This is a genomic window from Brevibacterium permense (genome assembly GCF_025506275.1).
Taxonomy (GTDB): Bacteria; Actinomycetota; Actinomycetes; order Actinomycetales; family Brevibacteriaceae; genus Brevibacterium; species Brevibacterium permense_A.
This window is the reverse complement of sequence record NZ_QYCP01000084.1, coordinates 57672-115342: the sequence shown is the minus strand read 5'-3', so window position 1 is coordinate 115342 and position 57671 is coordinate 57672. Positions and strand designations below refer to the sequence as shown.

The 57671-nt window shown below is 61.8% G+C and carries 43 protein-coding genes (2 of these 43 cut by a window edge); 12 read left to right on the top strand and 31 right to left on the bottom strand.

Annotated features, from left to right (window positions below; all coding sequences use genetic code 11):
• Nucleotides 1-158, bottom strand: partial view of a tyrosine--tRNA ligase gene (tyrS, locus tag D3I60_RS08260; RefSeq protein ID WP_262775657.1) — the beginning only. Its footprint begins 1129 nt before the window's first position; 158 of the gene's 1287 nt are visible here — the first part of the coding sequence; the start codon lies at nt 156-158; its stop codon lies beyond the left edge, outside the window.
• A gap of 256 nt (nt 159-414) precedes the next feature.
• Here tyrS and D3I60_RS08255 point away from each other — a divergent pair, with 256 nt between their 5' ends.
• Both D3I60_RS08255 and D3I60_RS08250 read left to right on the top strand, forming a co-directional pair.
• Entirely contained in the window at nt 415-807 is a 393-nt protein-coding gene (locus D3I60_RS08255; RefSeq protein WP_262775656.1) for a YciI family protein, read from the top strand.
• A 2-nt stretch (nt 808-809) separates the two neighbouring features.
• Nucleotides 810-2039, top strand: coding sequence for an RNA polymerase sigma factor (locus tag D3I60_RS08250; protein ID WP_262775655.1), 1230 nt, complete (start codon nt 810-812; stop codon nt 2037-2039).
• A 5-nt stretch (nt 2040-2044) separates the two neighbouring features.
• Here the strand turns inward: D3I60_RS08250 and D3I60_RS08245 are convergent, their stop codons facing one another.
• Together D3I60_RS08245 and D3I60_RS08240 are read right to left on the bottom strand one after the other, a co-directional pair.
• Nucleotides 2045-3421, bottom strand: a complete 1377-nt coding sequence (locus tag D3I60_RS08245) for an MFS transporter (RefSeq protein WP_262775654.1) — start codon at nt 3419-3421, stop codon at nt 2045-2047.
• Between the two features lie 7 nt (nt 3422-3428).
• Nucleotides 3429-4463 carry an MBL fold metallo-hydrolase gene (locus tag D3I60_RS08240; RefSeq protein ID WP_262775653.1) on the bottom strand — a complete coding sequence of 345 codons (1035 nt, stop codon included), beginning with the start codon at nt 4461-4463 and terminating at the stop codon, nt 3429-3431.
• 103 nt (nt 4464-4566) lie between these two features.
• Here D3I60_RS08240 and D3I60_RS08235 point away from each other — a divergent pair, with 103 nt between their 5' ends.
• Nucleotides 4567-5520: a LysR family transcriptional regulator gene (locus tag D3I60_RS08235; protein ID WP_262775652.1), complete on the top strand. Its 954-nt coding sequence runs from the start codon at nt 4567-4569 to the stop codon at nt 5518-5520.
• Between the two features lie 163 nt (nt 5521-5683).
• Here the strand turns inward: D3I60_RS08235 and argH are convergent, their stop codons facing one another.
• From argH to argC, 7 genes are all read right to left on the bottom strand, one after another.
• A complete protein-coding gene (gene argH, locus D3I60_RS08230; protein ID WP_262775651.1) occupies nt 5684-7105 on the bottom strand; it encodes an argininosuccinate lyase in 1422 nt (473 codons plus the stop codon).
• A gap of 159 nt (nt 7106-7264) precedes the next feature.
• Nucleotides 7265-7795: an arginine repressor gene (locus D3I60_RS08225; protein ID WP_262775650.1), complete on the bottom strand. Its 531-nt coding sequence runs from the start codon at nt 7793-7795 to the stop codon at nt 7265-7267.
• Nucleotides 7792-8715, bottom strand: a complete 924-nt coding sequence (argF, locus tag D3I60_RS08220) for an ornithine carbamoyltransferase (RefSeq protein WP_262775649.1) — start codon at nt 8713-8715, stop codon at nt 7792-7794. Before argF ends, D3I60_RS08225 begins: the two co-directional genes overlap by 4 nt.
• Nucleotides 8716-8745: 30 nt before the next feature.
• Nucleotides 8746-9987 (bottom strand): acetylornithine transaminase, encoded by a 1242-nt coding sequence (locus tag D3I60_RS08215; RefSeq protein ID WP_262775648.1) that lies wholly within the window; start codon nt 9985-9987, stop codon nt 8746-8748.
• The gene (argB, locus tag D3I60_RS08210) at nt 9980-10963 is read right to left on the bottom strand and encodes an acetylglutamate kinase (RefSeq protein ID WP_262775647.1); all 984 of its coding nucleotides are present in this window, start codon (nt 10961-10963) and stop codon (nt 9980-9982) included. Before argB ends, D3I60_RS08215 begins: the two co-directional genes overlap by 8 nt.
• Complete coding sequence (gene argJ / locus D3I60_RS08205; RefSeq protein ID WP_262775646.1) at nt 10960-12138, bottom strand: bifunctional glutamate N-acetyltransferase/amino-acid acetyltransferase ArgJ; 1179 nt, start codon at nt 12136-12138, stop codon at nt 10960-10962. Before argJ ends, argB begins: the two co-directional genes overlap by 4 nt.
• On the bottom strand, nt 12135-13244 hold the full coding sequence (gene argC / locus D3I60_RS08200) for an N-acetyl-gamma-glutamyl-phosphate reductase (protein ID WP_262775645.1): 1110 nt from the start codon (nt 13242-13244) through the stop codon (nt 12135-12137). The genes argJ and argC overlap by 4 nt, the downstream gene beginning before the upstream one ends.
• A gap of 44 nt (nt 13245-13288) precedes the next feature.
• Here argC and D3I60_RS08195 point away from each other — a divergent pair, with 44 nt between their 5' ends.
• Entirely contained in the window at nt 13289-14263 is a 975-nt protein-coding gene (locus tag D3I60_RS08195; RefSeq protein WP_262775644.1) for a quinone oxidoreductase family protein, read from the top strand.
• A 169-nt stretch (nt 14264-14432) separates the two neighbouring features.
• Here the strand turns inward: D3I60_RS08195 and D3I60_RS19350 are convergent, their stop codons facing one another.
• Together D3I60_RS19350 and D3I60_RS08190 are read right to left on the bottom strand one after the other, a co-directional pair.
• Nucleotides 14433-14660 carry a DUF6308 family protein gene (locus D3I60_RS19350; RefSeq protein ID WP_369415281.1) on the bottom strand — a complete coding sequence of 76 codons (228 nt, stop codon included), beginning with the start codon at nt 14658-14660 and terminating at the stop codon, nt 14433-14435.
• 274 nt (nt 14661-14934) lie between these two features.
• On the bottom strand, nt 14935-15399 hold the full coding sequence (locus D3I60_RS08190; RefSeq protein WP_262775643.1) for a hypothetical protein: 465 nt from the start codon (nt 15397-15399) through the stop codon (nt 14935-14937).
• Nucleotides 15400-15821: 422 nt separating this feature from the next.
• On the opposite strand from D3I60_RS08190, the gene D3I60_RS08185 reads away from it, so the two are divergent.
• The 3 genes from D3I60_RS08185 to D3I60_RS08175 all read left to right on the top strand — a co-directional run bounded on the left by D3I60_RS08185 (nt 15822) and on the right by D3I60_RS08175 (nt 22062).
• Nucleotides 15822-17555 (top strand): type I restriction-modification system subunit M, encoded by a 1734-nt coding sequence (locus D3I60_RS08185; RefSeq protein ID WP_262775642.1) that lies wholly within the window; start codon nt 15822-15824, stop codon nt 17553-17555.
• Nucleotides 17556-17650: 95 nt separating this feature from the next.
• Entirely contained in the window at nt 17651-18811 is a 1161-nt protein-coding gene (locus D3I60_RS08180; protein ID WP_262775641.1) for a restriction endonuclease subunit S, read from the top strand.
• Nucleotides 18808-22062: a type I restriction endonuclease subunit R gene (locus D3I60_RS08175; protein WP_262775640.1), complete on the top strand. Its 3255-nt coding sequence runs from the start codon at nt 18808-18810 to the stop codon at nt 22060-22062. Before D3I60_RS08180 ends, D3I60_RS08175 begins: the two co-directional genes overlap by 4 nt.
• Before the next feature lie 156 nt (nt 22063-22218).
• Here the strand turns inward: D3I60_RS08175 and D3I60_RS08170 are convergent, their stop codons facing one another.
• Genes D3I60_RS08170 through D3I60_RS08160 form a run of 3 tightly spaced genes read right to left on the bottom strand, consistent with a single transcriptional unit; the run spans nt 22219 to nt 30325 of the window.
• Complete coding sequence (locus D3I60_RS08170) at nt 22219-25632, bottom strand: UvrD-helicase domain-containing protein (protein ID WP_262775639.1); 3414 nt, start codon at nt 25630-25632, stop codon at nt 22219-22221.
• A complete protein-coding gene (locus D3I60_RS08165; protein WP_262775638.1) occupies nt 25629-28484 on the bottom strand; it encodes a PD-(D/E)XK nuclease family protein in 2856 nt (951 codons plus the stop codon). Before D3I60_RS08165 ends, D3I60_RS08170 begins: the two co-directional genes overlap by 4 nt.
• A 47-nt stretch (nt 28485-28531) precedes the next feature.
• The gene (locus D3I60_RS08160) at nt 28532-30325 is read right to left on the bottom strand and encodes a GmrSD restriction endonuclease domain-containing protein (protein ID WP_262775637.1); all 1794 of its coding nucleotides are present in this window, start codon (nt 30323-30325) and stop codon (nt 28532-28534) included.
• 378 nt (nt 30326-30703) lie between these two features.
• On the opposite strand from D3I60_RS08160, the gene D3I60_RS08155 reads away from it, so the two are divergent.
• Both D3I60_RS08155 and D3I60_RS08150 read left to right on the top strand, forming a co-directional pair.
• Nucleotides 30704-33622 carry a sigma-70 family RNA polymerase sigma factor gene (locus D3I60_RS08155; protein WP_262775636.1) on the top strand — a complete coding sequence of 973 codons (2919 nt, stop codon included), beginning with the start codon at nt 30704-30706 and terminating at the stop codon, nt 33620-33622.
• A gap of 78 nt (nt 33623-33700) precedes the next feature.
• Entirely contained in the window at nt 33701-33943 is a 243-nt protein-coding gene (locus D3I60_RS08150; protein WP_262775635.1) for a DUF6994 family protein, read from the top strand.
• 3 nt (nt 33944-33946) lie between these two features.
• On the opposite strand, the gene D3I60_RS08145 is transcribed toward D3I60_RS08150, so the two are convergent.
• Genes D3I60_RS08145 through D3I60_RS08125 form a run of 5 tightly spaced genes read right to left on the bottom strand, consistent with a single transcriptional unit; the run spans nt 33947 to nt 39399 of the window.
• A complete protein-coding gene (locus D3I60_RS08145; protein WP_262775634.1) occupies nt 33947-35251 on the bottom strand; it encodes an MFS transporter in 1305 nt (434 codons plus the stop codon).
• Nucleotides 35248-36582, bottom strand: coding sequence for an MFS transporter (locus D3I60_RS08140; protein ID WP_262775633.1), 1335 nt, complete (start codon nt 36580-36582; stop codon nt 35248-35250). The genes D3I60_RS08145 and D3I60_RS08140 overlap by 4 nt, the downstream gene beginning before the upstream one ends.
• Before the next feature lie 36 nt (nt 36583-36618).
• Nucleotides 36619-37830, bottom strand: coding sequence for a galactonate dehydratase (gene dgoD / locus D3I60_RS08135; RefSeq protein WP_262775632.1), 1212 nt, complete (start codon nt 37828-37830; stop codon nt 36619-36621).
• Nucleotides 37812-38426 (bottom strand): 2-dehydro-3-deoxy-6-phosphogalactonate aldolase, encoded by a 615-nt coding sequence (locus tag D3I60_RS08130; RefSeq protein ID WP_262775631.1) that lies wholly within the window; start codon nt 38424-38426, stop codon nt 37812-37814. The genes dgoD and D3I60_RS08130 overlap by 19 nt, the downstream gene beginning before the upstream one ends.
• Nucleotides 38419-39399 carry a 2-dehydro-3-deoxygalactonokinase gene (locus D3I60_RS08125; RefSeq protein ID WP_262775630.1) on the bottom strand — a complete coding sequence of 327 codons (981 nt, stop codon included), beginning with the start codon at nt 39397-39399 and terminating at the stop codon, nt 38419-38421. Before D3I60_RS08125 ends, D3I60_RS08130 begins: the two co-directional genes overlap by 8 nt.
• Nucleotides 39400-39475: 76 nt before the next feature.
• Here D3I60_RS08125 and D3I60_RS08120 point away from each other — a divergent pair, with 76 nt between their 5' ends.
• Nucleotides 39476-40276 (top strand): IclR family transcriptional regulator, encoded by an 801-nt coding sequence (locus D3I60_RS08120; RefSeq protein ID WP_262775629.1) that lies wholly within the window; start codon nt 39476-39478, stop codon nt 40274-40276.
• A gap of 186 nt (nt 40277-40462) precedes the next feature.
• Here the strand turns inward: D3I60_RS08120 and D3I60_RS08115 are convergent, their stop codons facing one another.
• Genes D3I60_RS08115 through D3I60_RS08105 form a run of 3 tightly spaced genes read right to left on the bottom strand, consistent with a single transcriptional unit; the run spans nt 40463 to nt 44001 of the window.
• A complete protein-coding gene (locus D3I60_RS08115; protein ID WP_262775628.1) occupies nt 40463-42079 on the bottom strand; it encodes an AbgT family transporter in 1617 nt (538 codons plus the stop codon).
• A gap of 30 nt (nt 42080-42109) precedes the next feature.
• Entirely contained in the window at nt 42110-43270 is a 1161-nt protein-coding gene (locus D3I60_RS08110; RefSeq protein WP_096161275.1) for an NAD(P)/FAD-dependent oxidoreductase, read from the bottom strand.
• Between the two features lie 26 nt (nt 43271-43296).
• On the bottom strand, nt 43297-44001 hold the full coding sequence (locus D3I60_RS08105; RefSeq protein WP_096161274.1) for a GntR family transcriptional regulator: 705 nt from the start codon (nt 43999-44001) through the stop codon (nt 43297-43299).
• Nucleotides 44002-44283: 282 nt separating this feature from the next.
• Here D3I60_RS08105 and D3I60_RS08100 point away from each other — a divergent pair, with 282 nt between their 5' ends.
• The gene (locus D3I60_RS08100; RefSeq protein WP_096161273.1) at nt 44284-45789 is read left to right on the top strand and encodes an amidohydrolase family protein; all 1506 of its coding nucleotides are present in this window, start codon (nt 44284-44286) and stop codon (nt 45787-45789) included.
• A gap of 67 nt (nt 45790-45856) precedes the next feature.
• Here the strand turns inward: D3I60_RS08100 and D3I60_RS08095 are convergent, their stop codons facing one another.
• The 7 genes from D3I60_RS08095 to D3I60_RS08065 all read right to left on the bottom strand — a co-directional run bounded on the left by D3I60_RS08095 (nt 45857) and on the right by D3I60_RS08065 (nt 54600).
• Nucleotides 45857-47584 (bottom strand): DUF885 domain-containing protein, encoded by a 1728-nt coding sequence (locus tag D3I60_RS08095; RefSeq protein WP_262775627.1) that lies wholly within the window; start codon nt 47582-47584, stop codon nt 45857-45859.
• Between the two features lie 73 nt (nt 47585-47657).
• Nucleotides 47658-49169, bottom strand: coding sequence for a S10 family peptidase (locus tag D3I60_RS08090; protein WP_262775626.1), 1512 nt, complete (start codon nt 49167-49169; stop codon nt 47658-47660).
• Nucleotides 49170-49262: 93 nt separating this feature from the next.
• Nucleotides 49263-50072 carry an ATP-binding cassette domain-containing protein gene (locus tag D3I60_RS08085; protein ID WP_262775625.1) on the bottom strand — a complete coding sequence of 270 codons (810 nt, stop codon included), beginning with the start codon at nt 50070-50072 and terminating at the stop codon, nt 49263-49265.
• Between the two features lie 2 nt (nt 50073-50074).
• On the bottom strand, nt 50075-50911 hold the full coding sequence (locus D3I60_RS08080; RefSeq protein ID WP_262775624.1) for an ABC transporter ATP-binding protein: 837 nt from the start codon (nt 50909-50911) through the stop codon (nt 50075-50077).
• Complete coding sequence (locus D3I60_RS08075) at nt 50908-51903, bottom strand: ABC transporter permease (protein ID WP_262775623.1); 996 nt, start codon at nt 51901-51903, stop codon at nt 50908-50910. Before D3I60_RS08075 ends, D3I60_RS08080 begins: the two co-directional genes overlap by 4 nt.
• The gene (locus tag D3I60_RS19165) at nt 51903-52847 is read right to left on the bottom strand and encodes an ABC transporter permease (protein WP_262775622.1); all 945 of its coding nucleotides are present in this window, start codon (nt 52845-52847) and stop codon (nt 51903-51905) included. Before D3I60_RS19165 ends, D3I60_RS08075 begins: the two co-directional genes overlap by 1 nt.
• A gap of 7 nt (nt 52848-52854) precedes the next feature.
• On the bottom strand, nt 52855-54600 hold the full coding sequence (locus D3I60_RS08065; RefSeq protein ID WP_262775621.1) for an ABC transporter substrate-binding protein: 1746 nt from the start codon (nt 54598-54600) through the stop codon (nt 52855-52857).
• Nucleotides 54601-54825: 225 nt separating this feature from the next.
• Here D3I60_RS08065 and D3I60_RS08060 point away from each other — a divergent pair, with 225 nt between their 5' ends.
• Nucleotides 54826-55674: a MurR/RpiR family transcriptional regulator gene (locus tag D3I60_RS08060; protein ID WP_262775620.1), complete on the top strand. Its 849-nt coding sequence runs from the start codon at nt 54826-54828 to the stop codon at nt 55672-55674.
• A 131-nt stretch (nt 55675-55805) separates the two neighbouring features.
• On the opposite strand, the gene D3I60_RS08055 is transcribed toward D3I60_RS08060, so the two are convergent.
• Nucleotides 55806-57671, bottom strand: the 3' portion of a protein-coding gene (locus D3I60_RS08055; RefSeq protein ID WP_262775619.1) for a hypothetical protein. 192 nt of this gene lie beyond the right edge of the window; only the last 1866 of its 2058 coding nucleotides appear in the window; its start codon lies beyond the right edge, outside the window; its stop codon occupies nt 55806-55808.

Below are 57671 nucleotides of genomic sequence, written 5' to 3'. Positions count from 1 at the left end.
AGCTGCACGAGGTTGCCCATGTGCAGGCTCGGCGCCGTCGGATCGAAACCGACATAATAGGTCAGCGACTCCTCGGCCAGGGCTTTCTGCAGGGCGGCCTCGTCAGTAGATACTGCGACGAGCCCGCGGGCCTTGAGTTCGCTGAAGATGTCGGTCACTTCGGTCCTTTCGAATCTATGGTCTGTGCCGGCGCGGAGCCGACAGGTTCAATTCTACGGGTTCACCGAGGCGGCTGTGCCCTTGGTCCGAGACCGCCGAGTTATCCTCGCCGATAGTTGCCTCGATGACATCGCTGGAGCCATACCTTGAAACCGGATTCCAGAAAAAGGACTCGCTCAGTTGTCGAAATCTCCGCCCCAGCCTCGATGTCACACTAGAAGGGCCGGGAGGCGGCCCTCGACGAAAGGCAGAACAATGAAGTACGTCATTCTCATCCACTCGAATCCGCAGCCTTGGGGTCATCCCACCGGCGACTACGTTGCCGAGGTTCAGGCCTTGCCGAAGGAGGAGCGGGAGAAGCTGGATGCCGACTTCGAGAAACTGCTGGGCGAACTTCAGGAGCGCGGCGAATTGCTCGGTGGCGAAGCCCTGGGCGACCCTGCAGCATCCACGCTCTACCGGTGGAAGGCGGGTGGACCGACCTCGAGCGACGGTCCGTACGCAGAGACGAAGGAGCACCTCGCCGGATTCTTCAAGATCGACGTCGAATCGCAGGAACGCACCGAGGAGATCGCCGCCCGATTCGCCGGCCCCGGAGAGACGGTGGAGCTGCGCCCGATCATGGTCTTCGGTGACGACGGCGAATGACGATGACCACCAGTGAGGATGTGTGGCGCCGCGAGACGCCGCACATCCTCGCTGCCCTGGTGAGGCGATTCGGTGATTTCACCGCGTGCGAGGACGCCGTTCAGGAGGCACTGTTCGAAGCCTCACAACAGTGGCCGAACACAGGTGTGCCAGACAAACCCCGAGGTTGGCTGCTTCGGGTCGCTTCCCGTCGACTCATCGATGCCAAACGTCAGGACGGTGCCCGCCTCGAACGTGAGCGACGTGTGTTCGCGCGCGAACGTCCCCATGAGTCAACCATCGCCGAGGCAGCCGTTGAGGATCGTGATGCCTCGCTGGAGGTCCTCGCCCTATGCTGTCATCCGTCGCTCAAGCCCGAGACTCAGGTGATCTTGGCATTGCGGGCGGTCCTCGGGCTGAGCACGGAGCAGATCGCCGCTCTGTACTTCATTCCGACCACCACCGCTGGGCAGAGGATCAGTCGGGCGAAGACCACGATCGACGGCGCCGGGCGGCACTTCCCGCAACCAGAGACGGAGGCAGAACGACTTCCCGCGATGCTCCATGCCCTCTACCTCATGTTTACCGCCGGGCACAGCCGCCCGATCGGTGAGGACCTCTTCGACCGGGAGGTCACGTCCGAGGCCATCAGGCTGGCTCGGCTGCTTCATGCTGCACTGCCCGATGAGACCGAGACTGCGGGATTGCTTGCGCTCATGCTGCTCAGCGAGGCACGCCGACCGGGCCGAAGGACTCAAGCCGGCGAGTTGGTGACTCTACGAGATCAGGACCGCGCGCTGTGGAATACGACGATGATCTCCGAAGGAATCAGTCTCTTGGAGACTGCACTCCCGGCCGGGCCGGTCGGCGCGTACCAACTGCAAGCTGCGATCTCTGCCGTTCACTCCGAAGCGGCGACATGGGAGGAGACCGACTGGGCTCAGATCGTCGAGCTCTACTCGATGCTCGCACGCATTGCACCGTCACCGACCGTCACCCTCAATTACGCAGTGGCCGTCAGTGAGGTCCAGGGTCCCGGTGCCGCGCTCGAAATGCTCGAGCCACTCCTCGCCGACAAGCGCATGAGCCGCAGTCACCGACTGCACGCCGTCCGGGCACCGACATTGGAAGCGCTCGGAGAACCTGCCGAGGCGCTGGCCGCTTACCGTACCGCCAGCCGACTGTGCACGAATGTTCCCGAGCAGAGATATCTCAATGCTCAGATCACTCGGCTGACAGCCGACTCACATTGACGGAGCTATTTGCCGTCCGCATGAGCTAGTGGCTCAATTTCGGACTCCACGGAAGGCGCCTCGGGTTTCGGGTCACTTTCTGAAAAGGGACGGCTCGCCATCACGGCAATTGCCCCGACTGCAGCGAAGAGTGCCCAGACCCCTCCGATGAGGTAGGGGCCGACGCCCGGGACCATGATCAGGGCAGAGGCGATCATCGGTGAGAGTCCCGCCCCGAGCGCAGCGGCGAGCTGATAGCCGACCGATGCGCCGGTGTATCGCACGGCCGGTGGGAAGAGCTCAGAAACATAGGCCGCAATCGGCCCGTAGCACAGGCCCTGGACGATTCCATTGCCGAGAATGATTGCAGCGGCGTACTGGTTGAGCTCTCCGCTGACGATGAGCAGCACAATCGGAACCGCAAGGGCTGCGGCCACCACATGGGCACCGATGAGAGAACGTTTGCGCCCGATCCTGTCGCTGAGACGGGCGACGATGAAGGTGACGATCAGGGTCGTCAACGCTCCGACGGCTTTCCAGTTGAGAACATCGGACTTGTCCTCGCCCGCTGCGACTGCGACCGATACGCCCCAGACTGTCGTCAGGCCCTGAGTGACATAGATGGTCATCGTTGCGAAGAGCGCGATAAGCACTTGGCGCTTGTAGTTCTTGAACACTGTGAGCAGCGGGACCTTCCTCTCCTCACTCTCTTCTTCGAGCTGTTGGAAGGCAGGTGTTTCGCTGACCTTGAGACGAATCACAAGGCCGACGACGATGAGTACGGCCGAGAGCAGGAACGGCAGACGCCAGCCCCATGTCACAAAGTTGTCCCCAGTCAGCGTCGCAGTCACTGACAGAATGAGCGTCGCCAGGATCGCTCCCGCAGGACCACCGGCGTTGGCGAACGCCGCAGCCAGTCCGCGCCGGGCCTTCGGCGCGTGCTCGAGTGCCATGAGCGCAGCACCGCCCCATTCTCCGCCCACGGCGATGCCTTGGATGATCCGAAGGGTGAACAGGGATGCGGGTGCGATCATCCCAATTGACGCAGTCGGCGGCATGAGGCCGATGATCACGGTGACGGCTCCCATCATCACCATGGAAACGATCAATGCTTTCTTACGCCCCACCTTGTCGCCGAAGTGGCCGAAGATCACTCCGCCGAGAGGCCTAGCCAGATAGCCGGCCGCCAAAGTGCTGAATGAGGCGAACAGCGACAGTCCCGGCCCGAGTCCTGCAAAGAACAGATTTGCGAACACAATCGAGGACGCCGTTGCGTACAGGATGAAATCGTAGAACTCGATAGCCGAACCGACGAAGCTCGAAGTGAGGATTCGTCGCATCTCCGGCGTCTTCAAGGAGGTTTGGAGACCGTCCTTGTCAACAACGTCTTTGTTGTCATTCATCGTTGCTTCAGCTCCTCATCGCGGCTTGTGCGGCTGTGGTGATGTTGATGGTGTCGAGGTCCTCTGGAACCAGGAATGTTCCATCGAATCCGGTGTGCCCCTTGTGCCAGACGGTGTCATCGGCGGACCCGGGAACAAGATGGTGCAGGGCCAGTGCGCGAGCCTGTGCCGCCGCGGCAATGCGAATAGCCCCATTGACCGAGGTATGTGATTTGTAATGGTGGTCGCGCGAGGCGCTGCCCTCATCGTCGTCACGGTGCGCATACGTCTGATCAACCCAGTCGAAGTCGATCGCCTCGTGAAGAAGCAGATCGGTCCCCTGCGCCAGCTTGACGAGATTGGCGGTCTCACACGTGTCACCTGAAATGGTCACCGAGCCGTACTCGCTGTCGAACCTGAAGGCGAAGGCGGGTGCCACGGGCGGATGTTCGACGAGGATCGCAGTCACGGTGACAAGATCATCCTGGAAGATGACGAAAGGCTCCATATCCGGAGTCGGAGCCGTGTTCGGGTGATATCCGATGCCCTCTGGGATCTCGATGTCGCGGGGGTCGAAGAGGGCTTCAGGTGACGGACGCAGCGAGTCGAGCACGCGGTCGTTGAGGTCTGTGGCAAACGCCCCGACGATACTTGTGAACATGTCAGCTATGCCAGGGGTGGGGTTCGCAGGTGCCACAGGTCGAGGCGGGACGACTGCCCGCGGAGAGACCGGAGGAAGCGCGCCGCGATCCCCGGGGCCGAGGAGAGGAACCGGATTGTCGACTCTCTGCTGGAGCTCATGCATGCCGAACACCACAAGTGACGGCAGGTCGATGGTGTGATCCGAATGCAGGTGAGTGATGAAGATTCCGCCGAGATCGCCGAGCTCGAGGCCCGCCTGACGAATGCGACGCCCGACGCCGTGCCCGGCGTCCACGAGATAGAAACGATCCTCAACGACGAGCGCGGTCGAGATGCCCGCTCGATCCTTGGAATCGCCTTTCCACCATCGCGGGCCACCTGCGGTTCCCAGGGTGACAGCTTTCATCTTCGAATCGTTCATTACCCGGCACTTTCACGTTGTTGCGTCTTTGACCTCCTCAGTCTTTCCCGTTGACATCAAAAAGAAAAGCAAATTTTTACTGGCTTCAATATAGACTCTGGCTATGACTGACCTCACACTCCGCCAGCTCGAGTATTTTCTCGCCGTTCTCGATCGTGGTTCGGTGAGCGACGCGGCAAAAGACTGCCGAGTGTCACAGGCGACGGTCTCTGCGGCCCTCGCCCAACTCGAAAAGCAGCTCAAAGTCACGCTCATTGCGCGAGGTCCGGCTCGGCGTGCCCGCCCGACGAGCGCTGGTAGGGAATTCGGAGTTCGGGCCAGAGAGATCCTGTCTAATGTCTCGGACGCTGTGGAATCTCTCAACGACGAGTCGGCTGCCTTGCAGGGGCCCTTGCGCATCGGCTGCATACCGACGGCGGGGCCACGGATGCTTCCAGCTACGGCTGCCCAGTTCGTCAAACACCACCCACAGGTTGACGTCAGCTTTGTCGAAGCCCATCCGTTGACCGTTCAACAGATGGTTCTCAACGGCGAAGTCGATGTTGCTGTCATGTACCGCAAGCAGATCCAGATCGAGGGAGTCACCAGGCACGACCTCGCCGAGGTGCAGCTGCATGCCATCGTCTCTGCGGATCATCCTGCAGCAGACCAGGACGGTGTCGATATCGCCGAGCTCATCGATGACCCGCTCATCCTGCTCGATTCTCCGCCGACCGCAGACCTCTTGATCAGTCAGATCCGCGGAATCGGTTTTGAGCCTTCTGTACGCTGGTTGATCCCCAATGCGGAGACAATCAGGTCGATGGTGGGACTAGGGCTCGGCTTCTCCCTGGCCAACGCAGTTCCGCACCCTGACACCCTGACCTTTCAGGGCATGCCAGTGCGATATCTGCCGGTGACGAACCCGGAATTCGCAAACACGATCGTGGGGGTGACGATGGCCGGAGCGCGGTTGTCGAAGAAGCTCACTGCAGCCCTCGACATCCTTCGGAAGACTGCCGCAGATACTGATCCACATCGGTGGAACCGCCAGAGCCGGACACCAACGCGGACGTAGCGCTGGGCCAGGAACACCAGCTTCCGAAAACTCGCGGTCGGCCGCGAGCGGCGCACAACACAGTCACGAAAGACGGACGGTGCTCCGATCGTCGAACGATCAGAGCACCGCTGACGCAGTTCCGGTCAGCCGACCGGAAACTTCGGTCGCAGGGACGTGAAACTCACACGCTCCGAGCCGACCCCGCGAACTCACGCAGGCGAGCAACTTCGGTCTTCGCGTTGGCGATCTGCGCCTCGACGGCCGAGCGAGCCGTGCCGCCCTTGGCGTTGCGCGAATCGATCGACCCGAGCGTCGTGAGCACCTCGCGTACGGCAGGCGTCAGATGCTCGGAGATCCCCGCGAAGTCCTCATCGGAGAGGTCCCACAGTTCGACATCCCGTGATTCGGCCAATTGCACGCATGCGCCGGAGAGTTCATGGGCGACTCGGAACGGCACGCCTTCACGCACGAGCCATTCGGCGATGTCCGTGGCCAGCGCGAATCCGCGCGGCGCCAGGTACGCCATCCGCTCGGTGTCGAACTTCAGCGTCGCCACCATCCCGGTGAACGCCGGCAGCAGCAGCTCGAGGGTGTCCGTGGCATCGAAGACCGGCTCCTTGTCTTCCTGCAGGTCCCGGTTGTACGCCAACGGCAGCGCCTTGAGCGTCGACAGCAGACCGGTGAGGTCACCGATGAGGCGACCGGACTTGCCGCGGGTGAGCTCGGCGACGTCAGGGTTCTTCTTCTGCGGCATGATCGACGATCCCGTCGAGTACGCATCGTGGAGGGTGACGAACGAGAACTCCTTCGTCGCCCACGCGATGACCTCCTCGGACAGCCGCGAGAGGTCGATGCCGATCATCGTCGTGATAAACAGGTACTCGGCGAAGACATCGCGCGAAGCGGTGCCATCGATCGAGTTCTCCACCGAATCGGTGAACCCGAGGTCCGCGGCCACAGCCTGTGGATCCAGCCCCAACGACGACCCGGCCAGAGCACCCGAACCATAGGCAGAGACTCCGGCACGCGCATCGAAATCGACGAACCGAGCGACATCGCGCAGCAGCGGCCACGCATGAGCGAGCAGATGGTGGGCCAGCAGCACCGGCTGAGCGTGCTGAAGGTGCGTGCGTCCGGGCATCGGGGCCTCGGGATGCTCTTCTGCCTGAGCGATGAGCACCTCGACGGTGTCGAGCACGAGACCGGCGACCTCACGGGCATGGTCGCGCAGGTACATCCGCCCCATCGTCGCGATCTGATCGTTGCGGGACCGTCCGGCACGCAGCTTCCCGCCGAGCTCGGGCCCGGCGATCTCGATGAGTCCGCGCTCGAGCGACGAATGCACATCCTCGTCGGACTCGGCGGCCACGTATTCGCCGGCGTTCACCCGACGCAGCAGCTCGTCGAGTGCTGAATGCATTCCGGACAGCTCGTCGTCGGTGAGCAGCCCGGCGTGGTGGAGGACCTTCGCGTGGGCCTTGGAACCCGCGATGTCGTACTTCGCCAGGCGCCAGTCGAAGTCCGTGGACTTGCTCAGCGCGGCCAGCGCATCGGCCGGACCGTCGGAGAATCGTCCGCCCCACAGGCTCAGTCGTTCGCTCACAGATCGTCCTTTCCCACCAGCACGAATGCGCCGGCCCGTTCATTGAAATGATGAAACTCAGTTGTCATTGTTCCAGTTTTCCCTCGCCGAGGCGGCCGGCCGTCCCGTGGAAACCCCACCGAGGCGGCGCACCCAGTTCCAGGGCCCACCGACAGAAGCTCAGCCCTCGGCCAGCCCGCCGGCCGCGTATTCGAGGAAGGTCTCCGCCACGGCCGCTCCCCCGACTGCGGCATCGGCGATGACGAGCACCGTGTCATCGCCGGCCAGGGTCCCGAAGATCCCGACCATCGAGGACCGGTCGATCGCCGAGGCCAGGTACTGTGCGGCTCCCGGCGGGGTGCGCAGCACGACCGTGTTGTCCTGGGAGACCGCGGAGACGAGCAGCTCCTCGAGGATCCGCGGCAGCTTCGCATCGAGGGACTCCCCCGTCGACTGCTGCAGGGACCGGTCCCCGCCCTCACCGGGAACGGCGTACACGGATCCCGCGGTGGATCGGATCTTGACGGCCCCCACCTCGGCGAGGTCGCGCGACAGGGTCGCCTGGGTGACGGTGATGCCCTGCGTTGCCAGCGCCTCGGCGAGTTCGATCTGGGACCGCACGGATTGGCGGGTGATGAGATCGATGATCTTCTGCTGCCGGGCGGTCTTCGTCAGCGGTGCACTGTTCGACCCGGAATTCGCTTCGGTCATCGTCGCTCCAGGAGGAAGGTCATGAGCGCCTTCTGCGCGTGGAGGCGGTTCTCGGCTTCGTCGAAGACCACCGAGGCGGGGCCGTCGATGACCTCGGCCGTGACCTCTTTGCCGCGGTAGGCGGGCAGGCAGTGGAGGAAGATCGCGTCGTTGCTTAAGCTCATGAGTTCCTGGTCGACCTGGAACTTCGTGAACGGTGAGGCCTCGTCGTCGCGTCCGGCGGCGTCCTGGCCCATGGACACCCAGGTGTCGGTGACGAGGACGTCGGCGCCGTGGGCGGCGGCAACGGGGTCGTCGGTGACGGTGAGCGATCCGCCCGTCGTCTGCGCCAGGGCGTCGGCCTCGGCGACGATCGCTGCGGCCGGCTGATAGTCGGCCGGGGCTGCGATGCGCACGTGCATGCCGGCGTTGACGCCACCCAGGGCGTAGGAGTTCGCCATGTTGTTCGCCCCGTCGCCGTAATACGTCATGGTCTGCCCGGCAACGTCTCCACGGTGTTCGCGGATGGTGAGCAGGTCGGCCAGGATCTGGCAGGGGTGGAAGTCATCGGACAGGGAATTGATGACGGGCACCGAGGAGTGCTCGGCCATCTCTTCGAGCCCGGCCTGGGCGTAGGTGCGCCAGATGATCGCCGAGACCATCCGCGACATCACCTGCGCGGTGTCGGCGATCGATTCCTTGTGCCCGAGCTGCGCCTCACCGGGGTTGATGATGAGCGGCTGCCCGCCGAGAGCGGCGATGCCGGCGGCGAACGAGACCCGGGTGCGGGTCGAGGTCTTGTCGAAGATGACGGCGGCGGTCTGCGGGCCGGCCAGCGGGGTCCGCGAGTAGGGGGCGGCCTTAAGCTCGACGGCGAGATCGAGGACCTCGGCCTGTTCGGCCGGGGTGAGGTCGGTGTCCTTGAGGAAATGGCGAGTCATGGTGGGTCCTTTGGAAAGCGTGAGTGGGGATCAGCCGGCGATGAGGCCGGGCAGGGCCGCGACGAACGGGGCCAGTTCCTCTTCCGTGATGGTCAGCGGCGGGGCCAGGCGCAGGCGGCCGGGAGCGACGGGGTTGATGATGAACCCGGCGTCGAGTGCGCGAGCCGCGACGGCCTTCGAATCCGGGATCTCGCCTCCGGCGTCGGGCAGGAGTTCGATGCCGATGAGCAGTCCCTGACCGGTGATCTCGCCAATGCCGTCAATCGCGGTGAGTTGCGAGGTCAGCCAATCGTTGATGTCGCGGGCATGATCGTGGAGACTCTCGGATTCGATCGTCTCGAGCACCGCCAAGGCTGCCGCGCAGGCGATCGGGTTGCCGCCGAAGGTCGTGCCGTGCTGACCGGCCTCGAGCAGCTTCGTGTTCGCATCCCCGACGGTGATGGTGGCACCGATGGGCATGCCTCCGCCGAGGCCTTTCGCCGAGGTGATGATGTCGGGCGTGACGCCCTCACCGATCGACCAGTCCTGGTGGGCGAACCAGTAACCGGTGCGAGCGATGCCCGACTGCACCTCGTCGAGGACGAGCAGCGCACCGGCTTTCGTCGTGAGTTCGCGGGCGGCCTTGAGGTAGCCCTGCGGATGGGTGCGCACACCGACCTCGCCCTGGATGGGTTCGATGAACACGGCGGCGGTGTTGTCGTTGATCGCAGCGGCCAGCGCCTCCACGTCGCCGTAGGGGACGTGGACGACTCCGGGGACGCCCGGAGCGAAGGGTGCACGGTAGGCTTCCTTCGCCGTCAGGGCCAGTGATCCCATGGTGCGGCCGTGGAAGGCACCCTCGACGGCGATGATGAAGGGGCGTCCCCCTCCCCCGGCGCGGCGGGCCATCTTGAAGGCCGCCTCGTTGGCTTCGGTACCGGAGTTCGAGAAGAACACGGCGGACCCGGACGGCAGATTGAGGATCTCGTGGATCTTGTTCGCCAGGGCGATCTGGGGCGGCGAGGTGAAGAAGTTCGAGATGTGGCCGAGTGTCGACGCCTGTTCGGTGATGGCCTTGACCCAGGCCGGGTGGCAGTGGCCGAGTGCGTTGACGGCGATGCCAGCGAGCAGGTCGAGGTATTTTTTGCCCGAGGCGTCCCACACGTACGAGCCCTCACCGCGGACGAGGTCGAGCTGGGGTGAGCCGAACACCGGGGAGAGGACCCGGGAGAAGTTATCGCGCCAGGTCTGCGCCTGATCCGTTGGGGCTTGCTGGTGCGTGGCTTCACTCATTGTCGTCCTCCTGTGTTCCTTTGTGACCGTCGCCCAGCGGTGCGGGAGCGACGACGGTGTCTTCGACCATGGTGCCGATGCCCTCGGAGGTGAAGACCTCGAGCAGCAGGGAGTGCGCCATCCGGCCGTCGATGATGTGGGCCTGCTGCACCCCGTGCTCGATGGCCTCGAGTGCGGCGGTCATCTTCGGGATCATGCCCGAATCGAGCGAGGGCAGGAGTTCGCGCAGCTTGTCCGGGTCGATGCGGGAGATGAGGGAGGACGTGTCCGGCCAGTTCGCGTAGAGGCCGGGCACATCGGTGAGCATGATGAGTTTGTGTGCCTTGAGTGCCTTCGCCACCGCCGAGGCAGCCAGGTCCGCATTGATGTTGAGCGGCTTCCCTGCCTCTCCCCCGATCTCGGAAGCGATGGAGCAGATGACGGGCACCCGGCCGGCGTCGAGGAGTTCGGTGAGCACGGTCGTATTCACCTGGGCGATCTCGCCCACCCGGCCGAGGTCGATGACTTCGCCGCCCACCTCGGCGGTGGCCTTGTTCGCCAGCAGGAGGTCGGCGTCTTCACCGGACAGGCCGATCGCGGCGTCGCCGTTCTGGTTGATCCGGGACACGATGTCGCGGTTGACCTGGCCGGACAGCACCATGCGGATGACCTCGGCGGCTTCCTCGGTGGTCACGCGCTGTCCGGCCTTGAACTCGGACTCGATGCCCAAGCGCTTCAGCATGGCAGAGATCTGAGGGCCGCCGCCGTGGACGACGACGGGGCGGATGCCGGCGAAGCGGAGGAACGCGATGTCATCGGCGAAGGACTGCTGCAGCTCCGGGGAGACCATGGCGTTGCCGCCGTATTTGATGACGATCGTGGCGCCGGCGAAGGTCTTGATCCAGGGCAGCGCCTCGGTGAGCGCCTCGGCCTTGACCTGGGCGGCGGCGAGCCGGGCGGCCGTGGATTTCGTGGACATGTCTACTGGGGTGTTCATGAGGAGTAGGCGCTGTTCTCTTCGACGTAGTCGTGGGTGAGGTCCGAGGTCCACACGGTGGCGGTGTCGTCTCCGGCGTGGAGGTCGATAGACACATCAACTGTGCGCTCGAACGTCACGTTCGCTGGGTCTTCGTCGGGGCCCGAGGCCGTGCACACCTGGACGCCGTTGATGGCGACGTCGATGAGTGTGGGATCGAAGTCCGCCGAGGTGGTTCCCACCTGAGCGACGACGCGACCCCAGTTCGGGTCCTCCCCGAAGATCGCGGCCTTGAACAGGGCCGAGCGAGCGACGGACCTGGAGACTTCGACGGCGTCTTTCTCGCTGGCTGCGCCGCGGGTGGTGATGGCGATGTCGTGGTGAGCACCTTCGGCATCGACGTGGAGTTGGTGCATGAGGTCGAGGCAGACGTCTTTGAGCAGAGTGGTGAATTCTTCCGCGTCGACAGCGGCGTCGTGGGCACCGGAGGACATGAGGATGACGGTATCGTTCGTCGACATGCAGCCGTCGGTGTCGAGGCGGTCGAAGGACTGGCTCGTCGAGGCGCGCAGTGCCTGGTCGAGCACGGTCTGGTCGAGTTTCGCGTCGGTGGTAATGACGACGAGCATCGTCGCCAAACCGGGGGCGAGCATGCCCGCGCCCTTGGCCATCCCGCCGATGGTGAACCCGGTGGAACCGGTCCGGCTGGCGGTCTTCGCGACGGTGTCGGTGGTCATGATCGCTTCGGCAGCAGACTGGCCGGCTTCAACACTCGTGTCGGCAGCGGCGACGAGTGGGGCGAGGTTGCACACGATGGAGTCGCGGAAGTCCTGACCACCGACGCCGATGAGACCGGTCGAGCAGACGAGGATGTCCTCGGGCTGCGTATCGGTGCCGGCGTCGGTGAGGAGTTCGGCGGCGGTCTGGGCGGTCAGAGTCGTCGTCTCGTACCCGAAGTCGCCGGTGTAGCAGTTCGCTCCCCCGGAGTTGAGGACGACGGCGCGGGCCTGACCATCGGCTGAGGCTTTCTGGGACCACAGGACGGGGTTGGCCTTGCACCGATTCGAGGTGTAGACGGCGGCGACGGCGGTGTCGGGGCCGTTGTTGACCACGAGTGAGAGGTCTTTGGTACCGGAGGGTTTGAGTCCGGCGGTGAGTCCGGCGGCGGTGAAGCCGAGTGGGGCGGTGACGCTCATGGGGCGACTCCTTCGAGGGGAAGAGCGGTGGCCTCGTCGAGGCCAAGGGCCAGGTGGATGGATTGGATGGCTTGTCCGGCCGTGCCGCGGACGAGGTTGTCGAGCGCCACGACGACGAGGATCTTCTCGGCGCGTTCGTCGACGGTGAACTGGATCTGCGCGACGTTCGATCCCGTGGTGGCGGCGGTCTGCGGCCATTGGCCCTCGGGCAGGACCCGTACGAAGGGTTCGTCACCGTAAATCTGAGCGAAAGCCGCGGCCAGCTGGTCCTTGAGCGCTGCCGCGTCGAGGAGTCCTTCAGTCGTGCGTGGTGCGGCTTCGCCGGCGTCGGCGGTGATGGTCGCGAGGATTCCGCGGGCCATGGGCACGAGTGTCGGGGTGAAGGAGATCCGGGTGGGGCCGTCGGCGGCGTCAGCACCGAGGAGGCCGTTGAGGTTCTGTTCGATCTCGGGCACATGCCGATGCGTGCCGCCGGTGCCGTACGGGGAGGCATTGCCGAGGATCTCGGCGGCGGTAAGGTGCGGCTTGAGCGCCTTCCCCGCGCCGGAGACGCCATTGGCAAGCACAGCATTCAATCCAGTCGGCGCGGCGAGCCCCGCCTGAATGAGAGGTGCGAGCCCGAGCGTCACCGCAGTGACGTTGCAGCCGGGCACGGCGATGCGTTTCGTCGACTTCAGTGCTCCGCGCTGTTTCGTGCCGTCGGCGGTCAGCAGTTCGGGCAGGCCGTAGGTCCAGGTGCCCTGGTGGTCGGAGCCGTAGAACTTCTCCCACGCGGCCGCACTGATGAGGCGGTGGTCGGCGGCGAGGTCGACGATGAGGGTGTCGGGGCTCGTCTGTTCGAGTTCGGCGGCGATCTGTCCGGACTGACCGTGCGGGAGCGCGAGGATGACGACATCGTGGCCGGCGAGCACCTCGGCGGTGGACTCCTGGACCACAAAGTCGGAATATCGGGGAAGATGGGGTTGATGTCGGCCGAGCTTCTCACCCGCGGTGGAATGTCCGCACACCGTCGTGACGTTCAAGTGAGGGTGAGTGCTCAGCAGCCGGAGGACCTCTCCCCCGGCGTATCCGGTGGCACCGGAGACGGCAACCGTATGATCGTTCATATGTATAACCATACCAGGCAATTAATTTATATGCAGGAGGCGTAATGACCCAGGCAGTGCGTGCGATGCAGGCTGGTGGACCCGAGGTACTCGAGTTCGGTGAGGTTCCGACCCCGAAGCCGGGTGCCGGTGAGGTGCTCGTCGATGTCGAGGCGGCGGGTGTGAACTTCATCGATACGTATCGTCGTTCGGGCGTGTATCCGATGGAGTACCCGCACATCGTCGGCTCCGAGGGCACGGGTCACATCGCCGAGGTGGGCGAAGGCGTCGAGAGCTGGCAGGTCGGTGACCGTGTCGCCTGGCACGAAGGCCCGGGTTCGTATGCGACGCAGGTCGTCGTGAACACGGACAACCTGTTGCGCGTGCCGGAGGGCGTGTCCGCCGAGGTGGCTGCGGCGATGCCGCTGCAGGGTCTGACCGCGCAGTACCTGGCGACGAGTTCGCATGAGATCAAGCCGGGGCAGACGGCACTCGTTCACGCTGGCGCCGGTGGTGTCGGGCTGCTGCTCACGCAGATCATCAAGCACCTGGGTGGCAATGTCATCTCGACGGTGAGCACTGAGGAGAAGGCGGAGCTGGCGCGAAAGGCCGGTGCCGACGACGTGTTCCTCTACGGCGAGGGCGTTGACATCACGGCGAAGGTCAAGGAGCTCACCGATGGTGAGGGTGTCGATGTCGCGTATGACGGTGTCGGTAAGGACACGTTCGATGCGTCGTTGGCCTCGATCAAGCCGCTGGGTTCGATGGTGCTCTTCGGCGGGGCGTCGGGTCAGGTGCCGCCGTTCGACATTCAGCGTCTGAATTCGTCGGGCGGAATCTTCCTGTCCCGTCCGTCCTTGGCGTGGTTCGTCCGCTCGTCGGAGGAGCTTGCGAAGCGATCAGCAATGCTCTTCAACGGCATCGAACACGGCTGGCTGAACTTCCGCGTGGGTGCAACGTTCGCGTTGGCTGATGCCGCGGATGCGCATCGTGCGCTGGAGGGCCGGAAGACGACAGCTAAGGTTGTGCTGACGGCTTGATTCGGGCATTCAAACTGGATGAGGTCGGTTTCTCCGCTTCCGGAGGACCCGACCTCACTTAGTACCGGCCAGACACCAGATCAGGCCGACGAGTTGGCTTGGACCTGCATCCACAGCATTACGTCGAAGCCTTTCAACGATGAGAGCTTGGTCCGACCGACTTCAGCACTCACCTTCGTTGCCCTCTCCTCGACGTAGTCGGCCTCAGCCTGAAACGCTTGCCACTACAGTCGCCACTAAGTCCTGCGCCCCTCTCGATGACCCGATCGAAGACAGAGTCTTCGATCGGGAGGAGGTGGGGACGCTTCCGAGCCATGCTCTTGCTAGTGGTTGGCGGCCTGAGCCCCCACCGACTTTCACCTGGCCGGTTGCGTGGGAGTAGATCCCACGACTCCATCGATTTGGACTCAAGACCCAGGTGCTTTTCAATTCCGACTCAGAGAACGTACCGATCATAACATTTGGGATTTGTTCTAGAAGCCCGTTGAAACTCGAAGATTCGTCCCCGACGATGGCAATTCCGACCGCTGCGGGAACCTCGACGCTCACTGTCGACACCAATTCGCCGTATCATGCACCTGCCCATGTCGCACTGCAGAATCATAACTTCCAGTACTGCCCAATGCACGGGTTGTAATGGCCTCCGCTATTTCCGTATCCGCGCGGACTGACTACTTCCTCTTCCATCTACGATCCGAGAGACCAAGGTCCTTCTGCACCAATGCGAAGACCTCATCTTGACATGCATACAGCGCATCGATGCCTCGCTGATCAAGAGATAAAGCAGACGGCAAGATCTGGAGCTGTTCTGTGACTTTGGCTCGGAGCTGGGGTGAGGCAAATGGCCTTAGACCACGCACCGCCCGAAGAGTATCTGGTGGAATTTCGTCCGGGTCTGCACCATGGTCTTGAGGCTCTGAGCCACACTCTTGATAAGAGTGGATTGCGCGAAGCAATGCTTCAATTGAGTCGATGTATGCGCTGTACTTGTCGTATTTGATATCAAATCCGCGATCAATTAGCTGCTGTTTCCTCGAGTGCTGACGATCTAAATGCCCGCCGACCAGAACGAGAATTGCACCGGCAACGCCTGCAACGAGTCCGCCTGCCCACGCCTGGTTTAAAGCTTCAATCATTGTTTCCTCGATCCTAAATGTTCGACCGAGATGGCCGACTATTCCAATTCTAAGAAGTCCGTATTCGAGGGCGTGTCGCAACCATCAAACCCGCTTGGCACCAAGCGCGGCCCTGCAGAATGGGCAGAAGTAGACTCAGAAAATCTCGCAGTCGTCTTCGCCGAGCGCACAGTGATGCCGGCGCGTGGTTCGTGCTGTATTCGGTCGGGAGGGTGAGGTTGCGGGCCTTCAAAGTTGCTTCCGAACAAGCCAGATTAAGTGTCACCAAACCCTGTCTCAGTACCCACCCTGCCTCAGTGCCTTTGCCTCCATGGTGGACTCAACTGCTCGATGCCTGGACTACTTCTGCCTATGTTCGTCTCAGTTCCTAGTAGCATGAGGCCAGTCTCACCATCACCATCTTGATAGAAGCAGGAACTTAAATGAGTCATCTGGGTCCCTTCGTCTGGTCGATCGCCGATCAGCTTCGCGGAGTCTACAAGCCGCACCAATACGGCAGCGTCGTCCTTCCCTTCACGATCCTGCGCCGCCTCGATGCCTTGATGGCGACCACGCGCGACAACATGCGGACCCTAGCGTCGAAGTACTCCGGCGGTGTCCTCGAGGCACAGATGCGTCGAGCTACGGGTCTCTCGTTCTTCAATACGAGCCAATACGACTTCGACCGGCTACTCAAGGACCCGGACCAGTTGCGCGAGAACCTCATCGAGTACGTCACGAGTTTCTCGTCCAACATCGACGTGTTCGAGCAGTTCGGCTTCGAGCAGGTCATCAACACCCTCGATGACAACAACCGCCTCTACCTCGTCGTCGAGAAGTTCGCGGGGGTCAACCTACACCCCAAGGCGATCACCAACGCCGACATGGGCGACCTGTATGAGCACCTCATCTACAAATTCGCTGAAGCCTCGAACGAGGAGGCCGGCGAGCACTACACACCGCGCGATGCGATCCGCCTGATGGTCGACCTCCTCTTCGCCGAGGAGCAGGAGTCGCTGACCGGCGAAGGTGTCGTGCGCACCGTCTACGACCCCACCGCGGGCACCGGCGGCATGCTCTCGGTCGCGGAGGAACGACTGCACCGCCGCAACCCCAATGCGCGTCTCACCCTGTACGGCCAGGAGATCAACGCCCAGTCCTACGCCATCTGCAAGTCGGACATGATCTCCAAGGGCCAGGACATCGGCAACATCCGCAAGGGCGACACCCTCATCAAGGACGAGTTCTACCGCCGGACCTTCGACTTCTGTCTGTCGAACCCGCCCTACGGCGTCGACTGGAAGGCCGCCGAGGACTTCGTCAAGGAGGAGGCGCGCACCGGCGGCCTCGGCCGGTTCAACGCCGGACTCCCGTCCGTCAGCGATGGGCAGATGCTCTTCCTCCAGCACCTCGTGTCCAAGATGCGTCCCGCTCACGAGGGCGGTGGACGTGCCGGCATCGTCCTCAACGGCTCGCCCCTGTTCACCGGTGCAGCCGAGTCAGGGCCCAGCAAGATCCGGCAGTGGCTGCTCGAGGAGGACCTCGTCGACGCGATCATCGCGCTGCCGACCGACATGTTCTTCAACACCGGCATCGCCACCTATGTGTGGATCCTCGACAACGACAAGCAGCCCGAGCGCCGCGGCACCGTCCAGCTCATCGACGCCAGCGGCATGTGGACGAAGATGCGCAAAGGCATGGGCTCCAAGCGTCGCGAGATCTCGGTTGACCAGCGCGACGAGATCGTAGGCATATACGACGCTCACGAGGATGGCGAGCACTCCAAGATCCTGCCCACTAGCGAGTTCGGCTACTGGACGATCACTGTCGAGCGTCCACTGCTGGATGACGACGGTGAGGTGATCCACGACCGCAAGGGCAAGCCGAAGCCCGACAGCAAGAAGCGCGATACCGAGAACGTGCCGTTCACCTACGGCGGCAACACCGAGGGTGCACGCGGCAAGGACGCGACTATTGAGGCATACTTCGATGCCGAGGTGGCCCCGCACGTGCCTGACGCGTGGATGGATCACAAGAAGACCAAGGTCGGATATGAGATCCCGTTCACGCGGATCTTCTACAAGTACGTACCACCGCGGCCACTCGAGGAAATCGATAAGGACCTCGAAGCCAAGGTCGCCAAGATCCTCACGCTGCTGAAGGCGGTGGAAGCGTGAGTGATGTTCAGGAGGCCCCGGAGTGGATCGGATCCCTTCCGCGCCATTGGAGACTTACTCCGGTAGGGACACTCTTTGATGAGCGCAAGGAGTCCGTGAGCGATAGCGAGTTTCCAGCACTGTCGGTCACAAAGGGTGGGGTAGTGCCCCAGCTGAGCGATGTCGCCAAGTCCCAAAATGGGGATGTCCGTAAACTCGTGCGAGCAGGCGATTTCGTCATTAATTCTCGCTCAGACCGTAAGGGCTCCTCGGGAATTTCCGAGCTGGACGGCAGTGTCTCTGTTGTTTACACCGTCCTCCGCCCACGGGAGGGCCTCGATCTCAATTTCGCCCACCACCTACTTAGAAGCTCAGCTTTCCAAGAAGAGTTCTACAGGTGGGGAAGTGGCATAGTTGCGGACCTGTGGTCCACAAGATATTCAGCTATGAAGAGAATCGCGTTGCCCATACCGCCCCTCGACGAGCAGCGAGATATTGCTGACTATCTGGACCGTGAGACGCAGAAGATCGATGAGTTGATCACCGAGCAGCGCGGCCTCATCGAAACGCTGAGGGAACGACGTCGGTCGTTAGTGACTCGGCTCGTAACGCGCGGCCTCGATCGCCACGCAGACATGACCGAAGTCTCAAGCAAATGGCTGGATTTCGTCCCCGCTTCGTGGAGGCTAACACGGTTTAGATTTGTCGCCACAATCGGCAACGTCATGGTTGACCCCAAGGTTGGAGACGTCATGCACGATGTGCTCATTGCGCCTAATCATGTTGAGCGGAATACAGGCCGGCTGCTCGCAATCGAGACAGCGGACGCACAGGGAGCAGATTCCAGTAAGTACCGAGTTAAAAGTGGACAAATCGTCTATTCAAAAATTCGTCCAACACTTAATAAGGCAGTGACTGCTCCGTGCGACTGCCTTTGTAGCGCGGATATGTATCCCATCAGCTTCGATAGCGATCGAGTATCGAACCGCTACGCGTTGTATCAGATGCTCTCCCGGCCGATCCACGATTACGTCACCGAGCGATCAATGCGAGTGAAGATGCCAAAGGTGAACCGCGAAGAGCTCGCCGACCTCCCGTGGCTTCTTCCGCCATTTGACGTGCAGGAGGCGATCAGCGATGAGATCGACGAACAGACCTCCCGAATCGATGAGATTATCTCCGAATCCGAAGACCTCATTGCTCTCTCGCAGGAGCGCCGCGCGGCACTCATCACCGCAGCAGTCACCGGCCAGATCGACGTGAGGACGGCAGCATGAGCGGGCAGCATAAGGAGATCGAGTTCGAACGCGAGCTTGCCGAACACCTCGCCGCGAACGGATGGCTGTACTCCGAGAACGATGACCTCTACGACGTCGATCGCGCACTCGTGCCCGAGGACGTCTTCGCCTGGCTCCAGGAGACCCAGAAGGCGGCATTCGAGAAGTTCATCAAGCCCGGCTCGCCCGATGAGCACAAGCGCCGGAACATGCTGCTCGACCGTCTCGTCGCGAGCCTGGACAAGCCGATGACGGACCGCGAGGGTGCCCTGCGCACCCTGCGCAAGGGCTTCAACGTCGCAGGTCTCGGTGCCGGGTCGGCGAAGTTCGACATGATGCAAGCCAAGCCGGAGACTTCACTCAACCCATCGACGCTGGCCCGGTACGAGGCGAATCGGCTGCGCGTGATGCGGCAGGTCCACTACGGCGATGGCAACAAGTCCATCGACCTGGTGTTCTTCCTCAACGGTGTCCCCGTCGCCACGGCCGAGGTGAAGACGGAGAACACCCAGACGGTTGAGAACGCCAAGCAGCAGTACAGGGAGCGGGTGCTCCACCCCAAGGGGAAGAAGCCCTTTGCGCTGCTCGGCAACGGCACCAGGGCGCTCGTGCACTTCGCCGTGTCCGAGGACGAGGTCTGGATGACCACTAAGCTCGACGGCGGCAAGACGAGGTTCCTGCCGTTCAACCGTGGCACCGAAGACGGGGGTGCCGGCAACCCGCTGAACCCGAACGGTCAGAGGACCGCGTACTTCTGGGAGCAGGTGCTCCAGCGCGATGCGTGGCTGGCGATTCTCTCGCGCTTCATCTGGATCTCGGAGTCCCGGACCCGTGACAGCACCGGCCGGCAGAAGCGCTCGTACACGCTGATCTTCCCTCGGTTCCACCAGTGGGACGTCGTCGAGAGGCTCGGGCGAGCGGTGACCGATCCCGACCCCGACAGGCGGTTCCTCATCCAGCACTCGGCCGGGTCGGGGAAGACCAACTCGATTGCCTGGCTCGCACACCGTCTGGCACGCCTCCAGGTCGACAACGAGAAGGTCTTCGATACCGTCATCGTGGTCACCGACCGCAACGTCCTCGATGCGCAGCTGCAGGAGGCGATCCGGCAGATCGATACCGACAACCAGTCGATCGTGGGGACCATCGACGACAGGGCGATCCGCGAGTACGCCGCGCTCGACGAGGAGAACACGGCATCCAAGTCCGGAGCCCTGGGGCATGCCATCGAGTCTGGCAAACTGATCGTGGTCGTCACGATCCAGACCTTCCCGTTCATCCTCAGCAAGCTGCAGGACCCTAAGGTATTCAAAGGGCGGCGGTTCGCCGTCATCGCCGATGAGGCCCACTCGTCGCAGTCGGGCAACACCGCGGCACAGCTCAAGAGCGTGCTCACGGCCGAGCAGAAGGACGAGCTCGCCGAGACCGGTGAGGTCGAGGTCGACGCCGAGCAGATGATGATCAATCGGATGCTCAGCCAGGAGATGTCGGCGCGCGCGTCACACGAGGGAGTCTCGTTCTTCGCTTTCACCGCGACGCCCAAGAAGAAGACTCTCGAGCTGTTCGGACACCGTGACAGCGACGAGGGAGAGCCCAGGCCGTTCCACCTGTACTCGATGAAGCAGGCGATCGAGGAGGAGTTCATTCTCGACGTGCTGCGCGGGTACCGGACATACAAGATGTACTTCGACCTCGGCGAGAAGGTGGCCGGCTCGCTCGACGTCAAGGTCGATGAGACCAAGGCGAAGAAGTCCGTGATGCAGTGGGTGCGGGTGAACCCGACGACGATCGCGCAGAAGGCCGCGATCATCGTCGAGCACTTCCGCGACAACGTTGCCCATTTGCTCGACGGGTCTGCCAAGGCCATGGTCGTCTCCCCCAACCGGCTCGGGGCGGTTCGGTACAAGCGTGAGATCGATCGGTACATCAGGTCCAAGGGACTCGACTACGAGACCCTCGTCGCGTTCTCCGGTACTGTCGAGGACGCGCAGACCAGTGCCGTACTCGGGCTGGAGTCCTTGACCGAGGCGACGATGAACTCGGGTGCGCGGGACCTGCGCCAGGAGTTCAAGAGCGATCAGTACCGGGTGATGATCGTGGCCAACAAGTTCCAAACCGGGTTCGATCAGCCGCTGCTGTGCGCCATGTACGTCGACAAGAAGCTCTCGGGCATCACTGCCGTCCAGACCTTGTCCCGGTTGAACCGCACCCACACGACGGCGAAGGGGACGAAGAAGACCGCGGGGATGACCCAGGTCGTCGACTTCGTCAACGACTCTGCCGAGATCCAAGAGTCCTTCGAGCCCTACTTCAACGACGCGCAGATCGACGAGTCGACTGATCCGAACCTCATCTGGGACATCGTGTCCAAGCTCGACGGTGCAGACATCTATGAGGACGAGGAGGTCGAGCAGGTCGCGACGGTCTTCTTGACTGAGGGCACGGGAGCAGGGTCGAAGGTCAACGGGAAGATCTCGAAGAGCCTCGACCCAGCGAAGAAACGATTCCGCGACCGGTGGAAGCATGCGCAGCTGACCGAGGATCGCATCGAGCTCAACGAGCTCGACCTGTTTCGCAAGAACACGTCCTCGTTCATCAGTTTCTACGATTTCATGACCCAGGTCGTCGACTACGAGGACACCGATCTGGCGAAGAAGGCCATCTACCTGCGGCTTCTCGCGCCGCAGCTGAAGGATACCGAGGTCTCCGAGACCATCGACCTCTCCGACGTCGAACTGACCCGCCTCCAGCTCGTCGAGGAGCAACCGGTCGACATCGACATCTCGGCCGGGGGCGAGATCACCGGGACGACGGCAGTCGGGTCCGGCGAGCCTCGTGATCCCAAGTTGGTCGCGCTGCTGGAGGTCGTCCGTGAACTCTCGACCATGCTCGGAGAGTCCGAGGAGACCACCCAGGGCGCAGTGTCGACGATCCTCTCGAAACTCGGCGAAGATGAGACTCTCGTGCAACAGGCCAAGTCGAACAGCGAGTCACAGTTCGAGGAGAGTCCAGATCTCCAAGCGGGCACCGACGAGGCTGTCCTTGGTGCCGGGGACGTGTTGAGCCGGGTCAGCGAGATCATTTTCGCCGGCGATGCGAACGCCGAGCGGGCGCGTCAGCTGATCGGCCGCGCTTTCTACCATTCGCAACGTGTCGATCTGCACCCGGCAGAGGTCAAATTGGACAACTATCGCACGATCGGCGATTACTCGACGGCTAAAGACAAGACGAGCGAAGTTCGAAGTCACTAACCGTTGCCTCTGCTGCGGTTGAAGCCAGAGTACAAGCCCGCCTGTCGTCCGAGCGGCAAACAAGGACGCGCCCGCTCGATGATCTCAATCTCTGCATATGTCATGTGTTTCAGCTTCGTGACATTCTGCCCGCCGCCATGGAGATCAGGCGCCTCCTCAGCTCGTAGTCGCCTGCGCAATGAGCAGGCGGACCTCGGCAATGGCGCCAAGCAGCGGCAGATGAATGAGAACCTGCTCTGGCAGATTGCCAAACGTATCGCGCAATGCTTGCGCGTACACTTCCAACTGGCCGAGGTAGTTCTCACGGATATGCTCGATCGGGTCAGTACCGGGATAGGACTTGTGATCGACAAGGATGTGTACGCCATTCGGCAACACCAACCGCGCATCGATCCACCCCTCCATGACCTGGCCATCATCATTGCGCCACGCGATCGGGGACTCCGTGACCACCTCGGCGTCGGGGTACGTTGATGCGATCCACCCAGTCCACCGGCGTCCCAGCTCGGTGAGATTCTCGGGAGTCAGCACGCGGCCTGCGTCCCACCTGGACAGGATCCGTTCGGCCGCTTCGTAGGCGGCTTCGTGCGGCAGCTTGCTCAGCGGCAGACCGAGGTAGGTATGCACGGCATCACCGATCCGGTCCCAGTCCTTACCTCCCTTTGCGACTAAGGGCTCCCCCAAGTTGGCAATGAGTGCCACATCAGCCTGGACACCGTCGGAAGGTACCCCGCTGGCGGTGAACCGTGCTGGACGATGGAGTGGCGTCTCAGCCGGTTGTCGGGCAGGGACGTCCGTAGCTGCGTAGAAGGACGGAGCTGACGGTTCGAGCGACTGCTCGCCGTCGTCCTCGGCCTCGAGCGAATAGGCATTGATACGAATCGGCAGAGTATGCGGGTTTGCGCCGCCATCGTCGCCTGTTCGGCGCCGGGCCGCGATCTGTATCGTGCCGGCCTCGTTCACAGCAATGGAATCGCCGTCCGTGGCTGTCGGAACGTCCCACTGCAGGAGTTCGTCATCGACCGAAGCACTGAGCACGTTCAGCCTGCCTGCCGGATCGCCGAACGCCATGATGCTGTGGCACTCAGCCCGGGTGAGCGCGACGTAGAGCAGACGCGTAGTCTCCCTGTCTTCAGCGTCCTGGGCCCGGCTGACGACGTCGAGCTCACCGAGTCGCTGCTTCAGTGGCCCATAGTTCTTCAGCACACCCGGAAGGTAGCGCAGTGAGCGGTTCGCCAAGGGACGTCGGGCGTCGAAGATCGGGGCCTTCTCCACATTGATCTCCCTGTGCCCATAGTCCTTATCGATCGGGATCCCGACGACCACGACCGGCCACTGCAGCCCTTTGGACTGGTGCATTGTCGTCACCAGCACAGCGTCGTGAGCCGAGGTCTGCTCGTACGCTGTGGCCGCTTCTTTGAGATGATCGAGCAGTCCTGCGGGCGTCACCGGCATCCGTGTCTGGTGCGCCGCGTCCTCGTACTCCCCCGCGATCTGGCATAGCGCATCCAGTGTCGCCAGGCGTGATTCCGGAGTCGTCCAAGATTTGATTCTCTGCGGCAGGTCGAGCGCGTCGATGATCGCAAGCAGCAGTTCGACCGACGAGTGATGGGCGGCATTGACTGCCAGTTCGGACAGGGCGGTCAGCGTCGGATCATGCCACAATTCCTGCGGATGCTTGTGTCGCTGTTCCTTATCGGTGATCCTCGCCGTGTCTTCGAACCACGTGTCGTGTCTGCTGTGGTCCGGCATCAAGGTGACGAGCTCGGCCAGCGCCACACTGTCGTCGGGGTCGACGACAGTGGCCAAACCAGCGGCGACGAACTGTCCTTCCCTCGTCGAGAGCAGATCGGTCGTCGACCCGACCGCACGAATGCCCCGCGTTCGAAGCTCGGCGACGACGGAAGCCACCTGCGTATTCGTGCGCATGAGGACCGCAATATCGCCTTGGCTGACGGGACCATCCGGCAGTTGAGGCGAGCGCTTGAGAAGGTCAGTGACCCCCTCGGCGATAGTTCGCACCATCCGACTGTCCGACTGCGCGTCCTTTCCTTTGTCCGAGTTCGGAACCCACAGTTCCCTGCTGCCGATGCTGCGCAGGTGCTCACGCTGCGGTGGGATGCTCAGTGTCACCTCGTCGATCGGCTGATCGGAGAACACCTGGCCGAACAGCGTGTTCGACAGTTCGAGGGGCGCATCCGTCGACCGCCACGAGGCGCCGAGGTTCTCCGAGGTGGCCGTGCCCAGATCAGTCGTGCCATTGATGAGTGCGGAGAAGACCTCATTCATCAGGTCCGGATCGGCACCGCGGAAGCCGTAGATTGCCTGTTTGCGGTCACCGACCCAGATGACCTCGTCGACGAGGTCTGCCAGCTCCATGAAGATCGCCAGTTGGATGGGAGACGAATCCTGGAACTCGTCGACGGCCAGCAGTCGGTACCGGGAGGCGATCGAAGATCGCACCCGTTCGTTTGACTGGAGCAGGTGGAGCGCGCGGACTTCCTGATCGACGAAGTCCATCACGCCGAGGCGGTTCTTCTGTTCCTCGTAGGCGCTCAGTGAGGCGATCGCGGTGTCGATGACCAGGTTGATGAGCGCCTCGATGTCATCGTGGAAGGCACTGTTGGTCAACAGCTGATCGGACGCGAGAGGCCCGCTGGAGTTCTCGAGGATCTCGAGCGGAATCTTGCCCATTGTCTTTCCGCGCGGTCCGGCCGGATACTTCGCCTCGGCCACCTTCGCCCACGTCGACCATGGGACGTGTGCGAAGGGTTTGGCCTCCTCGGCGTGGACATCGAGGTTACGCAGGAATTTCTCCAGCCCTGCGAGGCTGTCCTCAACGTTTGGAATGCTGCCCTTCTTCACGGTTACGCGAGATTCGACCGATGGCGGTGCATCGTCTAGCGCGCTGTTGAGCGCGGTGCGAAGTTCCTCGATGTCGCTGGCCAGACAATCGCGCCAGGTCTGTCGTTCGTCGGAACGTTTCTCTGGAAGCGCCGAAAGGTACAGTTCTGCCGAGGCTCGGGCGGAGGAGCGCAGTTCAGCCTCGCCGAGGTGGTTCGCCCGTGCAGCCTCCGCCACAGCCTTGACGAGTCGTGACCAAACGATCGGACCGTGGCCCCACGAGCCCTGGTCGTCAGGGCTGCCGTTGTGGCCCGTCCGCAGGAGGAGGTCCCGGTGGGTTGCTTCGGCCTCGGCGACGACTTCATCAACAGCTGCGGCGAAGACACTTGCCTGCTCCGTTTCGTCGAGGACGCGGAGCTCCGGGGAGAAGCCGGCATCGATGGCGTAGTCGGTGACGAGTCGGCCGGACATCGAATTGATGGTGCCGATGAGTGCGGTGCTGATCTCTTCGGCCGCAGCGATGTTGCCATCGTCGAGCAAGCGTTTCTGCGTCTTCTCGACAAGGTCGGCGGCGGCGCGGACGGTGAAGGTGGTGGCGATGACATCACTCGCTCGTAGTGGGGACTCCCCTGGCGTCGCTGGTTGTGAGAGTCGCTGCGAGAGGACCTCGGTCAGGCGGTAGGTCTTGCCAGATCCCGCCGAGGCGGTGATGACGTGGACGCTCATGAGTGGTCTCCCGCGATGCCATAGATGAGGTTGAAGTCGCTATAGGATTGCGGCTTAATGACGAAGAGTCTCTGATCTGCCAGTTCCTCTTCCTTGAAGGCTTTGAGGGCCTTGGTCACGTCTGTGCTCCGCACTCCTGGCGCGGTTTGCAGCTCCGCGTGGATGTCGGCGCTCGGCGAGTCGAAGCATCCTGTGGCGATGTGCGTGAGTGCTGTTTCGACCGACCGTTGGATGATGGGCCAGAGTCCGGCAGGATCTCCGCCAAGGCCGTTTCCTTCGTCGTCGAAGCTATCGGCCCCTCCCCCAGTAAAGTTCGGGTCGAGAGCGGAATCCGTCGAGACGAAGCGTCCTTGTTTGAGCATGAAGTACGAAGTCAGCGGGTTTGCTCCGCTCGGAGTATCTGCCGTACGGGAGTACACGCTGAGCTGTACGGCTTCCCCGTCGTCGATCATCGTCCGGTATCTCTTGTCATAGTTAGCCCATTTGAGGTCGACGATCGCTGGACGCCCATCGCCAAATGTTCCTTCGAGGTCGCGTTGACCGCGCAGCGGAATCACTTTCGGTGTGCCGGCAATGGTCAGTGTCCAGTCATAGGTGAAGTCTGCCTCGGCGGCAGTGAGGTGTACTCCCCTGTCTTGCAGCGCTGTGAACAGGTGTGTGAGTGAGGCGAGCGCTGTGGAACGGATTGTGTTCCTGCGCGTTCGCTGGCCGGGCAGGACGAGTTCCGAGGCGAATCGCGGCACCAGCCGGTCGAACGTCGTTGCAATCGCCGAGGGCGTGGGGGTGTTGTCGCAGCCCGTTTCTCCGGCGTCGACGAGGTGTTGGACGACGGCGTGGACGAGTGTGCCGATCATGCGATTCTCGACGGGAATGTCGAAAGTGTAGCCACGCGAGAGTCCGAGTGCTCGATTAAGGGTCCACTCGAGCGGGTCGCTGAGCAGCTGATCGATCTGCGTGTAAGACAGTGTCTCCGGCAGCAGGTGGGTGAAGTCGCCTTCGAGGGTACGCGAGACGGTCTGCGGCGGCTCGATATGCTCGGATGGCGCGAGGTCGGTCGAGACTGTCACGTTGTTCAGCCGCCATGATCCGTCGTCGATCAGTGCGGCCACCGGTTTGGTGATCGTGGGGTGGGAGAGAACGGCGTCGACGGACTTCGTCTCGAACTGCTCGGGATCGGCGGTCGCCAGGCTTTCGGCGAGTCGGGAAAGTACTGGGTGGAGGGAGACCTCTTCTCCGCGAACTGTGTCAGGGCAGAAGCACAGAAGCGTGTGAGCCGACCGGAGTCCTCGGAGTTCGGCTGCCTGGCGGAGCCGTTCGCGCTCGGTGGCGGGCGAGATCCGGCAACCTGCGGCGGCGAGCGCCTCGACCTCTGCGGGGTCCCAGGTCGCAGCCTCGGACTGTGTGGCGCGGCGTGATGACCACCAGACGATCATCTCTGCGCCAGCGGGAACCTCTGAGGGGTCGTTGACGACCGTCCATGCGGCGGCTTGAGCGCTGGCAGTCGTATGAGTCGACCGGGGCGCGCAGGATTCGGCGATGTCGAAGAGTTCTCGGACCCGCAGGGTGTCGACGTCCAGTGCCGTGAGAGCGGCACGGAAAGAAGCGATCTGGTTCGATGCCTCGGCGAGGAATGTAGCGGTCGTGCTGTGTGAGCTTTGGGCAGTCTTCTGCTGGCGGAGAGTGAGCTTGCGCAGGCGGGTGCTCAGCCAGTCGAGGGCTGGCTGCAAGGAGTCGAGCGTGAGGTGGTCTTCGACGATCTCTGGCGGGGAGACTCGCAGGATACTGTCGAGGGTCTGCGCGGTCTCCCTCGCTGTCGCGCTTGTGTCGGGGTCCTCGTACGCGCGAGCCTTCAGTGTCTCGAGCGCCTTCATCCACGCCGACGCGGGGTCCCCGGAGATTCCGGGTTCTTGAGTCAGTGCGCCGAGCAGCGTGGACGAGACCGATCGCGGCACGAGAGTCAGCGCCGGTGTCTCGGGGCCGTCGGAGCCGAAGGAGAGGTGGAGGAACTCGGCGACTCGTCGAATGTCTATCGGTGGCAGGACCGCGCTGAGAAAGACGGGCAGCACCTGGGCGGACGGAGTCGTCGGCGATGAGTTCGGGGCTCCCAGGCCGGGAGCCTTCCGCCGCGCCAGCTGCTGGTCAAGGACCGTGGTGGAATCGCCGGCGATGATGCAGATCCGCTCACGGTCGGACACGTGGGCGAGATACCGTGCGGCCGCCTCGGCGGTGGACCATTCATCTTGGCCACGGACGACGGTGAGTTTCGGAGTCGCGGTGCTGGGAATCACCTCGGTGATGATGACGCCGGCGTTGTGCAGGGCGGAGACGATGTCTTGCCACACGGGCGGGAGGGCGTTGCGTTGGTCGCGGAGTTCGACCGTGTCTATACCAAGCGGCCAGTTCGTGCCGTGGAGTTGGAGCAGTTCGAGGACTTCTCTCAGGTCGTCGGCGCGTCCGGGTGCGAGGGTCGCGGTCGGGTCGTGAGGTGGTCCGAGGGCAACGTGCCTTTCAACGGTTGCCAAGGCGTCCAAGCGCGGGTGGCTGGTGTAGTCCTGGTCGTCGGTGGTCGGGTGCCACCCTGCTTCGATTGCGTCGTCGCGCAGCTGTAGGAGGTGGTGGGCGGTGTTCCATGGATCGTTGGCGAATGACCGGCGGTACCAGGGGTGGTCGGCCTGAGTCAGGAGGGAGCGGTATTGCGCGATCCGCACCGGTCGCTCGACCGTGGGCCGAGTCGTACCGAGTCGGGTCTGGAGGATGCCGAGGAGACCAAGCGGCCCGGTGACGACGGTGGTGCCGGCAGCACTGTTCGACCACGGGGCTCGCTCAAGATTCCAGCCTAAGACGATACGCATTTAGGGTCCTTCCAGGTCAACGCTGTCGCGCACCACCTGTCACTCAGTCACAAAGAGAAGTAGTAGTCCCGGATGTACTGCGACATCAGTTTCCGCCGTTCATTGAGGAACTGCGAATAGTTCTCTGCCGTCGTAGTGCGAAGTGAGCTCGGTACGGCGTTCTCCTTGAACGATTGGTTCAGATCATCCTCGGTGGCGATTTCACCAAGAGACAGGCTCCCCGAGTCGATCTGCCGATCGATCCTGTCGATGTAGGAGGCTGGCTCAGAATCCTGGATTGCGATGTTGACGGGTGTTTCCGTGATGGCAAAGTTGGCAATCTGGTTGTACTGATTTCTATCGCTGACCCCGGACCTGACGAGGTAATTCTTCGGAACGAGATGGTGGATATCTCCGCTTTCCTCGGTCATCTGTCGGACAGTGATGTGTTTGGAAAGGAACCCACGAGCGTTCTTGTGAATCTGTGCGGCTCGGAACGTGTTGAAGTACGGGCTGCGGGTGCTCGTCGTGATCATGTTCGACGGGAGCTCGACATTCCAGAATCCATCGGTGAGTTGGCCTCGCTCGATTTCGTCGAGGAGTCCCGCCGCACCCATTTCGGCGATCTTCCTGATATCGGCTTCGAATCGGGTTTCGAAGGAGCCTGAGTACCTGCCGGTAAGCATCGACATCGCAAACCACCGACGGACGATCGATTTGATCTCTCCGTCCGGCAGGTCTCCCGCGGCTTTGAGCTGGATGAACAGCGCGTATGCAAAATTCAGGGCGTTCGTTGAGCTGATCATCTTCGCAGCGATGAAGCCAGAGGACTTGATGGTGAGAAGGAACTGTTGATAGTTGTACTGATTGACGATCTCGAGAAGCACCTTCTCGAGCGTTTCAAAAGAACTCTGTGCAAGCTCATCGCTGAATGTTCGTGTGTCGAAGTCTCGGCCTGACAAGAGGCTGACGAGGGACGACATGCGTCCACGGCTGAAGCCGCGCAGTCCCGCGACTCGAATGACGTCGGTGTAGTCAGGGTCATAGAGATCCGAAGTGTCATTGCGCAGCCAGGCAATCTTTTCCAGGTAACCTGCTTCGGCGAACGATCTGTCGTTTTGCGAGATGTCAGAATACGCATGAGGGTGCTTTGCCAAGTGGCAGAAGTAGTCAATCAGCTTCCGCAGGTTGGAGCCATATTCGCCGTGGCTGGAGATCTTGCTCATTGCAAAATCTGCTCCAGAAAGCGTGACACCCTTCGAGTTGATTCTGATGAAGATCTCGGTGACCGTGTTGATATCGAGGTCATCGGCCAATGTGATGATGCCGACCTGGGCGTTGTGGATTCCCGCCAGTTTCTCAAAGGCGCGCACGACCGCGGTTTCGTCCGCGTCTGGATTGCCAGAAAGGTACCTGTTGATCGATCCGAAAGTAGTCGCGGACGAGTTCATGAACTCTGCGATATCAGACACCCACGCCTCATCCCGGTCAATGAATGGCGTCAGGGTCTCAAACTTCTCAGTTTGAGGATTGAACGCGATTTTGATGCGCTTCTTCGCGTAGTTCTTATCCACCACTTCGCGCCCGACAAGCGCTGCAGTCAAGGCTGTGATTCGCTGCTGTCCATCGATGAGGATCTGTTTGAAGCCCGACGTCGAACCGTCCTTGAGCCCAACGTCTTGGCTTTGCCATGTGATGAGATATCCAACCGGGTAACCGTTGTAGAGCGAATCCAGAAGATCTCTGACCTTCGTCGATGACCAAACGAACGGACGCTGAAGCTCTGGAATCGCGATCTGTCCGCTCTTCACCCAAGTGAGGAGAGTTTCAACCTGCTCCTGCCGCACCGTGTACTTAGCCACGTTGGTTCCTTCTTTCATCGACAACGTACGTAGATCACGCCTCGATCAGATTACAACAGCCGCCGTCTAACGGGGGGTGAAGGCCGCAAGACAGAACCATTCGCACTCCAAGCTCGTTGAGTACAGTCCGATACCTTGCCTGCCCCCGCAGCACAAGGCTGCCCACCTGCGAACCACAAAGACCACTCAGAATCACCACCCAATCCTGCACGGTCACTCGGTGAAATTGCCATCATCACTGCTGGCACTTTTTACATAGTCATGGAACGCCGAAAAACGCAGAGATCGCAGAGGAAACTGCGTTGAAACACGTAACGCATCCTCTATGTCAGCGGTGACGTCTACTGTTGTTTCCAGTAACTCACAAAGGAGACAACGATGAATGTTCGTTCCGTTACGCCGACTCCTATTCGGACGTTGATCAGCCCTGCCCGCAACCTCAATGACCCCAGCGCTCCTTTGCCCGCTGAGCTCCCCGGAACGGGATCTGCGGCGCCTGTCAACGCTATCGATTCTGCGAGACCACAGGACGACTATTTCATCAACATCGTTGCCTCGCGGCCGAGCAGTGAAGTCAACCCCGACCTCTGGAGCTGGCAGGCAGAAGCCCTCGGCGCCTGGCATCAGGCAGGTTGTCGTGGTGTCGTCGAAGCAGTCACCGGTGCCGGAAAGACCATGATCGGAATCACGGCAGCATACGAAGCGTTTCGCCAGGGCATAAAAGTTCTTGTGCTGGTACCGACGGCGGAGTTGCAGATCCAGTGGCAACAACGGCTGATGGAGTCGTTGCCGCAGGCAGATGTCGGGACTCTGGGTAATGGACGACAGGATGCACTTAGCTCGTGCGACATTTTGATTGCCATCATCAATTCGGCAACGCGAGGAGCGCTGCTGAGGGAACACTCTCAGGGCATGCTGATCGCTGACGAGTGCCATCGCTACGCGGCGAAGACGTTTGCAAAGGGTCTGCACTCGGGTTTCAGTTATCGCCTTGGGCTGACTGCCACTTACAAACGTCCGGATAATGCTGAGGCAACTGTCCTCGAACCGTATTTCGGTGGAGTCGTCTTTCAGCTATGGTACGACCGGGCTCTCCGAGATGGCGTGATTGCTCAGTTCGACATCGCATTTGTCGGAGTGACGTTGACTGATTCGGAACGCGGAGAGTACCAAGTCGCCAGTTCCGCTGTGAGCAAGCTCGGAATGTCTTTGAAATCCAAGTTGGAGTTGCAGTCCGCTCCGTTTGAACAGTTCATGAGTGCCGTTCAGGCGCTGGCCAGCAGGAAACAGGATCGCTCGCCCGTCGTGTTCATGGCTCGAAAGTATCTTGAAGCGGTGGTAAAGAGGCAGCGTGTACTCACCAACGCAAAGAACAAAATGAAGGTCCTCAACGGCATCGCTCCCGTAATCGCCGAGTCGCAGGGAACCCTCGTATTCTCCCAAACGGTCGATTCGTCGACACAAGCCGCGCAGCTTCTTCAGCGCTGCGGAATCGAGACCAAGGCCGTGTCCTCAGAGTCGAAGCCGCATGAGAGGCGTGGCGCGATGCAACTGTTCGCGAATGGCGTCGCCAAGGTGCTGTGTGCTCCGCGCATCCTCGACGAGGGAATCGATGTCCCCGATTCAGATCTGGCTGTCGTCCTTTCCGGGAGTAAGCAGCCCCGACAGACGGTGCAACGTCTCGGTCGAATCATCCGACGCAAGTCAGACGGGCGCCACGGACGCTTCGTCGTGCTCTACGCGGTGAACACGATCGAAGACGAGAAGCGCAATCAAGAACAGCAGTTCGGCGCAGTACTTCCATCGGCCAGGCACATTGTTGACTTCGATGAGACGGAGATTCGCGAACTGAGGAAGTTCCTCAGAGCGCCGGCTCCTGAACTACCTGATGAACCGACTCAGTCGCGTCCGATTCAGGACAACTTGGAGGAGCCTGCTCTGACTTCGGAGACTGAAGATGCTTCTCACGATTCGACGCCTTCCCGCGAAGGCAGCGACGCAACTGGAGAGCTCGAATCCCCCAATGTCGTTCCGAAGCCGGTTCTGCTGCTCAAAGACATCGACGATGATGACGAACCTCGCGAAGTGCTCCGTAAGGTTCCTGATACCGATGATCTTGTCGGCATCTATCTGAAGCAGATCGGTCGGTTTCCGTTGCTCAATGCCGCAGAAGAGGTTGAGGTTGCGAAGCGCATTGAGGCCGGAATGTTTGCTGATCATGTCTTAGCCCTCGGTCGGTACTCCACTCGCCGGGAACGCCACGATCTGGAGTGGGTCCGTGCTGACGGTCGAGCTGCCCTTAACCAAATGGTCTCGTCCAATCTGCGTCTCGTGGTCTCGATCGCCAAGAAGTACGTGGGCAGGAAGTTGTCCTTCCTTGACCTCATCCAGGAGGGCAATCTAGGTCTGGTCCGCGCGGTCCAGAAGTTCGATTTCACCAAGGGCAACAAGTTCTCGACGTATGCGACGTGGTGGATCCGCCAGGGAATTGACCGAGGCGTCGCTGACTTCTCCAATACGATTCGCATCCCGGTTCATCTCGTCGAGAAGTTCCCGGAATACTGGAATTGCAACCACGATGAGGTAACTCGCGAGGCGTGCAACCATGACCATTCGAAAATCGAACAGGCATTAGGGATGCAGCCGGCTTCACTCGACGCGTACCTAGATTTGCAGTGGGACGGACATTACGCCGAGAGCCACATATCATTCGATGATCGCATTGCCACGCCGGAGGTATTCACGGATGACCCGGAGACGAGGATGCTCGACGCCGAGTTCCTCGAGGAGGTCAATTCGGCCATCGACAAGCTGCCCATCCGCGAAGCCGAGATCGTGCGGCGACGTTTTGGTTGGTACGGCGGAGAGCCGCAGACTCTTGACACCATCGGCAAGATCTTCGACGTCACTCGCGAGCGCATCCGACAGCTGGAGAAGATTTCGATACAGACTCTTCGGGAAGCGATGTTGACAAGTGCAGTCGTCGAGGAAACTCGATATGGGCCGAGCCGCCCACAGCGGCTTGCCTCACCGGTCAAACCAATTGAAACGAGAATCCAAACCATTTCAGATGCGGACGACGGGCCCGCCGGACCAGTTCCGAGCACAGGAGAGGCAACGAAGGCCCAGTCGGGCAAGTTAAACGCGAAAGCGCGACAAGCAACTGCCCCTGAACCGACCGATCCGGCTCCTCGATTCGACGCAGTTGAGCCAACTCCGTCATCGTCACGAAATCAACGAAGAGAGTTCAAAGCAAAGATGCAGAAGCGGAGGGGCTCGTTTTACCTCCGTTCCTAGCTTGAAGCCCAGGTGAGGTATGCAAAGAGGATGAATGAGCATTTGCTTGAGCCCTGACGATGGTGCATTGAGAGGCAGTTGACTAATACGCATTGCACCGACTTCTTCGCTCTGTTCTCGAGTTTCCACGAGTACGTCGAGTTCTTCCTTCTCGACGACCTCTGGGACAGCCGAGCTTCGCGGATCAGGTTTTTTCATCATTTCGATGACTTCTCGACCCCGGCTGTGCCAAAGACTCCGGGCGACCTCATCGACTATCTGCAGGCGAACAATGAGTTCATTGAAGCCCGCAACCGACGGATCGCCCGGAGTCTAAAGTAGTCCCTATTCTTCGACGCGCTCAACCTTGCCGACAAGGAACACGTACGACAGCACGCCCACGATCGTAATCGCGGCCATGTAGACAAACGCCGGCGCAAAGTCGACGTCAGTGACGAGGAATCCGATGACGATCGGAGTGGCGATTGATGACAGGTTGCCGATGAAGTTGAACATGCCGCCCGTCAGACCCAAGAGTCGTTCCGGTGCCAACGCTGATACCAGCGACCACGTGATCGAGGCGAAGCCATTTCCAAAGAACGCGATCGACATAAACACGATGACCAAGGCCGACGAGTCCGTGTAGTTGGCGCCGAGCATGAACACTGTCATCGCCAGGCCAATGATGATTGGCAACTTCCGAGCTGTACCTAGCGACAGCCCCTTCTTCACCATGAAGTCGGAGACCCACCCGGAGAGAAGCACACCGACGAGCGCGGCGATGAACGGCAGAGAAGCCATGAAGCCCGACTCGATGTAGTCCATTCCGCGGTAGTCGACGAGGTAGGTTGGGAACCACGTGAGGAAGAACCACAACGTCGATGTCAGGCAGAACTGACCAAGGTAGATTCCCCAGAGCTTCCGTCGGGTAAGTACGACCTTGACGTCGGTCCACTTAAGCTTCGGCTTGGCCTCCTTCTTCACGCCCGTCTCGACATCGACCAATCCCCCGCCCGAGGCAATGAGATCGATCTCGGCCTGGTTGACTCCCGACTTATCGCGCGGCTCGCGGTAGACGAACCACCAGATCGCGGCCCAGATGAGGCCGACAACACCGGTGAGGATGAACACCCAGTGCCAGGTGAGCACCGTCTGCAGCCACGACAGCACAGGAGTGAGCAGTGCGAGACCGATGAACTGGCCCGAGGTGTAGAAGGCGATGACCCGTCCGCGTTCACGCTCCGGGAACCACGCGGTCGCAACCTTGTTATTGATGGGGTAAGCCGGTGCTTCGAAGCCACCGACCATGAGCCTGAGGATAATGAGTGCGACGAACCCGCCGGACATTCCCATGAAGAGTGTGGCCAGGGACCACAGCACCAGGCATGAGGCGTAGAGCACGCGTGGTCGCACGCGGTCGACGAGCCATCCGCCGGGCAGCTGCATTGCCGCATAGGTCCAGCCGAACGCAGAGAGCAGCAGCCCCTGTTGTCCTGTGGTGAGGTCGAACTCCTGGGACAGAGCCGGCATCGCGATGGACAGGTTGGCCCGGTCCATGTAGTTGATGACGACGGTGATGAAGAGCAGAACCGCGATGATGTAGCGGATCCGTGTGGGGCGAGTGGCGACTGCGGTGTCGAGTTTCGTCATGGCGTCGGGTTTCCGGTTTCTGTTGAGTTGCTGGTTACGCGTATCGGAGCCCGCAACAGGAGCAGGTAGGCGATTCCCGCAATCACTGCGACGACGGCGCCCAAGAGGAAGGGAACGAGGTATGAGCCGGTGGTCGTCACCAAGACTCCGGTGAGCCAAGGCGAAAGTGAACCGGCGAAGTAGCCGCCGAAGTTCTGGATAGATCCCAGTGAGGCGACGCGACTACCGGTGACCACATCAGCAGGGATTGACCACCCCACGGCGCTCAGTGCTCCGCAGAAGAACAGTGCGAGGCTCATAGCCGACAGTTGGAGAACAAAGTGGCCAGTGGTGACTCCGACAAGGACTGAGCATACGGCGAGCGCGCCGCCATAGATCGCAGCGATCTGACGTTTGCAGACTAGAGGAGCCAATTGGTCCCGCATCCGCGAATACTTCGTAGTGAACCAGCCGCCGAGGATACCGCCGATGCCTCCGACCGCGAATGGAATCGCCGTGTACCACCCCAGTGCGGCATCGGCCACAGAGTAGATGTCATTGAGCATCAGGGGCAGAAAGGTCACGAAGATGTTCAGTGTCCACACGACGGCGACGAATCCCAGCACCATTGCCCAAGTTTGGGGCTTGGTGAAGAGCTTCAACCAGGGGATGTGACCGGTCGGGGCATTGTCGTCTTCTTCTCGAGCTCGGATGTGCTCGAGTTCAGCCGCCGAGACCCTGCGGTCATGCTCCGGGGAACGGTAGAAGACCCAGAAGCCCACTGCCACGATGACACCGAGCACACCGAGGATGACGAACATTGCTCGCCAACCGAAGCCCATAATGAGGAAGGTGAGGATCGGCGGAGCGACGGCGGGTCCCCATTTGCTTCCCGAGTCGTAGACGCCGACTGCAGCTCCGCGCTCTCGGGGTGGGAACCACTCGGCGACTATCTTCGCTGAAGTAGGCGATACTGGGGCTTCGAAGACTCCGAGCAGGACTCGTGACACCATAAAATGCCACATGTGGTGGCCAAAAGCCATCAGCGCAGTGGCGATCGACCAGAGCCCCAACGCCATGACGTATACCGGCTTCGCACCGAGACGATCGGTCAGCCATCCACCTGGCAGCTGAAAGAACGCGTATGTCAGTGAGAACGCGGTACCCAACAGCCCGATGTCCGCGGCGGTCAGACCGAGTTCGTCGATCATGTGTGGAGCTGCGATCGACAGTGACGATCGATCCATGTAGTTGATCATCATCGCTGCGAGCAGCCATCCGAGGATCCACCACCGGGCTCTTCCTGGTGAGGCTACACGTCGCGACACCGTAGCTTCAGGCTTCGAGCTCATCGTTGAACACCCTTCTCTTCTACCGATCCCATCCCGTCACCATTCCGCGAAGGAGCCGTCGGTGTGGCGCCAGGTCGGGTTGCGCCACCGGTGTCCTTCGGCCGAGCGCTCGATGACGTACTCTTCGTTGACCTCGATGCCCAGACCGGGGCCAGACGGGATGTCGATCATGCCGTCGTCGTAGTTGAACACTGACGGGTCGGTGACGTAGTCGAGCAGGTCGTTGCTCGTGTTGTAGTGGATGCCTAGGCTCTGTTCCTGGATGAAGGCGTTGTAGCTGCCGGCGTCGACCTGCAGACAGGCGGCGAGCGCGATCGGTCCCAAGGGACAGTGCAGCGCGAGCGCCACATCGTAGGCTTCGGCCATCATCGCGATCTTCCGCGTCTCGGTGATGCCACCGGCATGGGAAACGTCCGGCTGGATGATGTCAACGGCACCGGAAGCGATGACTTCTCGGAAGTCCCACCGTGAGAAGAGCCGCTCTCCCAACGCGATCGGCGTCGGTGTGTTCGCCATGACGTCGCGAAGCGAACCGAAGTGCTCGGACAGCACAGGTTCTTCGATGAAGAGCAGACGATACGGCTCGAGCTCCTTGATGAGGACCTTGGCCATCGGCTTGTGCACTCGACCGTGGAAGTCGACACCGATGCCGAAGTCCTCACCGGTGGCTTCCCGGATCGCCTGGACGTTCTCGATGACCTTGTCGACCTTGGTGTACGAGTCGATGAACTGCAGCTCCTCGGTGGCGTTCATCTTCACGGCGGTGAATCCGCGCTTCTTCGTCTCGAGTGCGGCTGCGGCGGTGTCGCCTGGACGGTCTCCGCCGATCCACGAGTAGGTGCGGATCCGATCCCGGACCTTCCCGCCGAGGAGCTGATGCACAGGTTGGCCAAGCGCCTTGCCCTTGATGTCCCACAGTGCCTGATCGATTCCGGAGATCGCACTCATGAGGATGGGGCCACCGCGGTAGAAGCCACCGCGGTACATGATCGTCCACAGGTCCTCGATGTTCGCCGGATCCTCGCCGATGAGCAGGTCGGAGAGCTCATCAACGGCGGCGGCCACGGTGGCTGCCTTGCCTTCGATGATGGGTTCGCCCCATCCCACGATTCCTTCATCGGTTTCGATCTTGAGGAACAGCCACCGAGGCGGCACTGTGTACGTCGTCATCGACGTGATCTTCATTGGTCTGGCCTTTCGTTCGGATGTTGTCGTTGATGTATCGGTGCTCAGTTGGTGCGCGCCCACGCCGAGGCGATCGCCTCGGCCCGCACGCGTACGTCGTCGGGCCGGTCGCCTCGGCGATAGAGCGAGGACCCCAGGCCCAGGCCCGCGGCTCCGGCGTTGCGCCATTCGGCTGCGTTGTCGGCTCCTACTCCCCCGACGGGGAAGAGCTCGGTGCCGGCAGGCAGCACTTCACTCCAGGCCTTCATCCCGCTGATCCCCACCGCCGAGGAGGGGAAGAGTTTGACCTTGGTGGCACCTGCCTTGGTGGCGGCGAAGGCCTCGGTCGGGGTCGCAGCCCCCGGGTATGGGGTGAGCCCCATCCCGACCGCGGTCTGGATGACTTCGGTGTCAGTGTCGGGGGCAACGATGATACGGGCACCTGCCTGCTGGCACTCGCGGACCTGATTGGCGGTGAGCACAGTACCGGCACCGATCTCCACGTCGTTGCCGAATCGTTCGACCAATGCGGCGATCGAGTCGAGAGGGTCGGGCGAGTTGAGTGGAACCTCAATGGCAGAGAACCCGGCGGCGACGATGCCCTCGGCGATGTCGAGGACTTCGTCGGGGCGGACACCGCGGAGAATGGCGATGAGGCCGGAGGGAACAGTGTCAGACATGGGAATACTCCTTGGTCGGGACGAGGCCGGATTGTTCGGCGATGCGGAAGAGACCGGTGGCCGCAGCGCGCGGATTCGCGTTGATCGTCTCTCGGCCTGCTCGGTGCAGTGCGCGGGTGTAGCGCTTCGTCAGATCTGTGGTTCCGCAGACGATGACGGGGGCGCTCGACTCGGCAACCACGGTGAGCTGGTGGGCCACCTCGGCGCCGATGAGCATTCCCGAGAGGTAGTCGTTGACTTCTTCGGCACGCAGACGCCCGTCGAGAGCCCAGGTTCGGGCGGAGAAGATTGAGGACGTCAATGCGGCGGGGTTGTCGCCTCCGACGTTCAGTCCCCAGTCGAAGGCCTCGGAGTGGAAGCCGGCGGTGGGTTCGGCGAGGCGGCTGAGGATTGATGAGGTGCTGAGCAGGCCAAAGAGCTCTCCGCTCATCGAGGTGGTGAAGTCGGTGACGCGTTGTCCTTGGCAGCTCACCCACTTGGTGTGGGTGCCGGGCAGGATCACCGTGCTGGGTTCGTTCTCTTCTTCGCCCAGGAGGCCGAGCAGTTGGGTCTCTTCCCCGCGGATGACGTCGGGAGCGGTCGCCCCGGTCGGGGTTTTCTGCAGGCCGGGAACGATGTGGAGGTCACCCGTCGTCAGGTTGACCGTCGTCAGTTCCCCGCCCATGTCGCCGAGGTCGGTGGGCAACTCGAGGTAGCCCGCCTCGGCGACACCCTGTGCTGAGCCGATCATTCCGCAGGCGAGCATCGGCAGGGGGCCGTAGCTGGTGAGCCAATCACCGGCCGCGGTTTCAGCGATTCGGGAGAAGTCGCCTCGGAGGTCTGTGGTGTCGGAGCTGACGGCCATGATGCCGTCGGAACCGTTGCGTTCAGCGAGAACCTGTCCGTCGCTGCCGATGAGGAAGGCTCTCAGAGAGCTTGTCCCCCAGTCGAGGCCGATCATCTGTGGGGCCTCGAATGGTGCCAGATTTGCCATAAGAGCCACTATGGGCACGTGTTCCACCATGCGCCACCGGTGTCCCTATATGTGGGATAGGTGACATACTGGGGTGATGATCGAAGATTCTGGAACTGTTATCGGCGAAGCCATTCCGCAGGGCACTCAGACCCTGGCCAGAGGGCTGCAGATCGTCAGCGCCGTGGCTCATGGCTCGACGACGCTGAAGTCGATCGTTGATTCGACGGGTATCGGTCGGTCAAGTGCACACAGGATGATCCAGCTGTTGGTGCAGATGGGGTATCTGCGGCATGGGTCGCCGGGAGAGTTTCGGCTCGGGCCGACGCTGATCGAGTATGGTTTCACCGCGCTCAATCAGGATCCGCTGCCGGTCGTAGCCAGGGAGAGCTTGGAGGCGTTGGCCGAACGGACTCAGGACACGATCCATCTCTCGGTCGAGGATGGTGAGTCGGTGCTCTATCTCCATAAGATCCCGGGTACCCGTGGGGCCGAGATGCGCTCACGGATCGGCCACAGGATGCCGATGACTCGCACCGGTGTCGGCAAGGCGCTGCTGCTTGGGCAGGATGACCGGTGGGAGCGTTTGTTCGTTGCAGAGAACCCTGGTGCCGATTCCGCGGCGGTCGACGCATTCGTCAAGCGGATGCAGGGCTACACCCGCGACGGGGCCTCGCTCGACCTCGAAGAGAACGAACCGGGCATTCGGTGCGTAGCCGCTCCCATCCGCGACGGCAGTGGAGACATCGTCGCCGGCATTTCACTGTCGGCGACGCGTCCCTTCATGCCGAAAGATCGGATGCAGGCGTTGGTGCCTGTGATGAAGGCAGCTGCGAGGGAGATTTCGGTGAAGTTGGGGTATGGCGCCGATCGCGACCGGATAGGCGGTCGCAACTAATGCGGGCCTCGCAATTCTTGTAGGTCGGTCGATAACGACGCTGAACGCTGGTCGACGACCGCCACGAGGCCCGCGGTACCTCCGGGGTGCTCTTCTTTGGAAACACCACCTTGAACCGCCGAGCCCGCAGATACTCGCGGGGCGCTCTGACCCCATAAGCGCGGTCGGCCTGCACTGATTCCAAAATCAGTGGAGAACAACCCCGGGGCCGAGCGGAATGCCCAGCAAATACCACACGCAGAAGAAGAGAGCCCAGCCAATGAGGATCGCGAACGACAGCGGAACCGTGAAGGCCATGAGTGTGCCGATCCCCGCGTCCTTACGATATCGCTGAACGAATCCGAGCGCGAGGACGAAATAGGCGCTCATCGGTGTCACGGCATTCGTCACTGAGTCTCCGATCATGAACGACACCATAGCGGCCTCAGGGCGAACACCGTAGTACATCATCATCGGTACGAGGATGGGCGCAAAGATCGCCCACATCGCCGAACCACTCGTCACGATCATGTTGATAAACGCCACTCCGACGATGATGACAATGAGCACGACCAGGTGTGGGGCCTCGAGCCTCTGGAGCAGATCTGCGCCGTTGACTGTAAGCACCGAGCCGATCCCTGTCCAGCTGAAGTATGCGAGAAATTGGGCCACGGCGAAGAAGAGGACAATGACGGGCGCAAGATTGACCACACCGCCGATCATCGCCTCAGGAACAGCTCTGAGGGTGGTGAATGCTTTGGTGCTGTATCCGTAGATGATCCCCGTCAGAGTGAAGAAGAGAGAGATGAAGATCGCGATGTTGTCGAGGACCATCGATTCGACCAGCGGCTGCCCGGGTTCGATGAATGGTGAGTCCGGCAGCAGCAGGATGACGACCACTGCGCCGATGAAGACCACTCCGGCTGCCGTTGCCCGCAACAAGCCGCGAGTCTGGCCGTTGTCGAGAGACATCAACTCGGTGCGGTCCTCCACGGGTCGACCGATTCCGGTGGCTTCACTGGCGGTGGCTTCGCCGTCGGCATTTCCGCCGTCGTTCGCGGCTTCTTCTGCTGGGGCCTTGAAGTCCTCTCGCCGTGCGAGCACGAGTTCCACGACCAGGGTGATGATCACGGCGAGAAGCAGCGACGAGGTGGCCGAGAAGAAATAGGTTGCCACCGGTGTGATCGAAGCGCTCGAGTCGACCGTCTGGGCCGCAGCCGACGCCAGCGAAGAGCGGATCGCATCGGAGGGAGTGACAAGTGGACTCGCATTGAAACCGGCGGATACAGATGCGTAAGCCACCATCACGCCGAGAACTGGGCTCCGTCCCGCAGCATTGAAGGCCATCGCTCCCAACGGGATCATTACCAAGTAGGCAGCATCGCCCATGATGTGGGCGATCATTCCGCTGAAGGCGATCGCGAAAGTCACCCACCGTTTGGGCAATCTGATGATCGTCAGCCGGATGAGGGCTTCGAGCACGCCGCTCTTCTCAGCGACGCTCACACCGAGTAGAACCACGAGCACGACCGCCAGGGGCGGGAAGGATGCGAAATTGTCCAGCGCCGATTCGATGGCGTATTTGAGACCATCGGTCGACAGCAGGTTTTTGACCTCGACGACCTCATTGGACTCGGGCAGCGTCACTGAGACACCGGCCCCCGAGAGCACCCAGCTGACGATGCCGAGCAGCAGAGCCATGATCCAGAACAGCCAGAACGGGTGCGGAAGCAGATTTCCGATCCGCTCGATCAAGCCGATCGCTCGATACAGCAGTGGGAGCCGCTCCGGCACAATGGGTTCGGCGGTGATTCGTGAAGTCATCGGTCTCCTTTGATCGACATGAAAGTGGTGTTATTGATCGCCGAGCTGCAGTGGCGGGCTTAGGTGGCCGACGGTCGCCGTGGCATATTCGAACCGGGTCGGGCGGAAATTCTCAAGCAAGTCCTGTTGGCTGTCGTCGACGAGCTCCTCGGCAGCCAAGCGGCCGAGCAGCGGGCCAAGCGTGATCCCGCTGTGTGTGACGAGGCAGTAGGTACGAGATAGCCCCGCCGCGAATCCGGCGATCGTGAAACCGTCGGCAGGCAGGGACCGATAGCTCACGCGAAGGTCGATCAGGTTGGGCGTTGAATCGTTGGTCACCGCAGTGAATCTCTCTGCCATTTCCTTGGCAAATGGTCCTTCGTTAGTTGGTGGGGCCGCGGGGTCGACTCGCGGGTTGAGGTCGAGAGCCTGGACGACGATCGTTCCGTCCTCCCCCGGTCGCAGATTCAGCTCGGGCGTGTGCACGACTGCCTTCACCCGCGTCGAGTTCGTCCTCACATAGCCGAGGAGACCCGTCACCGCAGATCCCCGACCAATCTCATCGTTCATCGGAGTCTCGAATCCTGAGGCTTGAGCCAGCGCTTGCGTCCAGCGTCCTGTGGCGAGCACGACTCGATCTGCTGAGAGCACACGCCCGTCGCCGAGATGGACCTCGACTTGATCGCCACCTTCGTCCACCTCGGTGACTGTTCCTCTAACCAGCTTCGCGCCATGTTCGACAGCGTGTGCACGAAGGTTGTGCAGCAGCTGTTCGGTGAGCACATATCCTTCTGATGGAAAATGCGCGATCAGTTCGATGTTCTCAGGAACTGAGATGTCTCCGGCGATCTCGCCTACGCGGTCGGCTGAGAGCAGCTCTGATGGATATCCGAGCTCGCTGAGGCGAGCGATCTTTTCCTCCAGTTTCGGCGCCTGGCGCGCATCGGCCATCTGCAGTCCGCTCGATCGATGGTACGTGCGCGGCCCCGGCAGAGTGTCGGCGAGTCGGGAGTGCTCTTTCATTCCGGCGATGTTGAGTTCGTGATAAGCGGGGTCGAGTTTTCCATTGGCGTTCGTCCAGGCGAAGCTCGTGCCGGAGGTGCCGGCACCCAGGTCTCGAGCATCGACGAGCGTGACGTCGGCACCTGACATCACCAGATTGTCGGCGGTGCTGAGCCCGAGCAATCCTGAGCCGATGACGATGATGTGCATATGAGGTCCTCTGTATTCGTTCGTTGTTAGTTGGCGGGCAGTTCGATGAAGAATTCGGAGGTCCCCGGTCGGACCAAGGTTGCTGTCGTCTCCAGCACTTGGTCGTCTGGTGCACGCAGCTCACGGCGACGCCTCAGCGCCGGTGTTCCCGACTCGCACGTGAGCAGTTGGGCTTCACGGTCACTGACGAGTGTCGGCTCCAGATAAACGCGAATAGTATCCACATCGACTTCACTGGACTGCAGGTGGTCGAGGATGACGAGGTCTTCGAGCTTCTGGCGAAGAATCGTCGGGGCGGCGGAGAACAGGATGACGTGTGTCTCCAACGCATGCGGACGATCGAGAGCATCGAACTTCAGACGGACGATTTCGGTGACTGCGGTGTCGGCCTCAACTCCGGGAAGCGGCAGCAGCGCGTCGGAAGCGACAGTCACCTGGGCCGAGAGCACCTCGTGCCGTCCGGGCCCTCCGTGACGGGCCACGGCGGGGTTGGTGAACGACAGCAGATTGATCTGCTTCCGCGAAGTCGCGACGAATGTCCCGCGGCCCTTCTGACGTACGACGACCCCATCGGCGGCAAGCTCGTTGAGTGCTCGTTGTGCCGTCGGCCGACTCACCGAGTACCGCGCGCAGAGTTCATTCTCGCTGGGGAGTTTCGCTCCTTCAGGAAGTTCTCCTGAGCGGATCTGCCGTTGGAGGTCTCGCTGAATGCTCCGAAACAAATCGTCCATGAGTTGACCATACATCTATGCACTTGTCCTATCAAGTTGAACATCAAAGGAGACGGAACATCGTTACCCAATGTCTGGCGGCACCGTCTTTGCAACGACGAGAGCTTTGGCGCACCCCCGGCTGACCACCGATTTGGCCGCGTACGAGTTCGAAAAGAGAACGAGTTCTGCATTGCGAGGTCATTGTGCTGACCAGCGAATATTCGGCTAGCGTGAAGAGTGCATCGACCACGCTCAGCGAAGAGCACGCCGCTCGAACGCGAAACCCTGAGGAGACCGTCAATGACGCTCGGATCCACTAGCCAGATCGCCGCCCCCGACCGGAGCACCGGAGCGGGACCGTACGCCCGGCTCGTCCTCCGCGATGCCATGATCATCGACGGCACCGGAGCCGCACCCTACGGGCCGGCGGAGATTCTCATCGAAGGTGACCGGATCACCGGAATCTGGGAACCCAACGGGGCAAGCAGCCTCACCGAACGCCCCTCGACCGACGGCGCAGAAGTCATGGACCTCGACGGCGCCTACGTCATGCCCGGACTCATCGACTCCCACGCCCACATCGGCAAACCCGACCAAGCCCCGAACGCTGACTACGTCTTCAAGCTCTGGCTCGGCCACGGCGTGACCACCATCCGCGAACTCGGCGCCTTCAACGGCCTCGACTGGACCGTCAACGAAGCCCGCCGCGCCGAGGCCAACGAGATCGCGGCCCCACGCCTGCACATATACCCCGCCCTGCGCTCCGGAACCCTCGACGGGCCCACCCCGGTCACCGCCGACGAGGCGACCGCCTGGGTCAACGAGGTCGCGGACCGCGGTGCGAACGGCGTGAAATTCTTCGGCACCTCCCCCACCGTTTTCGGGGCCGCCGTCGAAGCCGCCCGAGCTCGCGGGCTGCGCACCGCCTGCCACCACGACCAGCGCCGGGCCGCGCAGGTCAATGCGCTGACCTCGGCGAGGTGGGGACTGAACAGCATCGAACACTGGTACGGCATCCCCGAAGCGATGTTCCGCGACCGCACCCTCCAGCACGTACCCACCGACTACAACCACAACAGCGAACCCCAGCGCTTCAGCCAAGGCGCCCACCTGTGGCTGCAGACCGCCGAACGCGGCAGCGACGCCTGGCAGGAGACGCTTGGCGAACTCCTCGAACTCGGCACCGCACTGAGCCCGACCTTCAACATCTACATCGGCTCCCGCGATGCCGCCCGCGTGCGCACCTCCGAATGGCACCCCGACTACACCTCCCCCACCCTGTGGGAGTTCTTCCAGCCCTCGGCCGATAAACACGGCTCCTACATGGGCGACTGGACGAGCGAAGACGAGATCGCGTGGCGCCACGCCTACGTCAAATGGATGTCCTTCGTCAACGACTACAAGAACCTCGGCGGCCTGGTCACGGCCGGCTCGGATTCGGGCTTCATCTACAAGGTCTTCGGCTTCGGCCTCATCGAAGAACTCGAACTCCTCCTCGAAGCCGGCTTCCACCCCCTCGAAGTTGTCCGCGCCGCCACCTTGAACAGCGCCCAGCTGCTCGGCATCGACGGCGAGCTCGGCTCGGTCGAACCCGGCAAGATCGCCGACCTGCTCATCGTCAAGGACAACCCGCTGAGCAACTTCAAGGTCCTCTACGGCCACGGTCACCTCCGAGCCGAAGAATCCGGCCTCAACCGCGTCGGCGGAGTCGACTACACCCTGCGCTCGGGCATCGTCTACGACGCCCGGAAACTTCGTGAAGACGTCAAGGCCATGGTCGCCGAGGAGAAGTCCGCCCAGAACTGATCGATATGGCTCGACCCCGGCCGGACTCATGGTCCGACCGGGGTCGATGTCGTGTGAGGCGAGATCCTCAGTGGCTGGCGGCCGCCTGAGGCTGCCGCTCGGCGGCGGCCGTACGGATATAGGCACGCACATGTGCTTGTAGCACGATGAGCGGCACGCTGCCCATGCCGAGGACCGTGTCATGGAAGTCCCTGATCGAGAAGACCTCGCCCAGCGTCTCCTCGGCCTCGTGCCGCAGCTGCTGAATCGTCAGCTGCCCGAGGTAGTAGGCCGTGGCCTGACCCGGCCAGGAGATGTAGCGATCGATCTCCGTGACGATCTCATGTTCGGCGATCGCCGTATTGGCCCGCAGGAAGTCCTGCGCCTGCTCCCGACTCCAACCGAGCGCATGCATGCCCGGATCGACAACGAGGCGCACGGCCCGCCACATCTGGAACGACAGCATGCCCATGCGCTCGAAAGGCGTCTCGTACATCCCCATCTCATCGCCGAGCCGCTCGGTGTAGAGACCCCAGCCCTCACCGAAGGCTGAGATGTAGAGTCGCCGGAAGTCCTTGAGCTCGAGCTCCTCCGCCAACGAGATCTGGAACGAATGGCCCGGCGCAGATTCGTGCAGGGTCAAAGACGGCAGCGAATACAGCGGCCGCGCCGGCAGGTTGTACGTATTGAGCAGGTACCGGTCGGGGGCGCCGCGACCGAACGTATCGAACTTCGCGATTTCCGCCGGTGTCTCCATGATCGCGAAGCGCTGCTGCGGCAGTCGTCCGAAGTACTGATGGACGACCCGGTCGAAGGCCTTGCACGTATATGCAGCTTCGGCCAGCAGCTGACGCTTCGTCGTCGCGTAGAACTGCGGACTCGTGCGCATGAACTCGAACAGACCCGGCAGGTCACCGGGATAGCCGAGCTCGGCGGCGACGTCCTCCATCTCCTCCCGGATCTTCTTCACCTCTGTCTGTCCGAGGTCGAAGATCTCCTGCGGGCTGAGATCCGTCGTCGAATACTCCCTGATCTGGGACCGGTAGAACTCGAGGCCGCCCGGCTGGTCCACCGCGGCGATCGACTCCGGCAGATTCGGCAGATACTCCGTTGTCAGGAACTCGAGCAGTTTCCGGTAGGCGGGAATGACCTCGGCCGATAGCACCTGCGCGGCCGCCTCGTGGAGTTCGGTGCGAACCTGCTCGGGCACGACCGTCGGCATCCGACGGAAGGGACCGAAGAACGAGAGTTCGGTGACGTCCTCGGCCTCGGCGATGACCCGCACCGGTTCCTCCCGACCGCTCATACACACGCGTGCCGGACCGAACCCACGCGCCGCCCCGGCCCGCATATTCTCGATCTGCTGGTCGAAGTACCGGGGAATGTCGGCGAGCATGCGCAGATATGCTCTTGCCGACTCCGCGCCCTCGAGCACCAGACGATAGGCGTCGAAGGCCATCGAGCGCCAGAACGCGGAATCCGCCGTCGCCGGACGCTCCCACATGCGGTTGCGCTGCGCCTCGACGAGGGCGGTCAGCTGCTGGTGGTAGACGTCGAAGTCGACCTTCTCGTCAGCACTGAGGTCAGCGGTTCTGAGTGCATCGAGCTCGCCGAGGGTCTTCTCCCACATCTGTCGGCGACGCAGCTGCGCTTTCTCAGAGACATCGGGCAGGAAGTCGACGAGCGAGGCCCTTTGCGACAGCGACCCGAATTCGGCCTCCCTCCAAGACCATTCGGCATCGATGATCTCGGCAAGCCGTCGACTCGCCGCTGAGACCTCGGCACGGCTGTCGTGACGATCATGGTGTCCGGACACGTGCGCACTCCTATTCTCGATAGTGATCGGTTCGGTATCGTACGGCCCGACGACGGGCCGCACAGCTGTTGTCTCAGAGGGGATTGTTCGACGCGGGTCTGTCCCCGGTGCCTGAGGCCCACGAGATGAAGTCGTCGATGTCGCGCAGCTGATCGACCCTGACCTTCTGGTCGACGTACATCATGTGCCCGGCCGGATAGTAGCGGCGGACGATCTGGTCATGGGACTTATCGGAGATCCGCAGATGCGCCAGAACGTGCTCCGAGGCGGCGAACGGTGTCGCCGAATCGTGATACCCGAAGCCTACGTAGACCTTGAGATGCGGGTTCATCCGCATCGCGAAAGCGAGGTCCTCGGCGGTGTTGACGGTGGAGTTCTCGAACTCCTTGTACGACCAGGGGTGAACCCGGGCCGTGAGCACCTCGTAGGTGAGATCCGATTCGTAACCGAGCTCGGCTCTCAGCAGATGATTGATCCCCACGGTGTATGGGTATTGGATCGCCGGATAGGAAGGGTCGTCGCCGAGCACTTCGGAGGCGACCTTGCCCGGGTGCGCGGTGAATCGGGAGTCCAAACGACCGATTCGCAGCCGCCGGTCGCGCAGCAGCTCGGTGAAGAAAGTGAACTCGTCGATGCGCAGATCAGCCAGCGCCACGAACTCCTCATCGATGCCGATGAGCTCGGCCAGTCGCGCGCCGACCCGAGCGCGCTCGGAATCTGCGAGCCGGTGTCCGCGCTCGAGCGCCCGACTGAAGTCCCCATAGGCGAAGTCCGTGGCCTCGGCGACGACGTCCTCGAGCTCCCGTCCGGGGTGTTTGCCGTGGTAGTGCGCGATGGCGGCGAACGTCGGCAGATAGTGGATGTAAGGTGCTTCGTTGCCCTCCGTGAAGTCGATCGTGGCGAAGTCGAGGACGGCCGAGATGAGGAGGATGCCGTTGAACGCGATGCCGTGCCGCTTGGCCAGGTGTCCGGCCAGGGCCGCGGCCCGCGTGGTTCCGTAAGACTCCCCGGCGAGGAACTTCGGCGAGATCCATCGATTGTTCCGCGTCAGCCACAGCCGGATCGCCTCGCCGACGACGTCTCGGTCGCCGGTGAACCCGTGGAAGTCCTCGGGCTTCTCCCCCTCCGCGGTGCGCGAGTATCCCGTGGTCACCGGGTCGATGAAGACGAGATCGGCATGAGCTAGCGTGGTTTCAATGTTGTCGACGAGGCCGTAGGGCGGCGGGGTGCGATCGTTGACATCGTTGGCCACGACCCGACGGGGACCGAAGAGACCGATGTGCATCCACGCCGAGGACGATCCGGGGCCGCCGTTGAAGACGAAGACGACTGGCCGTCCGGCGTCCTGGCCGTCCTCGGTGCCCTCGGCGATGGCGGTGTAGGAGGTGAGGAAGATCTGCGCCTTCGGCTTGAGCCCGGCGAAGACCCCGTCCTCGACGACTTCGGAGCTGACGACCATCCGGCCCGTCTGGGCCCGGTACCTGAGCACCCCGGTGGGCAGTTCGAGATCGTGAATGGTGGTGACGAAGTCATCGACCGGGTGCGGTGTGTTCGTCGGCTGTGGCTGATCCTGTGCGTCAGACATGATGGGATTGAGGTCCTTCCCTGTGTGAGGAGTTGGTGGAGAATGGATGAGCGGTGGAGGAACAGAGATCTATCGCCGAGGCAACTGTGCCTGTCAGGTGCGCCGTCCCGCGTCCCAGCGGGGATCGATGCTCGGGACCGCCGAGAGCAGGGTCTTCGTGTACTCGTGCTGCGGATCATCGAAGATCTCATCGCGCGGACCCTGCTCGACGATCCGCCCCTTCTTCATTACGGCGACCTTGTGGGCGATCTGTCGCACGACCGCCAGATCGTGGGCGATGAAGACATAGGAGATGTCGCGTTCACGCTGCAGATCGACGAGCAGTTCGAGCACCTGCGCCTGGACCGACACGTCGAGGGCCGAAACAGCCTCGTCGCAGATGACGAGCTTCGGCTCGACGATGAGCGCACGCGCGATGCCGATGCGCTGGGCCTGCCCGCCGGAGAACTGGCGCGGATAGCGACCGGAGTGATCTGGGTTGAGCCCGACTCGCTCCATCGCCTCCTTGACCATGCGCCGGTAGCCACCGGCAGCCTTGCGTTTCTGATAGCGCAAGGGGGCCGAGACGACCTCTTCGACGCTATGCCGCGGGTTGAGCGAGGAGTACGGGTCCTGGAAGACCACCTGCACCCCGCTACGGAAGTCACGCAGGGCCGCCCCCGAACGCTGCGTGATCTCCTCACCCTGGAACTCGATCGAGCCGGAGGTGGGGTCAATGAGACGGGCGATCATGCGGGCCGTGGTCGATTTGCCCGACCCGGATTCGCCGACGATGCCCAACGTCTGTCGCCGTTGGACGTCGAAGGACACTCCTTCGACCGCGGTGAAGACCTCCTTGCGGCCGGTGCGGAACTCTTTGCTCAGACCAGTCGCCGCCAGAAGCGGTGTGTCGGTGTCGCTCATGCTCACTCGCCTCCGTTCGTGAGGATGGGCTCGGGCAGGTCGACGACATCGTCGAGGCGCGGCGTCGCGGCCAGCAGTGCTCGGGTGTAGTCGTTGCGCGGGTTCGAGAAGATCTGCTCCGCTGTGCCCTGTTCGACGGTCCGGCCGTAGCGCATCACCGTGACATGGTCGGAGATCTGACTGACGACAGCCAGGTCGTGGGTGATGAAGAGCATCGCCGCCTGTGTCATCTCCTGCACTTCAGCGAGCAGATCGAGGATCTGGGCCTGGACGGTGACATCGAGAGCCGTGGTCGGTTCATCGGCGATGATGAGGTCGGGTTCGCACACGAGCGCCATCGCGATCATTACGCGTTGGCGCATCCCCCCGGAGAATTGATGAGGGTAGTGTCCGACGCGGCCGACGGCATCGGGAATGCGGACCCGATCCATCGCCTCGGCGGCCTTCGTCATCGCCGCTGCCTTAGTGCCTCCCTTGTGGGCACGATAGGCCTCCGCGATCTGGAAGCCGACCGTGTAATAGGGGTTGAGCGAAGACAGCGGGTCCTGGAAGATCATCGCGATCTGGTCACCGCGGGTGCGCCGCATCGAGGCATCGGAGCGGTGGAGCAGCTCGTCGCCGTGGAAGCGGACCGAACCCGTCGTCGTCGCCTCCTTCGGCAGCAGACCCATGATCGCCAGCGAAGTCATCGATTTGCCCGACCCTGATTCGCCGACCAGACCCATCGTCTGGCCGCGGGCGATGTCGAACGAACTGCCGTCGACGACAACGCCGAGGGGGAATTCGATGCACAGGTCGCTCACGGACAGGACCGGGGTCTCAGTGGATAGTGCACTCATGAGCTGCTCACTCTCACTCGGGGGTCGAGCACCCGGTAGAGCAGGTCGACCACGATGTTGGCGATGATGACGGCGAAAGCGGCCACGAGGGTCACCCCCATGATCACAGGCTGATCGTTGACGGCGATCGCGTCGTAGGCGTACCGGCCGACGCCGTTGAGGCCGAAGACCGTTTCGGTGATCAGCGCCCCGCCGAGCAGGGTGGCGAAGTCGACGCCGAGAAGAGTGACGATCGGTGTCAGCGAGGGCCGCAGTCCATGGCGAATGAGGACGGCACCACGTCCCAAGCCCTTGGCCCGGGCCGTGCGCATGAAGTTCTCGCCCATGGTGTCGATGACATTGGTGCGGGTCAGCCGGGCGTACATCGACGCGTACATAAGCGCCAGCACCATCCACGGCATGAGGTAGGCCTGGAACCACTGCACAGGGCTGTCAGTGAACGGCACCACAGTCGGGAACGGCAGCCATTGGAGTTGGACGACGAGCAAGTACTGCAGGACGAGGGCGACGAAGTAGTTCGGCAGGGAGATCCCGGCCAGGGCGAACATCATCGCTCCTTTGTCCCACCAGGTGCCTTCCCTTACGGCACTGATCACACCGGCGGCCACCCCGGAGAGCAGCCACAGGACCGCGGCTCCGACGGCGATGGTCACCGAAACAGGCAGGCGGTCGATGATCCCTTGCAGAACGTCTTGGTTGGTCTGGAACGAGTAGCCGATGCACGGGGCGTTGCAGTGAACCGCTGAGGCGCCCGAACCGTAGTCTCGGCCGACGAAGATCGCGGCGAGGAAAGTGAAGAACTGGGTGAAGAACGGTTCATTGAGTCCCAGCTGATCCCTGATCGCCTCGATCCTTTCCGGAGTGCAGGTCTGCCCACAGATGCTGGCGGCCGGGTCCGGAGAGAGTTGGAAGAAGATGACGAAGGTGAAGAAGACGACGAGCAACATGATGATGAGCGCTGCGAACAGTCGTTTGACGAGATAACGGGCCATCAGAGTCCTCCCGCCCAGATCTTCTGCAGGTTGTCCCCGAGCACGGTGAATGAGAGCACCGTGAGGAAGAGGAACATGCCAGGTATTGCGAAGAACATCGGATCGCTGGAATACCAGGTGACTGCCGAGGCGATCATCTGCCCCCACGAAGGATCGGGCGGGGTGATGCCCACACCGAGGAAGGATAGGCCTGCCTCGGTGGCGATGAACGTCGGCACCGCCAGGGTAGCCATGACGACGATGGTGCCTGAGAGATTCGGAAGCACTTCGCGGAAAACCAGAGGAACCCAGCCGGCGCCGGAGGTCTTGGCCGCCTCGACGAATTCCCGATTCTTCAGCGACAATGTCTGTCCGCGAATCACGCGAGCTGTGGCCGGCCAGGAGAAGAGACTAAGGACTAGGACGAGCAGGAGCGGCCGGTTGCCCTGGGGCAGGGCAGAGAGGATGGCGATCATGAAGATGAGCGCCGGGAAGGCCATGAGGAAGTCCATGACCCGCGAGATCGCGGCATCGACGAATCCGCCGAGGAAGCCGGCGATTACGCCCATGACGACACCGATGATCATGGTGATGGCGGTGGCGCCGATGCCGATGAGCATCGAGACGCGTGCACCGTAGGCGATGCGGGCGAAGATGTCACGGCCGTTCTGGGGTTCGACGCCCATCCAGTGGTCGGCGCTGATGCCGCCGAGTGGGCCGCGCGGCAGACCGCCGAGGGCCGGGTCGACGGCTCCTTCGTCGAATTCGTAGGGGCTGTAGCCGGAGAGTTGGGTGATGAGCGGGGCGAAGATCGCCAGGAGGACGATGAAGACGAGGAACCCCAAGGACAGGATCACCGAGGGCTTGCGCAGGATCCTCTTCAGGGCCCCCGCCCCGGGGGAGAAATCCTCCCCCGGGGCGGGCCGACCGAACTCCTCGACCTGGTTGGAAAGCGAGGCAGTCACGTGTGAACTATCCTTCCGGGTTGAGAAGACCCAGCTGCGAGTAGTCGATGTATCCGGTCTTGGACGGGTTGGCGAATGCTCCGCCGACGTTGGAGCCGACGAGCTGGAGCGGACGCGGACGGACCAGGGGCACGACCGGTGCGAGGTCGAGGACCTGTTCGTTGATCTTCGAGTATGCGGCGGTCTTGTCATCGAGATCGGGCATGACGGCTGCCTCGTCGAGGGCCTTGTTCAGTGCTGGATCGTCTATCTGGGACTGGTTGAGGTTGCCGGTCTTCGTGATCCGCTCACCATCGAACAGGGGTCCCAGCAGCGGTTCACCGGAGAACCAGCCGTTGGAGCACCAGCCTGTGATTGCCAGTTCGTTCTGCTGGCTCGGGGTGGCCAGGACCTCGTAGAACTTCGCCTGGTCGATGACGTTGAGTTTGACTTCGATGCCGACCTTCTTCAGCGATTGCTGCACCGCTTCGGCCTGCGCCTGCCACATCGGCAGCGCACGAACGTCCATGGTCAGCTTAAGGTTCTCCGCGCCGGCTTCCTTGAGCATGGCCTTGGCCTTATCCGGATCGCCGGTGTTTCCTTCAGTGGCGTAAGGGTCGGTGTCGTCGTAGTTCGGCACGCTAGGGAGCAGCAGGTTCGGTGCAACATCGGCCAGCTGCGGACCGCCGCTGGCATTGACCACGCTTGACTTGTCCACGGCCCAATTGATGGCCTGCCGAACCTTTCTATCGCCCAGTGGCCCTTTGGTGTTGTTCATTACCATGAAGTAGTTGCAGGAGGGCATGGACTGCACTGTGCGCTCTGAGAGCTTGGGATCCTGAGTAATCTTCGCCAGATTGGCCGCCACAACCGGATTAGTCGAAGACGAGACTGCATTGGCATCTTCACCCTGCCCGGACATCATCCGCTGATCGATCGTATTCTGGTCGAGGCTGACCGTGAATTTGAAGCCGTCGGGATAGGCCGGACGGATGTCATCGGTCTCTGCGTTCCAGTTCTCATTGCGGACCAGGGTCAGCGACTCGCCACGCTTATACTCGTCGACTTTGTACGGTCCCGACGAGATGGGATCCTTCTGGATCTGGTCGACCTTAGTCACCTTGTCCTTCGGGAAAGGGGCCCCCGGGGCGGTCGCGACGACACTTGGGAAGTCAGCCATCGGCTCATTCGTCTCGATCGTGATCGTCCGGTCATCGACGACCTTGATCGAGTCGAGCCCGTCCGGGTCTTCGAAGACACCTTCGTAGTCTTTGGCCCCCTTGACATAGTTCTGCAGATAGTCGAGACCGATGGCCAGCGACGGGTCGAAGGCATGCTCGAAGCCGAACTTCACGTCCTCCGCGGTGATCGGCGAACCGTCCTCGAAGGTCACGCCTTCCTTGAGTTTAAAAGTCCACTCGGTCGAATCCTCGTTCGGCGTTCCGGTGTCCTCGGCGAGATCGCCGACAAGCTCTAGTTCCCCGGACTCCCGGTTGTATTTGTACTGAGTGAGGTTGCGGTAGAGGAGGTTGTAGAGGTTGAGGACATTGCCGTCGCTGCCCATGGCCGGGTCCAGGTGGGAGAAGTCGACTCCACCCAGCACTTCGACAATTCCGCCCTTCTGCGGTTCGCCGGTATATGAGGCAAAGCCGGTCTTGTCATCGATTACGGATTGAGCACCGTCCCCCTTGCCTGAGTTCCCATTCCCACAGGCGCTTACAAGCATCGTGGCGGCAGCGGCCATCGCAACCATCGATAACGCTCGCTTCTTCATGAAAAGTCTCCTTCGACTGTTCCGTCATGATTTGTGGATCAGAGCGCGCAGGCTACCGCACACTTGCACTTCTGCAGTATCCGTTGCACGGTTACACTTTCGCAACGTGTCAACAAATGTCCAATCAGGAGGCACTTCCTCAGCGACAGAAATGAAGTTCACGTGATCTTCACCACACCTCGTATACAATCAGATCGCAACGTTCATTGCAATAGGAGACTTAGAGTGAAAATCATCGCGACATGGCTCGAACATCTCATGTCTCAGCGCAGACTCTCCCCCGGAACGAGGTCTGTGCTCAAGGCCATCGCCAACGACCCCGAGATGGCGTCGTACTGCAGCGCGGCAGCTCTCGCCGAAGTGGCCGGGGTGAACGTCGCCACCGTCGTCAGAGCCGCACAGGCCATCGACTTCACAGGCTGGTCGGAACTGTCAACGGAGATCAGAAACCGATTCCTGTCCTCATTGGATGCCGACAAACATTTTGTTCGCAACACCGAGGCCGGCCTGGGGCAGCCCGGGACGTCGATCGGCAAGGACATCGAGTTGCTCGGACTCCTTGCCGAGTCTCTATCCGAAGAATCGGTGACCACAATCGCAACGATGATCGCCGAAGCACCGACGACGACGATCCTCGCCACGGGCGCCTATGTTGCTCCGGGAGCCATCTTGGCGCACAACGCGCAGGGCCTGGGCTACAACGTCTCACTCAGCGACGGTGCAGCAACCCACATGATCAACGATGTCCGCAGGCTCAAACCCGATGACTGCCTCATCACCTTCTCGATCTGGAAGACGAGTGCGAGCATCCTGCCGTTGTGCGAAATTGCCAAGGAACGAGGCGTCCGACTCATCGTCATCGCCGACCAGCACTCTCAGCTGGCCGAACTCGCCGATCAGCTCATCCTGGTCCCGTCCGAGGGCCTCGGCCCAATGGCCTCGGTGACGTGCGCGGTCAGTGTCGCACAGTGCATCGTCGGGGCAATCGCCAACGTAGACACCACACGATCGGCAGCGATGCTCGAAGAGCTCCAGTCCATGTGGTCCCGAACTCAGGCGGTGATCAGCGACTGACACTCCCTTTTAATTGATCAGAGCGGCCGGACACCGGCGTCTGACTGTGCCTCAGGTGTTCCAGATGCCTACTTATCAGCCGACTGGATTGATCCAATTTTTCAGTGTTCGTTCCGCTGTTTCCGCAAAGGTCACCCGGTGTACGAAGACACCGAATACACCTTGACTGCTCCAGTCTCATTACCCTTCAATAGCAGGTGCGCTGCGTACCAACTGCCTTCATCGTCCGGGTCGATCGTCTCGCCTGGTCCTTTGAGCCCGCAGATGACGTCGCCGGCTTCGATGGAATCGGTCCCGAAGCCGCCGATTCCCTCCATCAGGCCGACACCATTGCTCATGGTGTAGTCTCCGTATTCCTCGTCCACTACTCCGATGAGTTCGCAGGTATCCACTTCGGTCCCGTCATGGAGAGCCAGTTCTCGATAGGTCATCGGTGGATTCGCTGACGCATCCCCGATGATTGTGTCCAAGTCCCGCATCACCGCATCAGTAGCCATCGCACCGGCAGTGTCGTCGTCGCCTTTCGCGGCCGCATCGACGAACTTCTGAACCTCTTCGACTTCCGGGACCCGGACGGTCGCTCCGTCGGCGGTGAACAGCACATCCTGAGGTTCGTAACCTCCCTTGGTCCACGCGAAACGCAGCTCTGCTTCCGCCGTGCGTTCTGCGGCGTTGTAATCCTCGTTCCCGAAGACGGCGATATTGTTCACCGTCGCTGTCATATAGGGCCCGGTCATATCGACCGCAGAGACGATGCTCCGGTTGAAGTCGGCAAGCTTTTGGACGTCCGAATCTGCACTCCAGGGTTCGATCGAGGTGACTAGGTCGAGCTTCTGGTCATAGATACCGACCGAATCCGTCACCCAGTTCCCACCCGGATAGCAGACGAAGTCGATCGCGACCATCGGCTTCGGTGCGGCCAACGATGTTGTCACGTCATTGATGGCAATCGATTCGCCGTACTCTCCTTCTGCGGTCTTACCGTCCGTGAAATCCTGCTTCGCCCCCTCAGCCATAGTTAAGTCTGAACAGGCAGGAGGGACCTCAAGCTTCGCGTTCCGGATATCGTCCTCTGACGGAAGATTCGGCGTCGGCAGGGCCGAGATGCTTTCATCGAATCCCTTATCCGCTGCCACCGATTCGTCATCCGCAGAGTCCATGAAGTCGAACGAGCTCACTGCTCCGTCATGCTGGATGCGCAGCTTACTGCCGGCGACCGCGAATCCGTCGGCCGGAGCGGAAACGCCCCACAGTTGGTCACTGGTCGAGGCGTCGAGGCCTTTCACCCCGTCCGAGGTGCCGATGATGAGAACACTGTCGACGACCGCCCACGACGGGGCGACGCGTTTGTCTCCGAGTCCGGTCACCTCGGCGGCGGAGGGTTCGAGGTCCTGCGTCCACAGAACGCTGTCGGAATCGACGGCGGCAAGAGTCTGACCATCGGAGACCACCCACGGTCCGGTCTCCCCCGCCTGTGCACCGGCGATCATCGAGGCATGAGCATCAGGATCGAGGCTCAGACCATCATAGGTCTGATCGTCCGGCCCGGTCACTGTTCCTTCATCATCGACGTCGAGAGGAACCCTCGACGATGCGGGATCGGGGTCGACATCGGCCTTGCTCTCAGCTGTCGTCATCGACCCGTCGCTGAGTGCGACCGCTCGGTCCCCGCACTGGACAACCTCGCCGGAGACTCGGCATGCGGTGGGGGTACCCGCCAGCTTTTTCCCGTCATCGGAGATGTCTTCGGTGGAGTCCGGGTCGAGGGCTTCGTCGAGTGGCTCGGTCTCGCCGGTGTCGATGTCCTGGTGCGGGATCGAGACCGTCCAAGCGGGCTGATCACCGTCGCCCACTCTGGTGAGAATCGATGTGGTCGAGCCGATGAACCGCAGGATTTCTGGGGAGGTCTTACCCGCGTCGGCGGTCAGCGGGGCGCCGTTGAGATGCATATCCTGGCCTAATCCGCTGAAGTCCATGACATCGGACTGGTTGGGAGT

Coding starts and splice junctions, on each gene's coding strand:
- D3I60_RS08225 (WP_262775650.1), bottom strand. CDS start 7,795: ATGACCGAAGCGAATTCCGGGTCGAACAGTGCACCGCTGACGAAGACC.
- D3I60_RS08125 (WP_262775630.1), bottom strand. CDS start 39,399: ATGGCAAATCTGGCACCATTCGAGGCCCCACAGATGATCGGCCTCGAC.
- D3I60_RS08250 (WP_262775655.1), top strand. CDS start 810: ATGACCACCAGTGAGGATGTGTGGCGCCGCGAGACGCCGCACATCCTC.
- D3I60_RS08080 (WP_262775624.1), bottom strand. CDS start 50,911: ATGAGTGCACTATCCACTGAGACCCCGGTCCTGTCCGTGAGCGACCTG.
- D3I60_RS08090 (WP_262775626.1), bottom strand. CDS start 49,169: ATGTCTGACGCACAGGATCAGCCACAGCCGACGAACACACCGCACCCG.
- D3I60_RS08245 (WP_262775654.1), bottom strand. CDS start 3,421: ATGAATGACAACAAAGACGTTGTTGACAAGGACGGTCTCCAAACCTCC.
- D3I60_RS08115 (WP_262775628.1), bottom strand. CDS start 42,079: ATGACTTCACGAATCACCGCCGAACCCATTGTGCCGGAGCGGCTCCCA.
- D3I60_RS08255 (WP_262775656.1), top strand. CDS start 415: ATGAAGTACGTCATTCTCATCCACTCGAATCCGCAGCCTTGGGGTCAT.
- argC (WP_262775645.1), bottom strand. CDS start 13,244: ATGAACGATCATACGGTTGCCGTCTCCGGTGCCACCGGATACGCCGGG.
- D3I60_RS08120 (WP_262775629.1), top strand. CDS start 39,476: ATGATCGAAGATTCTGGAACTGTTATCGGCGAAGCCATTCCGCAGGGC.
- argB (WP_262775647.1), bottom strand. CDS start 10,963: ATGAACACCCCAGTAGACATGTCCACGAAATCCACGGCCGCCCGGCTC.
- D3I60_RS08075 (WP_262775623.1), bottom strand. CDS start 51,903: ATGGCCCGTTATCTCGTCAAACGACTGTTCGCAGCGCTCATCATCATG.
- D3I60_RS08130 (WP_262775631.1), bottom strand. CDS start 38,426: ATGTCTGACACTGTTCCCTCCGGCCTCATCGCCATTCTCCGCGGTGTC.
- D3I60_RS08110 (WP_096161275.1), bottom strand. CDS start 43,270: ATGCACATCATCGTCATCGGCTCAGGATTGCTCGGGCTCAGCACCGCC.
- D3I60_RS08195 (WP_262775644.1), top strand. CDS start 13,289: ATGACCCAGGCAGTGCGTGCGATGCAGGCTGGTGGACCCGAGGTACTC.
- D3I60_RS08185 (WP_262775642.1), top strand. CDS start 15,822: ATGAGTCATCTGGGTCCCTTCGTCTGGTCGATCGCCGATCAGCTTCGC.
- D3I60_RS08240 (WP_262775653.1), bottom strand. CDS start 4,463: ATGAACGATTCGAAGATGAAAGCTGTCACCCTGGGAACCGCAGGTGGC.
- D3I60_RS08105 (WP_096161274.1), bottom strand. CDS start 44,001: ATGGACGATTTGTTTCGGAGCATTCAGCGAGACCTCCAACGGCAGATC.
- D3I60_RS08175 (WP_262775640.1), top strand. CDS start 18,808: ATGAGCGGGCAGCATAAGGAGATCGAGTTCGAACGCGAGCTTGCCGAA.
- D3I60_RS08215 (WP_262775648.1), bottom strand. CDS start 9,987: ATGAGTGAAGCCACGCACCAGCAAGCCCCAACGGATCAGGCGCAGACC.
- D3I60_RS08145 (WP_262775634.1), bottom strand. CDS start 35,251: ATGACGAAACTCGACACCGCAGTCGCCACTCGCCCCACACGGATCCGC.
- D3I60_RS08065 (WP_262775621.1), bottom strand. CDS start 54,600: ATGAAGAAGCGAGCGTTATCGATGGTTGCGATGGCCGCTGCCGCCACG.
- D3I60_RS08140 (WP_262775633.1), bottom strand. CDS start 36,582: ATGAGCTCGAAGCCTGAAGCTACGGTGTCGCGACGTGTAGCCTCACCA.
- D3I60_RS08085 (WP_262775625.1), bottom strand. CDS start 50,072: ATGAGCGACACCGACACACCGCTTCTGGCGGCGACTGGTCTGAGCAAA.
- D3I60_RS08100 (WP_096161273.1), top strand. CDS start 44,284: ATGACGCTCGGATCCACTAGCCAGATCGCCGCCCCCGACCGGAGCACC.
- argJ (WP_262775646.1), bottom strand. CDS start 12,138: ATGAGCGTCACCGCCCCACTCGGCTTCACCGCCGCCGGACTCACCGCC.
- D3I60_RS08155 (WP_262775636.1), top strand. CDS start 30,704: ATGAATGTTCGTTCCGTTACGCCGACTCCTATTCGGACGTTGATCAGC.
- argF (WP_262775649.1), bottom strand. CDS start 8,715: ATGACTCGCCATTTCCTCAAGGACACCGACCTCACCCCGGCCGAACAG.
- D3I60_RS08235 (WP_262775652.1), top strand. CDS start 4,567: ATGACTGACCTCACACTCCGCCAGCTCGAGTATTTTCTCGCCGTTCTC.
- D3I60_RS08170 (WP_262775639.1), bottom strand. CDS start 25,632: ATGAGCGTCCACGTCATCACCGCCTCGGCGGGATCTGGCAAGACCTAC.
- D3I60_RS19350 (WP_369415281.1), bottom strand. CDS start 14,660: ATGGAGTCGTGGGATCTACTCCCACGCAACCGGCCAGGTGAAAGTCGG.
- D3I60_RS08165 (WP_262775638.1), bottom strand. CDS start 28,484: ATGCGTATCGTCTTAGGCTGGAATCTTGAGCGAGCCCCGTGGTCGAAC.
- D3I60_RS08190 (WP_262775643.1), bottom strand. CDS start 15,399: ATGATTGAAGCTTTAAACCAGGCGTGGGCAGGCGGACTCGTTGCAGGC.